General features: G+C 58.9%; 60 protein-coding genes and 1 pseudogene (1 of these 61 only partly in view). 40 read left to right on the top strand and 21 right to left on the bottom strand.

Going from position 1 to position 55,479, the window contains the following annotated elements; all coding sequences use genetic code 11:
* The 6 genes and pseudogenes from ACIQU2_RS14065 to ACIQU2_RS14040 form a co-directional block, all read left to right on the top strand.
* Positions 1–268, top strand: partial view of a Smr/MutS family protein gene (locus ACIQU2_RS14065; RefSeq protein ID WP_056740389.1) — the 3' portion only. Its footprint begins 290 nt before the window's first position; the window shows 268 of its 558 coding nt (coding positions 291–558); its start codon lies beyond the left edge, outside the window; its stop codon occupies positions 266–268.
* A 109-nt stretch (positions 269–377) separates the two neighbouring features.
* The gene (locus ACIQU2_RS14060; RefSeq protein ID WP_347803372.1) at positions 378–1,112 is read left to right on the top strand and encodes a helix-turn-helix transcriptional regulator; all 735 of its coding nucleotides are present in this window, start codon (positions 378–380) and stop codon (positions 1,110–1,112) included.
* Positions 1,113–1,424: 312 nt separating this feature from the next.
* The gene (locus ACIQU2_RS14055; RefSeq protein WP_347803371.1) at positions 1,425–2,099 is read left to right on the top strand and encodes a polysaccharide lyase family 7 protein; all 675 of its coding nucleotides are present in this window, start codon (positions 1,425–1,427) and stop codon (positions 2,097–2,099) included.
* 94 nt (positions 2,100–2,193) lie between these two features.
* Positions 2,194–2,436, top strand: a pseudogene (locus tag ACIQU2_RS14050) (site-specific integrase); the annotation flags it as partial.
* A gap of 22 nt (positions 2,437–2,458) precedes the next feature.
* Positions 2,459–3,004, top strand: a complete 546-nt coding sequence (gene folE / locus ACIQU2_RS14045) for a GTP cyclohydrolase I FolE (RefSeq protein ID WP_347803389.1) — start codon at positions 2,459–2,461, stop codon at positions 3,002–3,004.
* 101 nt (positions 3,005–3,105) lie between these two features.
* On the top strand, positions 3,106–3,477 hold the full coding sequence (locus ACIQU2_RS14040) for a glutathione S-transferase N-terminal domain-containing protein (RefSeq protein WP_129436949.1): 372 nt from the start codon (positions 3,106–3,108) through the stop codon (positions 3,475–3,477).
* 410 nt (positions 3,478–3,887) lie between these two features.
* On the opposite strand, the gene ACIQU2_RS14035 is transcribed toward ACIQU2_RS14040, so the two are convergent.
* On the bottom strand, positions 3,888–5,054 hold the full coding sequence (locus tag ACIQU2_RS14035; RefSeq protein WP_403141623.1) for a PLP-dependent aminotransferase family protein: 1,167 nt from the start codon (positions 5,052–5,054) through the stop codon (positions 3,888–3,890).
* 81 nt (positions 5,055–5,135) lie between these two features.
* Between ACIQU2_RS14035 and ACIQU2_RS14030 the strand changes: the two genes are divergently transcribed.
* The 3 genes from ACIQU2_RS14030 to ACIQU2_RS14020 all read left to right on the top strand — a co-directional run bounded on the left by ACIQU2_RS14030 (position 5,136) and on the right by ACIQU2_RS14020 (position 7,846).
* Positions 5,136–5,582: a MarR family transcriptional regulator gene (locus ACIQU2_RS14030; protein ID WP_347803369.1), complete on the top strand. Its 447-nt coding sequence runs from the start codon at positions 5,136–5,138 to the stop codon at positions 5,580–5,582.
* A 209-nt stretch (positions 5,583–5,791) separates the two neighbouring features.
* On the top strand, positions 5,792–7,141 hold the full coding sequence (locus tag ACIQU2_RS14025) for an NCS2 family permease (RefSeq protein ID WP_403141619.1): 1,350 nt from the start codon (positions 5,792–5,794) through the stop codon (positions 7,139–7,141).
* 78 nt (positions 7,142–7,219) lie between these two features.
* Positions 7,220–7,846: a LysE family translocator gene (locus ACIQU2_RS14020; RefSeq protein WP_347803368.1), complete on the top strand. Its 627-nt coding sequence runs from the start codon at positions 7,220–7,222 to the stop codon at positions 7,844–7,846.
* A 174-nt stretch (positions 7,847–8,020) separates the two neighbouring features.
* On the opposite strand, the gene uraH is transcribed toward ACIQU2_RS14020, so the two are convergent.
* Positions 8,021–8,374: a hydroxyisourate hydrolase gene (uraH, locus tag ACIQU2_RS14015; protein WP_111449004.1), complete on the bottom strand. Its 354-nt coding sequence runs from the start codon at positions 8,372–8,374 to the stop codon at positions 8,021–8,023.
* Between the two features lie 432 nt (positions 8,375–8,806).
* Here uraH and puuE point away from each other — a divergent pair, with 432 nt between their 5' ends.
* The 8 genes from puuE to ACIQU2_RS13975 all read left to right on the top strand — a co-directional run bounded on the left by puuE (position 8,807) and on the right by ACIQU2_RS13975 (position 16,848).
* A complete protein-coding gene (gene puuE, locus ACIQU2_RS14010; protein WP_403141613.1) occupies positions 8,807–9,733 on the top strand; it encodes an allantoinase PuuE in 927 nt (308 codons plus the stop codon).
* Positions 9,730–10,245, top strand: coding sequence for a 2-oxo-4-hydroxy-4-carboxy-5-ureidoimidazoline decarboxylase (uraD, locus tag ACIQU2_RS14005; RefSeq protein ID WP_403141589.1), 516 nt, complete (start codon positions 9,730–9,732; stop codon positions 10,243–10,245). Before puuE ends, uraD begins: the two co-directional genes overlap by 4 nt.
* A gap of 95 nt (positions 10,246–10,340) precedes the next feature.
* On the top strand, positions 10,341–11,336 hold the full coding sequence (gene alc, locus ACIQU2_RS14000; RefSeq protein ID WP_017339775.1) for an allantoicase: 996 nt from the start codon (positions 10,341–10,343) through the stop codon (positions 11,334–11,336).
* Positions 11,337–11,455: 119 nt separating this feature from the next.
* Positions 11,456–11,959: an ureidoglycolate lyase gene (locus tag ACIQU2_RS13995; RefSeq protein ID WP_109628737.1), complete on the top strand. Its 504-nt coding sequence runs from the start codon at positions 11,456–11,458 to the stop codon at positions 11,957–11,959.
* Positions 11,960–12,009: 50 nt separating this feature from the next.
* Positions 12,010–13,311, top strand: a complete 1,302-nt coding sequence (locus ACIQU2_RS13990; protein WP_347803365.1) for a urate hydroxylase PuuD — start codon at positions 12,010–12,012, stop codon at positions 13,309–13,311.
* 140 nt (positions 13,312–13,451) lie between these two features.
* Positions 13,452–14,810: a nucleobase:cation symporter-2 family protein gene (locus ACIQU2_RS13985; protein ID WP_403141583.1), complete on the top strand. Its 1,359-nt coding sequence runs from the start codon at positions 13,452–13,454 to the stop codon at positions 14,808–14,810.
* Positions 14,811–14,901: 91 nt separating this feature from the next.
* Positions 14,902–15,687 carry an outer membrane protein OmpK gene (locus ACIQU2_RS13980; protein WP_347803363.1) on the top strand — a complete coding sequence of 262 codons (786 nt, stop codon included), beginning with the start codon at positions 14,902–14,904 and terminating at the stop codon, positions 15,685–15,687.
* A gap of 375 nt (positions 15,688–16,062) precedes the next feature.
* Entirely contained in the window at positions 16,063–16,848 is a 786-nt protein-coding gene (locus ACIQU2_RS13975; protein ID WP_403141580.1) for an outer membrane protein OmpK, read from the top strand.
* A gap of 133 nt (positions 16,849–16,981) precedes the next feature.
* Here the strand turns inward: ACIQU2_RS13975 and ACIQU2_RS13970 are convergent, their stop codons facing one another.
* Positions 16,982–18,154, bottom strand: coding sequence for a patatin-like phospholipase family protein (locus ACIQU2_RS13970; protein ID WP_403141579.1), 1,173 nt, complete (start codon positions 18,152–18,154; stop codon positions 16,982–16,984).
* Positions 18,155–18,188: 34 nt separating this feature from the next.
* Positions 18,189–19,121, bottom strand: coding sequence for a lipid A biosynthesis lauroyl acyltransferase (locus tag ACIQU2_RS13965; RefSeq protein WP_403141576.1), 933 nt, complete (start codon positions 19,119–19,121; stop codon positions 18,189–18,191).
* A gap of 118 nt (positions 19,122–19,239) precedes the next feature.
* Here ACIQU2_RS13965 and minC point away from each other — a divergent pair, with 118 nt between their 5' ends.
* From minC to ACIQU2_RS13925, 8 genes are all read left to right on the top strand, one after another.
* Positions 19,240–19,977, top strand: coding sequence for a septum site-determining protein MinC (minC, locus tag ACIQU2_RS13960; RefSeq protein WP_095129096.1), 738 nt, complete (start codon positions 19,240–19,242; stop codon positions 19,975–19,977).
* A gap of 200 nt (positions 19,978–20,177) precedes the next feature.
* A complete protein-coding gene (minD, locus tag ACIQU2_RS13955; RefSeq protein ID WP_131062423.1) occupies positions 20,178–20,990 on the top strand; it encodes a septum site-determining protein MinD in 813 nt (270 codons plus the stop codon).
* A complete protein-coding gene (gene minE / locus ACIQU2_RS13950) occupies positions 20,990–21,244 on the top strand; it encodes a cell division topological specificity factor MinE (RefSeq protein ID WP_007898843.1) in 255 nt (84 codons plus the stop codon). The genes minD and minE overlap by 1 nt, the downstream gene beginning before the upstream one ends.
* A gap of 179 nt (positions 21,245–21,423) precedes the next feature.
* Positions 21,424–22,059, top strand: a complete 636-nt coding sequence (locus tag ACIQU2_RS13945; protein ID WP_008146175.1) for an RluA family pseudouridine synthase — start codon at positions 21,424–21,426, stop codon at positions 22,057–22,059.
* 150 nt (positions 22,060–22,209) lie between these two features.
* Complete coding sequence (locus ACIQU2_RS13940) at positions 22,210–23,052, top strand: hypothetical protein (protein ID WP_403141569.1); 843 nt, start codon at positions 22,210–22,212, stop codon at positions 23,050–23,052.
* Positions 23,053–23,158: 106 nt separating this feature from the next.
* Positions 23,159–24,448 (top strand): M18 family aminopeptidase, encoded by a 1,290-nt coding sequence (locus tag ACIQU2_RS13935; protein WP_033057168.1) that lies wholly within the window; start codon positions 23,159–23,161, stop codon positions 24,446–24,448.
* Between the two features lie 147 nt (positions 24,449–24,595).
* Positions 24,596–24,772, top strand: a complete 177-nt coding sequence (locus ACIQU2_RS13930; protein ID WP_403141564.1) for a hypothetical protein — start codon at positions 24,596–24,598, stop codon at positions 24,770–24,772.
* A 78-nt stretch (positions 24,773–24,850) separates the two neighbouring features.
* The gene (locus tag ACIQU2_RS13925; RefSeq protein ID WP_403141561.1) at positions 24,851–27,004 is read left to right on the top strand and encodes a mechanosensitive ion channel family protein; all 2,154 of its coding nucleotides are present in this window, start codon (positions 24,851–24,853) and stop codon (positions 27,002–27,004) included.
* Between the two features lie 248 nt (positions 27,005–27,252).
* Here the strand turns inward: ACIQU2_RS13925 and ACIQU2_RS13920 are convergent, their stop codons facing one another.
* Entirely contained in the window at positions 27,253–28,926 is a 1,674-nt protein-coding gene (locus tag ACIQU2_RS13920) for a DEAD/DEAH box helicase (RefSeq protein ID WP_008146183.1), read from the bottom strand.
* Positions 28,927–29,349: 423 nt separating this feature from the next.
* On the opposite strand from ACIQU2_RS13920, the gene ACIQU2_RS13915 reads away from it, so the two are divergent.
* Complete coding sequence (locus ACIQU2_RS13915) at positions 29,350–30,141, top strand: crotonase/enoyl-CoA hydratase family protein (protein WP_403141558.1); 792 nt, start codon at positions 29,350–29,352, stop codon at positions 30,139–30,141.
* Positions 30,142–30,250: 109 nt separating this feature from the next.
* On the opposite strand, the gene ACIQU2_RS13910 is transcribed toward ACIQU2_RS13915, so the two are convergent.
* The gene (locus ACIQU2_RS13910; RefSeq protein WP_403141555.1) at positions 30,251–31,006 is read right to left on the bottom strand and encodes a spermidine synthase; all 756 of its coding nucleotides are present in this window, start codon (positions 31,004–31,006) and stop codon (positions 30,251–30,253) included.
* Between the two features lie 149 nt (positions 31,007–31,155).
* On the opposite strand from ACIQU2_RS13910, the gene ACIQU2_RS13905 reads away from it, so the two are divergent.
* The gene (locus ACIQU2_RS13905) at positions 31,156–32,502 is read left to right on the top strand and encodes a class II 3-deoxy-7-phosphoheptulonate synthase (RefSeq protein ID WP_076027974.1); all 1,347 of its coding nucleotides are present in this window, start codon (positions 31,156–31,158) and stop codon (positions 32,500–32,502) included.
* A 104-nt stretch (positions 32,503–32,606) separates the two neighbouring features.
* Here the strand turns inward: ACIQU2_RS13905 and ACIQU2_RS13900 are convergent, their stop codons facing one another.
* On the bottom strand, positions 32,607–33,836 hold the full coding sequence (locus ACIQU2_RS13900) for a winged helix-turn-helix domain-containing protein (RefSeq protein WP_403141526.1): 1,230 nt from the start codon (positions 33,834–33,836) through the stop codon (positions 32,607–32,609).
* A gap of 64 nt (positions 33,837–33,900) precedes the next feature.
* On the bottom strand, positions 33,901–34,116 hold the full coding sequence (locus ACIQU2_RS13895) for a DUF1127 domain-containing protein (protein WP_008146193.1): 216 nt from the start codon (positions 34,114–34,116) through the stop codon (positions 33,901–33,903).
* 95 nt (positions 34,117–34,211) lie between these two features.
* Here ACIQU2_RS13895 and ACIQU2_RS13890 point away from each other — a divergent pair, with 95 nt between their 5' ends.
* A complete protein-coding gene (locus ACIQU2_RS13890; protein WP_403141522.1) occupies positions 34,212–35,066 on the top strand; it encodes a LysR substrate-binding domain-containing protein in 855 nt (284 codons plus the stop codon).
* Here the strand turns inward: ACIQU2_RS13890 and ACIQU2_RS13885 are convergent.
* Complete coding sequence (locus ACIQU2_RS13885; protein WP_403141518.1) at positions 35,056–35,805, bottom strand: sulfite exporter TauE/SafE family protein; 750 nt, start codon at positions 35,803–35,805, stop codon at positions 35,056–35,058. The two genes, ACIQU2_RS13890 and ACIQU2_RS13885, sit on opposite strands and share 11 nt — an antisense overlap.
* 112 nt (positions 35,806–35,917) lie before the next feature.
* Between ACIQU2_RS13885 and ACIQU2_RS13880 the strand changes: the two genes are divergently transcribed.
* From ACIQU2_RS13880 to ACIQU2_RS13865, 4 genes are all read left to right on the top strand, one after another.
* Complete coding sequence (locus ACIQU2_RS13880) at positions 35,918–36,874, top strand: LysR family transcriptional regulator (protein WP_403141515.1); 957 nt, start codon at positions 35,918–35,920, stop codon at positions 36,872–36,874.
* A 69-nt stretch (positions 36,875–36,943) separates the two neighbouring features.
* Positions 36,944–37,405, top strand: coding sequence for a MarR family transcriptional regulator (locus ACIQU2_RS13875; protein WP_347803627.1), 462 nt, complete (start codon positions 36,944–36,946; stop codon positions 37,403–37,405).
* Between the two features lie 345 nt (positions 37,406–37,750).
* Positions 37,751–38,170, top strand: coding sequence for an organic hydroperoxide resistance protein (locus tag ACIQU2_RS13870; protein WP_347803624.1), 420 nt, complete (start codon positions 37,751–37,753; stop codon positions 38,168–38,170).
* A 34-nt stretch (positions 38,171–38,204) separates the two neighbouring features.
* Complete coding sequence (locus tag ACIQU2_RS13865) at positions 38,205–39,218, top strand: alpha/beta hydrolase (RefSeq protein WP_347803623.1); 1,014 nt, start codon at positions 38,205–38,207, stop codon at positions 39,216–39,218.
* A gap of 164 nt (positions 39,219–39,382) precedes the next feature.
* Here ACIQU2_RS13865 and ACIQU2_RS13860 read toward each other — a convergent pair whose 3' ends face one another.
* Together ACIQU2_RS13860 and earP are read right to left on the bottom strand one after the other, a co-directional pair.
* The gene (locus tag ACIQU2_RS13860; protein ID WP_028619992.1) at positions 39,383–39,952 is read right to left on the bottom strand and encodes an elongation factor P; all 570 of its coding nucleotides are present in this window, start codon (positions 39,950–39,952) and stop codon (positions 39,383–39,385) included.
* Between the two features lie 48 nt (positions 39,953–40,000).
* A complete protein-coding gene (earP, locus tag ACIQU2_RS13855) occupies positions 40,001–41,143 on the bottom strand; it encodes an elongation factor P maturation arginine rhamnosyltransferase EarP (RefSeq protein ID WP_347803622.1) in 1,143 nt (380 codons plus the stop codon).
* Between the two features lie 124 nt (positions 41,144–41,267).
* Between earP and ACIQU2_RS13850 the strand changes: the two genes are divergently transcribed.
* Positions 41,268–41,678, top strand: coding sequence for a hypothetical protein (locus ACIQU2_RS13850; protein WP_347803621.1), 411 nt, complete (start codon positions 41,268–41,270; stop codon positions 41,676–41,678).
* A gap of 14 nt (positions 41,679–41,692) precedes the next feature.
* The gene (locus ACIQU2_RS13845; RefSeq protein WP_347803620.1) at positions 41,693–42,175 is read left to right on the top strand and encodes a GreA/GreB family elongation factor; all 483 of its coding nucleotides are present in this window, start codon (positions 41,693–41,695) and stop codon (positions 42,173–42,175) included.
* A 9-nt stretch (positions 42,176–42,184) separates the two neighbouring features.
* On the opposite strand, the gene cysB is transcribed toward ACIQU2_RS13845, so the two are convergent.
* The 5 genes from cysB to ACIQU2_RS13820 all read right to left on the bottom strand — a co-directional run bounded on the left by cysB (position 42,185) and on the right by ACIQU2_RS13820 (position 46,141).
* Positions 42,185–43,159, bottom strand: coding sequence for an HTH-type transcriptional regulator CysB (gene cysB, locus ACIQU2_RS13840; protein ID WP_008148549.1), 975 nt, complete (start codon positions 43,157–43,159; stop codon positions 42,185–42,187).
* A 113-nt stretch (positions 43,160–43,272) separates the two neighbouring features.
* On the bottom strand, positions 43,273–43,776 hold the full coding sequence (locus ACIQU2_RS13835; protein ID WP_129436980.1) for a universal stress protein: 504 nt from the start codon (positions 43,774–43,776) through the stop codon (positions 43,273–43,275).
* Between the two features lie 94 nt (positions 43,777–43,870).
* The gene (locus ACIQU2_RS13830) at positions 43,871–44,776 is read right to left on the bottom strand and encodes a 5'-nucleotidase (protein ID WP_008148545.1); all 906 of its coding nucleotides are present in this window, start codon (positions 44,774–44,776) and stop codon (positions 43,871–43,873) included.
* A 25-nt stretch (positions 44,777–44,801) separates the two neighbouring features.
* Positions 44,802–45,758, bottom strand: coding sequence for a putative 2-dehydropantoate 2-reductase (locus ACIQU2_RS13825; RefSeq protein WP_403141503.1), 957 nt, complete (start codon positions 45,756–45,758; stop codon positions 44,802–44,804).
* The gene (locus tag ACIQU2_RS13820; RefSeq protein ID WP_403141500.1) at positions 45,755–46,141 is read right to left on the bottom strand and encodes a thioredoxin family protein; all 387 of its coding nucleotides are present in this window, start codon (positions 46,139–46,141) and stop codon (positions 45,755–45,757) included. Before ACIQU2_RS13820 ends, ACIQU2_RS13825 begins: the two co-directional genes overlap by 4 nt.
* Between ACIQU2_RS13820 and ACIQU2_RS13815 the strand changes: the two genes are divergently transcribed.
* Together ACIQU2_RS13815 and ACIQU2_RS13810 are read left to right on the top strand one after the other, a co-directional pair.
* Positions 46,140–46,583, top strand: coding sequence for a PilZ domain-containing protein (locus ACIQU2_RS13815; protein ID WP_347803617.1), 444 nt, complete (start codon positions 46,140–46,142; stop codon positions 46,581–46,583). The two genes, ACIQU2_RS13820 and ACIQU2_RS13815, sit on opposite strands and share 2 nt — an antisense overlap.
* Before the next feature lie 182 nt (positions 46,584–46,765).
* Positions 46,766–47,842 carry a 3-deoxy-7-phosphoheptulonate synthase gene (locus ACIQU2_RS13810; RefSeq protein WP_007899930.1) on the top strand — a complete coding sequence of 359 codons (1,077 nt, stop codon included), beginning with the start codon at positions 46,766–46,768 and terminating at the stop codon, positions 47,840–47,842.
* A gap of 71 nt (positions 47,843–47,913) precedes the next feature.
* On the opposite strand, the gene ACIQU2_RS13805 is transcribed toward ACIQU2_RS13810, so the two are convergent.
* On the bottom strand, positions 47,914–48,201 hold the full coding sequence (locus ACIQU2_RS13805) for a GNAT family N-acetyltransferase (RefSeq protein ID WP_008057026.1): 288 nt from the start codon (positions 48,199–48,201) through the stop codon (positions 47,914–47,916).
* Between the two features lie 638 nt (positions 48,202–48,839).
* Between ACIQU2_RS13805 and oprI the strand changes: the two genes are divergently transcribed.
* Positions 48,840–49,091 (top strand): outer membrane lipoprotei OprI, encoded by a 252-nt coding sequence (gene oprI / locus ACIQU2_RS13800; RefSeq protein WP_002553018.1) that lies wholly within the window; start codon positions 48,840–48,842, stop codon positions 49,089–49,091.
* A 124-nt stretch (positions 49,092–49,215) separates the two neighbouring features.
* Here oprI and ACIQU2_RS13795 read toward each other — a convergent pair whose 3' ends face one another.
* The 3 genes from ACIQU2_RS13795 to ACIQU2_RS13785 form a co-directional block, all read right to left on the bottom strand.
* The gene (locus tag ACIQU2_RS13795) at positions 49,216–50,190 is read right to left on the bottom strand and encodes a L,D-transpeptidase family protein (protein ID WP_403141492.1); all 975 of its coding nucleotides are present in this window, start codon (positions 50,188–50,190) and stop codon (positions 49,216–49,218) included.
* Between the two features lie 102 nt (positions 50,191–50,292).
* Positions 50,293–50,586 carry a hypothetical protein gene (locus tag ACIQU2_RS13790; protein WP_123432651.1) on the bottom strand — a complete coding sequence of 98 codons (294 nt, stop codon included), beginning with the start codon at positions 50,584–50,586 and terminating at the stop codon, positions 50,293–50,295.
* 56 nt (positions 50,587–50,642) lie between these two features.
* Entirely contained in the window at positions 50,643–51,248 is a 606-nt protein-coding gene (locus tag ACIQU2_RS13785; protein ID WP_309674568.1) for an arylesterase, read from the bottom strand.
* A gap of 10 nt (positions 51,249–51,258) precedes the next feature.
* On the opposite strand from ACIQU2_RS13785, the gene ACIQU2_RS13780 reads away from it, so the two are divergent.
* Genes ACIQU2_RS13780 through greB form a run of 3 tightly spaced genes read left to right on the top strand, consistent with a single transcriptional unit; the run spans position 51,259 to position 54,978 of the window.
* Positions 51,259–51,942, top strand: a complete 684-nt coding sequence (locus ACIQU2_RS13780; protein WP_033057202.1) for an ABC transporter ATP-binding protein — start codon at positions 51,259–51,261, stop codon at positions 51,940–51,942.
* Complete coding sequence (locus ACIQU2_RS13775; RefSeq protein WP_403141484.1) at positions 51,942–54,446, top strand: ABC transporter permease; 2,505 nt, start codon at positions 51,942–51,944, stop codon at positions 54,444–54,446. Before ACIQU2_RS13780 ends, ACIQU2_RS13775 begins: the two co-directional genes overlap by 1 nt.
* Before the next feature lie 34 nt (positions 54,447–54,480).
* Positions 54,481–54,978: a transcription elongation factor GreB gene (gene greB / locus ACIQU2_RS13770; RefSeq protein ID WP_008148506.1), complete on the top strand. Its 498-nt coding sequence runs from the start codon at positions 54,481–54,483 to the stop codon at positions 54,976–54,978.
* Between the two features lie 18 nt (positions 54,979–54,996).
* Here greB and ACIQU2_RS13765 read toward each other — a convergent pair whose 3' ends face one another.
* Positions 54,997–55,305 (bottom strand): class I SAM-dependent methyltransferase, encoded by a 309-nt coding sequence (locus ACIQU2_RS13765; RefSeq protein ID WP_403141480.1) that lies wholly within the window; start codon positions 55,303–55,305, stop codon positions 54,997–54,999.
* Positions 55,306–55,479 lie beyond the last annotated feature (174 nt).

Genomic DNA, 55,479 nt, shown 5'->3' with positions numbered 1-55,479 from the left:
TCATGGCATGAACGTGGAAAAGGCTCGGGAAACCCTCTGGGCGTTTCTGGCCGAAGCGACCAAATTCGAAATCCGCTGCGTGCGCGTCACCCACGGCAAGGCTGTGCGTCTGGACGGCAAGCGACCGATGATCAAAAGCCACGTCAACACCTGGCTGCGTCAACATTCGCAGGTACTCGGCTTCACCTCGTGCCAAGCGAAACACGGCGGGGCCGGAGCGGTTTATGTGATGCTCAAACGGACCATGATGGAAGGTCGCGACGAGTAAAGCGGTCGCCTTGTAAATAGCACTCATAACACCCAATACGGGAATATCCATAGCAAGTTATAGACATAACGATTTGCAATGATATGGGAGCTCCCGTAATACTCCGCAGATGGAATTTAAAGAACGACTCAAAGCAGCCCGCCAACACGCCAAGCTCAATCAGACCGAGCTTGCCGAGCGCGCCGGCCTGACGCAAACCTCTATCTCCGACCTTGAGCGCGGGAAATCGAAGGCAACAGCCTTTGCTGCCCAGATCGCTTCAGCGTGTGGCGTTTCACCGATGTGGCTGGCTGAAGGTGTCGGCGACATGCTTAAAGGGGTGTCCGAGGCTGTTCCGTTGAATCGCATCCCTCCAAGCGTTTCAATGTCAGACATCCAGCCTTGGGACGACAGCACGCCCCTGGATGACGACGAGGTTTATGTCCCCTTCCTGCGTGAAGTTGAGCTGGCGGCCGGTTCAGGCCGTTTCGTGATCGCAGAAAACAACAGCGCCAGGCTGCGTTTCTTCAAGAAAGACCTGCGTCACAACAACGTGCAGTTCAACAACGCCAAGTGCGTCGTGGTGAGCGGAAACAGCATGCTCCCGGTACTGCGCGACGGCGCTACCGTTGGCATGAACGTCGGAAAGAACTCGCTGGGCGACATCGTCGACGGCGACATGTACGCGATCAACCACAACGGCCAGCTCCGCGTGAAACAGGTCTACCGACTGCCCAGTGGGATCCGCCTACGCAGTTTCAACCGTGACGAGCATCCGGACGAGGACTACACGTTCGCCGAGATTCAGGAGCAGCAGATTGCGATCCTGGGTCATGTCTTTTGGTGGGCGATGTATTCGCGGTGAACTGAGTTGCGGTGATTCGGGAGTGTCCAGTGCCATGACGTGCAATACGGCAAATCGACGCCCATCCAAGAGAAGCCCGCCAAGCGCGGGCTTTTTTCGTACTGAAATATAGGCACGGAATAAAATATGGGAATACCCATTGACACAAAATATAGGAAAACCCATATTTGTATTCAAGCCAACGGCAAATCGAGCGGAAGCTGCCAAGCATCACTTCTGCCCATTCACCGAGTTGGCAGTGGGATGCAGGCCTGCATCAAACGCAAGGCTCACCAGAGCAAAAAGCGATATCAATGGACTGAGGCAAAAACCATGACTGTAGACATCAGCAACTTCACCATCGCTACCCCGCTTCCAATCTCCGACACCAACCCGATTGCGCTTGAGCTCATCGGCTGGCGCGCACTGATCGAATGCCCCGACGTCATCTCAATGCTTGACGATGGTTCGCTGCAGATGACGGCGCCGACACTTGGAGCCTCGAGCAAGAGCACGAAACGAACTCGCTGCGAGTGGAAAGAACCAGGTTACTGGTTGTTCTCCAGCGCAGCGGACCACTGGAACCGACAGGAAATGCGACTGACGAAGGTCAACTCGCTGCAGAAAGTCGTGATCGGCCAGATTCATGTGAAAGGTTCAGAACGACCTCCGGTAAAGGTGTTCTGGAACAAAGGAAAAATCACCATGGGGTTCCGAACGAGTTACCTCCAAGACGATCCGGTTAATTCGACCGTGTTGGAGAACGTGCCGCTCGGTGCACTTTTCAAGATCAACATTCACGCCAATTCGAGCGGCGCCGTCTCTGTATCGGCTAGTTGTAACGGCGTCAAATCCACTTCCGCGATCATGCGCCTCGACAACACCTGGGACACGAAAACACTCGCCTTTCACGGCGGCGTGTACAACCAGATCGATTACTCCGACACCACCGACCCGCTAGACGGTTCTGTCTGCGTCATCAGCGATCTGTCTATCACTCACGCCTGATACGACCTGCTCGGCCTGATGAGCAATACGGGCTTCAGGAAAGCATCACTGCTGCACCTTGGCGACAGGGTGTAGCGGGATGCGCAAACCCGAAATGACCGATTTGGGGCTTCGCGCCCGCCGGCAATACAACTGCCGGCACACATACGCTACCATGTGCCCCATGTCGGGGATGAACCCTGCGTTTATTGCCACTCAGCTCGGTCATAGCGTTCAGATAGTGCTATTGACCTACGCCCGATGGATCAACGCCAGCACTGACTGGTGTGAGCTCGGGACGCTTGAAAAGAGCTTGATTGGTACACAATTGGTACAGACAGAAACAGTACCCCTCTGAAACCCGTATGGAATCAGCCTCTGTGACACTGGAACAGAATTACACCGCGATTCTCGGCCAATTGGGCGAGGACATCTCCCGCGAGGGCCTGCTCGACACGCCAAAACGTGCCGCAAAAGCCATGCAGTACCTCTGCCGCGGTTATGAACAGACACTGGAAGAGGTCACCAACGGTGCCTTGTTCAGCTCCGACAACAGCGAAATGGTGCTGGTGAAGGACATCGAGCTCTACTCGTTGTGCGAACACCACCTGCTGCCGTTTATCGGCAAGGCTCACGTCGCCTACATCCCGAGCGGCAAGGTTTTGGGCCTGTCGAAAGTCGCGCGGATCGTCGATATGTACGCCCGCCGCCTGCAAATCCAGGAAAATCTCAGCCGCCAGATCGCCGATGCGGTCCAGCAAGTCACCGGCGCTCTTGGCGTTGCGGTGGTGATCGAGGCCAAGCACATGTGCATGATGATGCGCGGTGTGGAGAAACAGAATTCGTCGATGATCACTTCGGTGATGCTGGGTGAGTTCCGCGAAAACGCGGCAACCCGCAGCGAGTTTCTCAGCCTGATCAAGTAACTCGCAGCATAAGAAAACCGGCATTCATCGCCGGTTTTTTTTCGTCTGTGAAAAATCAGGTAAGCTGCGCGCCTTCTGTTTGCCCCTGTGAGGCTTATACCGTGTTCGTTAAAGCGCTTCGTGTCGGCCTTGGCCAACTGATCATCTTCATCGACTTCATTACCCGCCCAGGCAAAAAGCAGCGCCCTGCCGCCGCTCAGGCTCAGGTCGAAACAGCCGCCAAGGACCTGACCCTGTATCAGTTCCACGCCTGCCCGTTCTGCGTGAAAACCCGACGTACCCTGCGCCGTTTGAACGTGCCGGTGGCGTTGCGCGATGCGAAGAACAACGAACAGGATCGCCAGGCCCTGCTGGAACAGGGCGGCAAGATCAAGGTGCCGTGCCTGCGCATCGAAGAGAATGGCCAGACGACCTGGATGTACGAGTCCAAGGTGATCATCGATTATCTGGACAAGCGTTTCGCTGCTGCCTGATGGTTTTGTGCTGGGGCTGATGGCCTCATCGCGAGCAAGCTCGCTCCCACAGTGGTATGTGGGGTGACGGAGATATGTGATCAACACTGATCCCCTGTGGGAGCGAGCTTGCTCGCGAAGAGGCCGGCCCAGGCGCCACAAAATCCAGACCAAAATAAACCGGCCCTAGAGCCTAATGCCGATCAGTTAAGCAATTTCAGCTGCAACGCACTTCCTTGTAGCAGCTGCCGAAGGCTGCGTTCGGCTGCGCAGCAGTCGTGAAATCAGACGATGCGGTGTTTCAGGAAAACCGCAAACCCAGGTTTTACGACTGCTGCGCAGACGAACGCAGGCTTCGCCAGCTGCTACGGATTGTGTCGTTCCTTAACTGATCGGCATTAGCCCTAGAGCCGGTTTATTTGTTTCTGCCCTCAGGCGGCTTTTGCCGCCTGGGCCTGACGCACCACCGCTGCCAGCCGTTTGAGCCCTTCGTCCAGCCGTGCCGCGTCGATGTGGCTGAAGTTCAGGCGCAAATACCCAGGATTGTTGTCCGGTTCGGGGAAGAACGGCTCGCCCGGCATAAACGCCACATCCGCTGCCAGTGCGGCCTTGAGCAACGTACGCGTGTCCAGCGGCTGCTTGAGAGTCAGCCAGAAAAACAGCCCGCCCTGCGGCACGTTCCAGTCCGCCACATCCCCAAAATGCGTTTCCAGGGCTGACTGGAACGCGTCCCGACGAACCCGGTAAAAGTCCCGCAGCTCGCTCAAGTGATGCTGGAATTTGTCGGTGCCGATCCACTGCAGCGCTTGCCACTGGCCCACGCGATTGGTGTGCAGGTCGGCCGATTGCTTGAGTTTCAGCAAGTGCGGAAAGAGATCCGGACTGGCGATCAGATAGCCGACTCGCAGCCCGGGCAACAGGGTTTTCGACACGGTGCCGGTGTAGATCCAGCTGGCCTTTTTCAAGCGGCTGACAATCGGTGTGGCGCTGCCACCGTCGAAAGTCAGCTCGCGGTAAGGCTCGTCTTCGATCAAGGTCACGCCGAACTCATCCAGCAAGGCTGCCACGGAATCGCGCTTGGCTTCGCTGTAGCGCACGGCCGAAGGATTCTGAAAAGTCGGGATCAGGTAGATGAAGGCGGGTTTGTGTTTCTCCAGTCGAGTTCGAAGTTGCGCCAGGTTCGGGCCATCAGCCTCCAGCGGGACAGTGATGCAGTCGGCGCCGAACAGCTGAAAAATCTGCAACGCCGCCAGATAAGTCGGCGCTTCGAGCAAAATCTCGGTGCCTTTGTCGATGTACAGCTTGGCCGCCAGATCGAGGGTTTGCTGGGACCCGCTGACCACCAACACCTGACTCGCCTCGCAGGGTACGCCCAACGCCCGTGACTCTGCTGCCAGCGCTTCACGCAGCGCAGGCTCACCTTCGCTCATGCCGTATTGGCCCGTCGACAGCGGCATGCCGGCCCACTCGACTTTCGGCAGCATGGCTTCGGCCGGCAAGCCGCCAGCGAACGACATCACTTCCGGGCGCTGGGCGGCGGCGAGGATTTCACGGATCAAAGAACTTTTAAGGCGCGAGATACGTTCGGAAAATGCCATGGGGTCACCGGTAGCGAGGCCTGAATAAAATGAGTCAAACTGGTTGACCGAAATTACGACAGACCGAACGGATACGTCAATATGCTTGACCTTAAAAACCCCGCGACTCAGCAACAGGCGATGGAAGCGTTTTTCTTCGGTTATCAGGCGTTCACCGCGAAAGCCGACGAAATGCTCGAGCGTCGTGGCTTGAGCCGGGTGCATCAACGCATTGTGTTTTTCATCGCGCGCTACCCGAACTTGAGTGTCAAGGAACTGCTGGCATTGCTCGGGGTGACGAAGCAGGCGCTGAACATTCCGCTGCGTCAGTTGGTGGAGGTGCATCTGGTAAACAGTGTCGCGTCCGAGACCGACAAGCGTAAGCGGTTGCTGGAGCTGACCGACGATGGTGCTCGGTTTGAGCAGTCGTTGCGGCGTGAGCAGGTGAAATTGCTGGAGCGGGTGTTTGCCGAGGCTGGGGAGACGGCGGTGAATGGGTGGCTGGCGGTGAATCTGGCTTTAGGAAAAACCCAAGTCCTCGCAGACTGATCGTCTATAGCCGATATATCCCGATCAACAAACTTTTCGTCTACAAAATCAAAAACATTATTTGCTTTATTTGTATACAAAAGCATAATCCACTTCGTGCGAGTTCCTGACCAAGCGGTCAACAAATTCGCAAGTGCCTCAAAGGGCCGCTGCCACCCTCATGGGTCCGGCCCTGGAAATAAAAATAAAACTCTTGAGGAGTACTCGCTGTGGAAAGCCGCAAATCCGAAGCCCCGACGCTGGACCTCTCGCCGCCATTACGCAATGGCTGGCTGGAACGCCTCTTCAAACTCAGCTTGCATGGCACCACGGTGAAGACCGAGTTGATTGCCGGTCTGACAACCTTCATCACGATGGCTTACATCATCTTCGTCAACCCGAACATCATGGCTGACGCCGGCATCGATCACGGCGCCGCGTTTGTCGCCACCTGCATCGCTGCCGCGCTGGGTTGCCTGTTGATGGGCCTTTACGCCAACTGGCCGGTCGGCCTGGCGCCGGGCATGGGCCTCAACGCCTTCTTCACTTACACCGTGGTCGGCACCATGGGCTACAACTGGGAAACCGCCCTTGGCGCGGTGTTTGTTTCCGGTGTGTTGTTCATGTTCCTGACTTTTTCCCGGATCCGCGAATGGCTGCTCAATAGCATCCCGGTGAGCTTGCGCTTTGCCATGGGCGCCGGTGTGGGCCTGTTTTTGGGGCTGATCGGCTTGAAAACCGCGGGCATCGTGGTCGACAGCCCGGCTACCCTGATCAAGCTCGGCTCCCTGCGCGAACCTGGCCCACTGCTGGCAGCCATCTGCTTCCTAATGATCGCCGTGCTCAGTTACCACAAAGTGTTCGGTGCGATCCTCATCAGCATCATCACTGTGACCCTGGCCGGTTGGGGCCTGGGCCTGGTGAATTACGGAGGGATCATGTCGGCCCCGCCGAGCCTGGCTCCGACCTGGATGGCCATGGATGTCGCCGGCGTGTTCAACATCAGCATGATCAGCGTGGTGCTGGCCTTCCTTTTCGTGCACATGTTCGACACCGCCGGCACCTTGATGGGCGTCGCTCAGCGCGCTGGTTTGGTGAACGCTGACGGCAAGATCGAAAACCTTTCCCGCGCCCTCAAAGCCGACAGTGCATCCAGCGTGTTCGGTGCGGTGGTCGGTGTTCCGCCGGTTACCAGTTACGTGGAAAGTGCCGCTGGCGTAGCCGCGGGTGGTCGGACTGGTCTTACTGCCGTGACCGTAGGTGTGCTATTTATTGCCGCCATGTTTTTTGCACCACTGGCTGGCATGATTCCCGCGTATGCAACCGCCGGTGCACTGATTTATGTGGCGATGCTGATGATGGGCGGCATGGCTCACATCGAATGGGACGAAGCGACCGACAGCATTCCGGCGATCGTCACCGCGATCATGATGCCCCTGACCTTCTCGGTCGCCGACGGTATTGCGCTGGGCTTTATCACTTACGTGGTAATGAAAGCCTGTACTGGTAAGCACAAGGAAATTTCCATCAGTCTGTGGGTGCTCTGCGCGATCTTCATTGCGAAGTTCGTTTTCTTGTAAGCCGTCTACGTTTCAAAACAGTGTTTCAAAACAGCCTCACCCCGTCGGGTGGGGCTTTTGTGCAAATGGAGGAAAGTGATGAGTCTGGAAACCTGGCTGCTGTTCAGCGGCGCTGCGCTGGTGGTGATCCTGATCCCGGGGCCATTGTCTTTGCTGATGATAAGCAACAGTCTGAATTACGGTTTGCGTCGTTCTTACCCGGCGTTTCTGGGTGGCGTGATTGCGTCGATCTGCTTGCTCAGTGCGTCGGCGCTGGGATTGGGAGCCTTGCTGCTGGCATCGGAACAGTTGTTCAGCGCCCTGAAGATCGTCGGGGCGCTGTACCTGTTCTACCTGGCCTGGCAGAGCTGGCAGCAATCGCGCCTGCCCTCCCACGGCGCTGAAGTGCCCCAGGCTGCGCCAGGGCCACGCTTTCGCGCACTGTTCGGGCGCGCGTTTATGTTGGGCGCCAGCAACCCGAAAGACATTCTGTTCTTCGCCGCTTTCCTCCCGCAGTTCCTCAGTGCCGAGCAGCCGTTCCTGCCGCAGTTGCTGGTGATGATTGCGACCTGGACCGTGCTGGATTTGCTGTGCAAGTTGGCGTATGGGCTGGGTGCCCATGGTGCAGCGCGGTATCTGCGCAGCGGCAAGGGTCAGAGCTGGTTTAACCGGGTGAGTGCGGGGTTGTTCAGTGGTGCCGGCGCTGCGTCTCTGTTGAGCCGATAACAGCAAGATCAAAAGATCGCAGCCTTCGGCAGCTCCTACAGGGAAACGCATTCCAATGTAGGAGCTGCCGAAGGCTGCGATCTTTTGCCTTATCTACAGGCAAAAAAAAGCCCGCAGTGTGAGCGGGCGAAAGACCAAAGAAGCTATATGCGCAGGATTTTTGGGGGGAAAGTCCTAGCTTCCTCTGTAGGTCGAATAGCTGTACGGCGAAATCAGCAATGGCACATGGTAGTGATCCTGTTCCGCAGAGATGCCAAAACGCAGCACCACCACATCCAGGAACGCGGGCTCTGGCAGCTGAACGCCACGGGCGCGGTAGTAATCGCCCGCATGAAACTGAACCTGATAGACCCCGGAACGGTAGTCATCGCCTTGCAGCAGCGGTGCATCGACCCGGCCGTCGCTGTTAGTGACTGCTGTGGCCACCAGTTCCAGCTGAGAACCTTCAACGCGATACAACTCGACCTTGATCGAGCTGCCCGGGCAACCATGTGCAGCGTCTAAAACGTGAGTAGTCAAACGTCCCATTGATTCTGCGCGCCTGCCTGCGTGGAGCAGTCAGACCTCGCGCCTCCCGAAGTCAGTTGAAAAGGAGACCGCACCGATTCGGAGCACGAAACGCTGCGGCGAGCGACTGATTAAGACACTTTTCAAAAAAATTGTACACAATAAAAACAACATATTTACCACTAGACCCGTCATTCAGGGATTCCCGCCGAATCTGCCACCGAGCCATAGGATCAAAGGACCTTCCATCCATTAGCTGACCAATCAGGCAGGTTTCTTGCAATAACATGTGAAGATGACAGTCAGTGAAAAATGCAAAAAAACAGGCTTACAAAGTGCATGTAAAGTTGTATACAATCAGCCCATCGCTGTGACGCCAGCCTGTCATCACACTGCAGGCCGCCACACAAACCTGACCTTGAACAAGTCGAACGAATAAGAAGGAAGACTGCAGTGAGCGCTGACTACCCACGCGACCTGATCGGTTACGGCAGTAACCCTCCTCACCCACACTGGCCGGGCAATGCCCGCATCGCCTTGTCCTTCGTGCTCAATTACGAAGAAGGCGGCGAGCGCAACATCCTGCACGGCGATAAAGAATCCGAAGCCTTCCTTTCGGAAATGGTCTCGGCGCAGCCGCTGCAAGGCGCGCGCAACATGAGCATGGAATCCCTTTACGAGTATGGCAGCCGTGCCGGCGTCTGGCGGATTCTGAAACTGTTCAAGGAGTTCGACATTCCTCTGACCGTCTTCGCCGTGGCCATGGCCGCCCAACGTCACCCGGACGTGATCCGCGCGATGGTCGATGCCGGCCACGAGATCTGCAGCCACGGCTATCGCTGGATCGACTACCAGTACATGGACGAAGCTCAGGAACGTGAGCACATGCTCGAAGCGATCCGCGTCCTCACCGAAATCACCGGCGAACGCCCACTGGGCTGGTACACCGGCCGCACCGGCCCGAACACTCGCCGACTGGTGATGGAAGAAGGCGGTTTCCTCTACGACTGCGACACCTACGACGACGACCTGCCCTACTGGGAACCGAACAACCCGACCGGCAAGCCGCACCTGGTGATTCCGTACACGCTGGACACCAACGACATGCGCTTCACCCAGGCCCAGGGTTTCAACAAGGGCGACGATTTCTTCGAATACCTGAAAGATGCGTTCGACGTGCTGTATGCCGAAGGCGCCGAAGCACCGAAGATGCTGTCGATCGGTCTGCACTGCCGTCTGATCGGCCGTCCGGCGCGTCTGGCCGCACTCAAACGCTTTATCGAATACGCTAAAAGTCATGAACAGGTGTGGTTCAGCCGTCGCGTCGACATCGCTCGCCACTGGCACGAAACCCACCCGTACCAAGGGGCCGCGAAATGAGCCACTTCCAAACCCTGAAGCCCTCGACCCTGAGCCGCGACGCGTTTGTCGCTACCTTCGCCGACATCTACGAACATTCGCCATGGGTGGCCGAAAAGGCCTTCGACCTGGGCCAGGACGCTTCGATCGACGAGATCGAAGCCCTGCACCAGCGCATGAGCGACATCCTGTTGAGCGCCGATCACGAAAGCCAATTGGCACTGATCAACGCTCACCCGGACCTGGCCGGCAAAGCTGCCGTCCAGGGCCAGCTTACCGCAGCCAGCACTGAAGAACAGTCTGGCGCGGGTATTCACCAATGCACGGCCGAAGAGTTCCAGCGCTTCACCGAGCTGAACGACGCCTACAAAGCCAAGTTCAAGTTTCCCTTCATCATGGCGGTAAAAGGCAGCGACCGGCATCAGATCCTCGCAGCGTTCGAAACGCGCATTCACAACCCGGAAGACACCGAGTTCAAGTGCGCGCTGGCGGAGATCAACAAGATCGCCCTGTTCCGATTACTGACCCTATAGCGAGCAGCCCTTGTGAAAAGCCCGGGCGTTTAAAACGCGAGAACCAAGGGCACTGCAAGCATCCCAAGCCAACTAATTAAAGGCAGACAAGAAGAATGAAAGCTTACGCCGTACCTTTCGAGAAGTTCGTCAACCTGGCCGACGCCCGCCTGGGCACCAAAATCATCTCGGTCACCGATGACTGGTTCGCTGATGCCAACCGCCTGTTCCAGCCGACCCCGGCTGTGTGGAAGGAGGGCGTGTTCGATGACAACGGCAAGTGGATGGACGGCTGGGAGTCGCGCCGCAAGCGCTTCGAAGGCTACGACAGCGCGGTGATCCGCCTGGGCGTACCGGGTTCGATCAAAGGCGTGGACATCGACACTTCATTCTTCACCGGCAACTTCCCGCCGTCGGCCTCCCTGGAAGCCTGCTTCCTGGCCTCGGGCGAGCCGGACGAAAACACTCAGTGGACTGAAGTGCTGTCCGCCGTCGAGCTGCAAGGCAACAGCCACCACTACCACGAAATCAACAACGACCAGGCGTTCAGCCACCTGCGCTTCAACATCTACCCGGATGGTGGCGTGGCCCGTCTGCGTGTTTACGGTATTCCGTTCCGCGACTGGTCCGCTGTGGGCGACAACGAGCAAGTTGACCTGGCAGCAGCCCTGAACGGTGGCCGCGCCCTCGCCTGCTCCGACGAACACTTCGGTCGCATGAGCAACATCCTCAACCCAGGCCGTGGCATCAACATGGGCGACGGCTGGGAAACCGCACGTCGTCGCACGCCAGGCAATGACTGGGTCATTGTCGCGCTGGGTCATGCCGGCGAAATCGAGAAAGTCATCGTCGACACCCTGCACTTCAAGGGCAACTACCCGGACACGTGCTCGATCCAGGGCGCGTTCGTGAAGGGCGGTACCGACAGCCAGATCGAAACCCAATCGCTGTTCTGGCGCGAATTGCTGCCGGCGCAGAAACTGGAAATGCACGCCGAACACACCTTCGCCGAGCAGATCAAGGCGCTGGGGCCGATCACCCACATCCGCCTGAACGTGTTCCCGGATGGTGGTGTTAGCCGCCTGCGGGTATTGGGCAAGGTCGCTAAATAAGCGCTGAACCCAATCGCGAGCAAGCTCGCTCCCACATTTGACCGCGTTTCCCTGTGGGAGCGAGCTTGCTCGCGATAGCGTCAGAACAGACAACAACGAATTCAGGTAAGAAGACCAGCATGCGCACATTGACGATTGAACCGCTGACCAAAGAAGCCTTCGCCCCTTTCGGTGACGTGATCGAAACCGACGGCAGCGATCACTTCATGATCAACAACGGTTCGACCATGCGCTTCCATAAACTGGCGACGGTGCAAACCGCCACGCCAGAGGACAACGCGATCATCAGCATCTTCCGCGCCGACGCGCAGGACATGCCGCTGACCGTCTGCATGCTGGAGCGTCACCCGCTGGGCAGCCAGGCTTTCATTCCGCTGCTCGGCAACCCTTTTCTGATCGTGGTCGCGCCACTTGGCGATGAACCTGTATCAGGCTTGGTCCGCGCCTTCGTCACCAACGGCAGGCAGGGCATTAATTACCATCGCGGCGTTTGGCACCATCCGGTGCTGACGATCGAAAAGCGGGATGACTTCCTGGTGGTTGATCGCAGTGGTACAGGCAATAACTGCGATGAGCATTTTTTCAAAGAGGATGAGCGTTTGATCCTCGCCCCCCACCAATAAGAGAAGGTCTGATCACTCGACAACAGAGTGACAGGCGAGAGGTAAAGACTGTGGAAGCACATCTGTTGGAATGGCTGAACCTGAGCGTGCGCTGGGTTCACATGATTACTGGCGTGGCCTGGATCGGCGCGTCGTTCTATTTCGTCTGGCTGGAAAACAACCTCAATCGGGTCAACCCGAAAAGTGGCTTGGCGGGCGATTTGTGGGCGATCCACGGCGGCGGTATCTATCACCTGGAAAAATACAAACTGGCCCCACCGACCATGCCGGACAACCTGCACTGGTTCAAATGGGAAGCCTATTTCACCTGGCTGTCGGGGATCGCGCTGCTGTGCGTGGTGTTCTACTCCAACCCGACGCTGTACCTGCTGGCACCGGGCAGCAGCCTGACCGGCCCTGAAGGGGTCGCACTGGGCATCGCTTCGTTGTTCGTCGGCTGGTTCGTCTACTCCTTCCTCTGCGACTCGGCCCTGGGCAAACGCCCTGCCCTGCTCGGCTTCATCCTGTTCGTGCTGATCATTGGCGCCGCTTACGGCTTCAGCAAAGTGTTCAGCGGTCGTGGTGCGTACCTGCACGTCGGCGCGATCATCGGCACCATCATGGTCGGCAACGTGTTCCGCATCATCATGCCGGCGCAACGCGCACTGGTTGCCGCGATTGCCGAGAACCGCACGCCGGATCCGGCGCTGCCGGCCAAAGGCTTGCTGCGTTCGCGTCACAACAACTACTTCACCTTGCCAGTGCTGTTCATCATGATCAGCAACCACTTCCCGAGCACCTACGGCAGCCAATACAACTGGCTGATCCTGGCCGGGATCGCGGTGTTGGCGGTGTTGGTGCGTCACTACTTCAACACCCGTCATGACAGCCACAAATTTGCCTGGACCCTGCCCGCTGCGGCAGTGGGCATGATTTGCCTGGCTTACGTGACTGGCCCGGCGCAGATGCCGAGCGCTCCTGAAGTGGCCAAGGCGCCCGGCACCATCGAGTACCAACCGTTGCCGGAGACTGCCCTCGGTGGTGGTGCCAAACCTCAAGCGGCGAAACCTGCTGCACCTGCCGCTGCACCGGCTCAGGCGTCCAACGCCGGCCCCGGTTTCGACAAGGTTCACGACGTGATCCAGGAACGCTGCACGGTCTGCCATTCGGCCAAACCGACCAGCCCGCTGTTCAGTGCCGCACCGGCCGGCGTGATGTTCGACACCCCCGAGCAGATCCGCCAGAACGCGGCGCGCATCCAGGCGCAAGCCGTCACCAGCCAGATCATGCCACTGGGCAACATCACCCAGATGACCCAGCAGGAACGTGACCTGATCGGTGCGTGGATTGTTCAGGGAGCTCCCACCAATTAACCGTTGAAAAGCTTCGCGGGCAAGTCTCGCTCCTACAGGGTCCACGCTGACCTGTAGGAGCGGTGCTTGCCCGCGAATGGCCGCACTGCGGTCAACCTGATGCACAAAATCACAAGAATAAAAAAGATCCGAGGTGTTGCATGTCCGAGCTATCCAAAGCGCGCATCCCCGACGCACCCGCCATTCAGCGTTTACCCCTTTTGCAATTGATCCTGGTCGGTCTGCAACACGTTTTGCTGATGTACGGCGGAGCCATCGCGGTGCCGCTGATCATCGGACAGGCCGCTGGCCTGAGTCGTGAAGAAATCGCCTTCCTGATCAACGCCGACCTGCTGGTGGCCGGGATCGCTACCATCGTGCAGTCGCTGGGCATCGGCCCCATGGGTATCCGTATGCCGGTGATGATGGGCGCCAGTTTCGCCGCTGTCGGCAGCATGGTCGCCATGGCCGGCATGCCGGGCATCGGTCTGCAAGGGATCTTCGGCGCGACCATCGCCGCCGGATTCTTCGGCATGATCATCGCGCCATTCATGTCCAAAGTCGTACGCTTCTTCCCGCCTCTGGTGACCGGCACAGTCATCACCTCGATCGGTTTGTCGCTGTTCCCCGTGGCCGTCAACTGGGCCGGCGGCGGTGCGGGCGCCGAGCAATTCGGCTCACCGATTTACCTGGCCATCGCCGCACTGGTGCTGGCAACCATTCTGCTGGTCCATCGCTTCATGCGCGGTTTCTGGGTCAACATTTCCGTGCTGATCGGCATGTGCCTGGGTTACGTACTCTGCGGCCTGATCGACATGGTCGACTTGAGCGGCATGGCTCAGGCGCCGTGGCTGCAATTCGTGACCCCGCTGCATTTCGGCATGCCGAAGTTCGAACTCGCACCGATCCTGTCCATGTGCCTGGTAGTGGTGATCATCTTCGTCGAGTCCACCGGGATGTTCCTGGCGCTGGGCAAAATCACTGGTCAGGACGTCTGCCCACGAATGCTCCGTCGCGGCTTGTTGTGTGATGCCGGCGCCTCGTTCTTCGCCGGCTTCTTCAACACCTTCACCCACTCTTCTTTCGCGCAGAACATTGGCCTCGTGCAGATGACCGGCGTGCGTTGCCGCTCGGTGACCATCGTCGCCGGCGGTTTGCTGGTGATGTTGAGTTTGTTGCCGAAAGCGGCGTTTCTGGTGGCCTCGATTCCGCCCGCCGTACTGGGTGGCGCAGCGATTGCGATGTTCGGCATGGTCGCCGCCACCGGCATCAAGATTCTTCAGGAAGCCGACATCGGTGACCGTCGCAACCAGTTGCTGGTGGCGGTGAGCATCGGCATGGGGCTGATCCCGGTGGTCCGTCCGGAATTCTTCGCCCACCTTCCGATGTGGATGAGTCCGATCACTCACAGCGGTATCGCCATGGCCACGCTCAGTGCGCTGTCGCTGAACCTACTGTTCAACATCCTCGGCGGCGCTGAACGCGCGGCCATCAACGACTGCCACGCTCACCCGCACTGACCCACCAACACCAAAAACCCTGTGGGAGCAGGCTTGCTCCCACAGTGGAAACACCTGCGCCTCAAACAATAAAAACAAGAGGGAGCAACAGATGATTCGGACACAGACAACCCTGCTGTTGGGCGGTGCTCTCCTGGCCGCCAGCCAGGCCATGGCCGGCGATTTGCTGCTGTGGCAGACCAACAGCCTGAGCTATCTGTATGGCAAGGATTTCGCGGTCAACCCGTCAATCCAGCAGACGATAACCTTTGAGCACGCCGACCGCTGGAAGTACGGCGACAACTTCCTGTTCGTCGACAGCACGTACTACAACGGCGAGAAAGACCGGAACAAAGGCGTTCACGCCTATTACGGCGAGTTCAGTCCGCGCCTGTCTTTCGGAAAAATCCTCGACCGCCGTTTCGAATTCGGCCCGATCAAGGACGTGTTGCTGGCCATGACCTACGAGAATGGCGAAGACGACACCGAGGCCTATCTGATCGGCCCCGGTTTCGACCTCGCGGTACCGGGCTTCAATTTTTTCACCTTGAACTTCTACTATCGCCAGACCGAAGGCTCGCGTCCCGGCGACGATGTCTGGCAGATTACGCCGGCCTGGTCCTACACCCTGCCATTGGGCAACTCGAACCTGTTGATCGACGGCTACATCGACTGGGTCGTGGATAACGACCAGAACTCACAGGGCACCTACCACGCCAACCTGCACTTGAACCCGCAGATCAAATATGACCTGGGGAAGGCCTTGGGCTGGCGGGAGAAACAGGTGTACGTCGGCGTCGAATACAGCTACTGGAAAGACAAATACGGCATCGAAAACAACGCCAAACTCGACACTAATGAGAACACCACCAGCCTGCTGGTGAAGGTGCATTTCTAGATGATCCGCAACCGTGCTCCAAACCTGTCATCGGTGCGCTGTTGCGGGGCACTTGAGACCTGGCCAAGGAGTCAGTATTCTCCGCGGCCGCCCGAATCTGGTCTAAAAAAAAGCCCGGATTTAATTCCTGACCATAAAGCCAACTTATCCCGGCACTGGACGGTACCAAGGCACTCCAAAACCACTCTCAATCGACTGCTCTTGAGCCGCCGAACGGGAGTTTTTTGGCTTTTCAAAAGCCTTGGCTCAGCTCTTGCTAACAGCACTGAAGCTGACCGATTGGATGATTTTTTACAGCTAAAGAAAAAGGCGCCACACCAGAGCGCCGACCTTAGAAAAATAACGTGGAACCACCTACTTTTTGGGAGCAACCGAATGAAACGTACGTGCACTAGCCTGATGCTGGCGGGATCGTTGCTGGCTGGGGGCCAGGCCATGGCCGGCGATTTGCTGCAATGGCAGAACAACAGCCTGACCTACCTGTATGGCAAGGACTTCCAGGTCAACCCGCGCATTCAGCAGACGGTGACCTTCGAACACGCCGATGGCTGGAAATACGGCGACAACTTCGTGTTCGTCGACAAGATCTTCTACAACGGCAAGGAAGATTCCTTCGCCGGTGAGAACACTTACTACGGTGAAATCAGCCCGCGCCTTTCGTTCGGCAAGATCTTCGATCAGAAACTCGAGTTCGGCCCGATCAAAGACGTGTTGCTGGCCATGACTTACGAGTTCGGTGAAGACGACACCGAGTCCTACCTGATCGGTCCCGGTTTCGACCTGGCGATCCCGGGCTTCGACTACTTCCAGCTGAACTTCTACAACCGTCATACCGAAGGCGACCGCCCAGGTGACAATATCTGGCAGGTCACTCCGGTCTGGTCCTACACCATCCCGGTGGGCGATTCGAACATCCTGATCGACGGTTTCATGGACTGGGTGGTCGACAACGACGTCAACAAAAAAGGCGAATACCACGCCAACCTGCACTTCAATCCACAGGTCAAATACGACTTGGGCAAGGCGCTGAATTTCGGTGAGAAGCAGTTGTATGTGGGTGTGGAATACGACTACTGGTCGGACAAGTACGGAATCAAAGACAGCCAGGTCTTCAAGACCGATCAGAGCACCACGAGCTTCCTGGTGAAGCTCCACTTCTGATTCAGCGGCGTCTGCAATGACGCCATCGCGAGCAAGCTCGCTCCCACAGTTGATCAGTGGTGATCACAAATAATGTGTTCACAGGAGATCGAATGTGGGAGCGAGCTTGCTCGCGATGGTCGCGCCGCCGATCTCAAGCCGAAACTACAGGCTCCCCCAACCCGAGAAACCGGCACAACTCCCCGCGCTTGGCCAACGCATCCCGCCGCCCCAAATCAATCAATTCGCTGCAATACCCCGCCTCGAACAGCAGATAACTCAGCACCCCCGCCCCGCTCGTCTTGGTCGCCCCCGGCCCGCGTAGAAACAAACGCAGCGCCGCCGGCAACTCCTGCCGATGCCGCGCCGCAATCTCATCGATTGGCTGACTCGGCGAAATCACCAGCACATCTACCGGCGCCACACCCAGCGCGCGCGTCTGCGTGCCGTCCGGCAGCAGATGACTGAACTGATTGAGCCGCTGCAGCAACTCGATGTCGCTTTCCAGGCTGTCAATGAACGTGCTGTTGAGCATGTGCCCACCGATCTGTGCCAGGCTCGGCTGCTGGCCGGTGTAGGCGCGTTGCAGCGGTTGTTCCGGGTCGAGGCCGCGGGGGTTGCCGCTGACGCCCACTACCAGCACTCGGCTGGCGCCCAGGTGCAACGCCGGGCTGATCGGTGCCGACTGACGTACCGCGCCGTCGCCGAAATACTCTTCACCGATTTTCACTGGCGCGAACAGCAGCGGAATCGCTGAGCTGGCCAGCAAGTGGTCGACGGTCAATTGCGTGGGGACGCCGATTCGCCGATGGCGCAACCAGGCATTGATGGTGCCGCCGCCCTGATAAAAGGTCACCGCCTGACCGGACTCGTAGCCGAACGCGGTCACCGCAACCGCCTGCAACTGCTTCTGTGCAATGGCCTCGGCAATCCCGCTCATCTGCAGTTTGTCGTCGAGCAATCCGCGCAGCGGCGAACTGTTGAGCAAAGCCACAGGCACCTGAGCGCCAATCCCGAGCAAACTGTGGCTGACAAAACGGCTGGCCTGGTGGATCACGCCCGGCCAGTCGCTGCGCAGCACCAGATGACTGCGAAAGCCCTGCCAGAAGGCTGTCAGACGTTGAATCGCACCACGAAAATCCATCGCCCCACTGGCGAGGCTGACCGCGTTGATCGCCCCGGCCGAGGTGCCGACGATCACCGGAAACGGATTGCTCGCACCCACCGGTAACAGCTCGGCAATTGCCGCCAGCACACCCACCTGATAGGCCGCCCGGGCCCCGCCGCCGGAAAGAATCAACCCTGTAACCGGTTCAGCAGGACTCATCGCAACACTCCATGGTGCTTATAAGGACGGTGGTTCAAGCGCGTTTTGCGTACAGCTTCGGCTCACCCGGCGGACGGCTCTTGAAGCGGCGATGAGCCCAAAGGTATTGCTGCGGACATTCGCGCAGGACGCCTTCGATCCATTGGTTGATCCGCAGGCAATCGGCTTCTTCGGTTTCGCCGGGGAAACCTTCGAGCGGTGCATGAATCACCAATCGATAACCGCTGCCATCCGCCAGACGTTCCTGAGTGAACGGCACCACCAGCGCCTTGCCCAACCGCGCAAACTTGCTGGTGGCGGTGACGGTGGCGGCCTGAATCCCGAACAGCGGCACGAAGATACTTTGCTTGGCGCCATAGTCCTGATCCGGTGCGTACCAGATTGCCCGGCCTGCGCGCAGTAATTTGAGCATGCCGCGCACGTCGTCGCGCTCCACCGCCAGCGAATCGACGTTGTGCCGCTCGCGCCCCAGGCGCTGGACGTAGTCGAACAACGGATTTTTGTGTTCGCGGTACATGCCATCAATGGTGTGCTGCTGGCCGAGCAACGCCGCGCCGATTTCCAGGGTGGTGAAATGAACGGCCATCAGGATCACGCCTTTGCCGTCACGCTGGGCTTTTTTCAAATGCTCCAACCCTTCGACATGGGCCAGCTTCGCCAGACGCTCGCGCGACCACCACCAGCTCATGGCCATTTCGAAAAACGCGATGCCCGTTGAGGCGAAGTTTTCCTTGAGCAGGCGCTTGCGTTCGGCAGCGGTTTTTTCAGGGAAACACAGTTCGAGATTGCGCTTGGCAATGCGCCGTCTGTCGCCCGCTACTCGATACATCAATGCACCCAGGGCGCGACCGATCGACAGCAACGCCGGATACGGCAACTGGACAATCAGCCACAACAGCCCCAAGCCACACCACAGCGGCCAGAAACGCGGAGAAAGAAATGCTGTTCGAAAACGCGGGCGATCCATTAAAGGTTCCGGAAAGACAATGGCCGCGCATTCTACATCGTTCGACCCGGCTTGCGGCTCGCGGGCGTTCTCGTTATAAGTCTCGGCACTTTTAGTGACAAGTCGTTGTATGCCGACCATGAGCCAAACCGAACCGCTAGACCAAGATCCCGTGTTCCAGCTGAAGGGCAGCATGCTCGCCATTACGGTGCTGGAACTGGCCCGTAACGACCTCGAGAACCTCGATCGTCAACTGGCCGCCAAGGTTGCCCAGGCGCCTAACTTCTTTAGTAACGCGCCATTGGTGCTGGCCCTGGACAAACTCCCTGCCAGCGAAGGAGCAGTCGATCTGCCGGGCCTGATGCGCGTCTGCCGCCAGCATGGCCTGCGCACCCTGGCAATCCGTGCAAGCCGCATCGAAGACATCGCCGCGGCCATCGCGGTCGACCTGCCGGTGCTGCCACCGTCCGGCGCCCGGGAACGTCCGCTTGACCCGCTCGAAGGCCAAGTCAAGAAAAAACCGGAAAAACCGCCGGAGCCGACTATCAAGCCAACGAAGATCATCACCTCGCCCGTACGTGGTGGCCAGCAGATTTATGCCCAAGGCTGCGATCTGGTGGTGATCTCGTCGGTCAGCCCGGGGGCGGAACTTCTCGCCGACGGGAACATCCATGTATACGGCCCGATGCGTGGTCGAGTGTTGGCCGGCGTCAAAGGCGACACGAAAGCCAGGATTTTCTGTCAGCAAATGAGCGCTGAACTGGTCTCCATCGCAGGCCACTACAAAGTTTCGGAGGATCTGCGTCGCGACCCTTTGTGGGGCGCGGGCGTACAGGTCAGCCTGTCGGGCGATGTGTTGAACATCATTCGGCTTTAACGGATACTGCCGCATTTTCCAAACATCTCTAAACGTAGCGAAAACGGCTCAAACGAAGTAGGAAAAAGGCCATAGGCAGTGTTTACCCGAGGTAAGCGCCGTTCTGGACCGAATTCCAGCCAAGGCTGTCCGACTGCAGTAGTTTTTCTAGAGATGTTTTTCAGGGGCTAAATGTCCTTTTTCCTTAGGGGTGAAACACCTTGGCCAAGATTCTCGTGGTTACATCCGGCAAGGGTGGTGTGGGTAAGACCACCACCAGTGCTGCTATCGGTACCGGCCTCGCACTGCGCGGTCACAAAACAGTTATCGTCGACTTCGACGTCGGTTTGCGTAACCTCGACCTGATCATGGGTTGCGAGCGCCGCGTGGTGTATGACTTCGTCAACGTGGTAAACGGCGAAGCTAACCTGCAACAAGCCCTGATCAAAGACAAACGCCTGGAAAACCTTTACGTACTGGCCGCCAGTCAGACCCGCGACAAAGACGCGCTGACCGTGGAAGGCGTGGAAAAAGTGTTGATGGCGCTGAAAGAAGACTTCGAATACGTGGTCTGCGACTCTCCAGCCGGCATCGAAAAAGGCGCCCACCTGGCCATGTACTTCGCCGACGAAGCGATTATCGTGACCAACCCCGAAGTGTCCTCGGTTCGTGACTCGGACCGCATGCTGGGCCTGCTGGCCAGCAAGTCCCGCCGCGCGGAAAAGGGCGAAGAGGCGATCAAGGAACACCTGCTGCTGACCCGCTACAACCCGCAACGAGTCAGTGACGGCGAGATGCTCGGCGTCGAAGACGTCAAAGAGATTCTGGCGGTCGCCCTGCTGGGTGTCATTCCGGAATCCCAAGCGGTACTCAAAGCTTCCAACTCGGGCGTGCCGGTCATTCTCGACGACCAGAGCGATGCCGGTCAGGCATACAGCGATGCGGTCGATCGTCTGCTGGGCAAAACCGTGGAGCATCGTTTTCTCGATGTAACGAAGAAGGGATTCTTCGAGCGCCTGTTTGGAGGTAGATAATGAATCTTTTTGACTTCTTTCGTGCCAGCAAAAAGGTCAGCACCGCGTCGGTAGCGAAAGAGCGTCTGCAGATCATCGTGGCGCACGAACGCGGCCAACGCAGTACACCGGACTACCTGCCAGCCTTGCAGAAGGAATTGGTCGAGGTCATCCGCAAGTACGTCAATATCGGGTCCGATGACGTGCACGTCGCTCTGGAAAACCAGGGCAGCTGCTCGATTCTGGAACTCAATATCACCCTGCCTGACCGCTAGTCGATCAGACAGGAGCCACGGCGGCTCAGAATCTTTGAGCCCCTGTAGGAGCTGCCGCAGGCTGCGATCTTTTGATCTTGTTTTAAAAGCAGAATCAAAAGATCGCAGCCTGCGGCAGCTCCTACACGGGACAATGAAGGTTCTGAGCCGCCGTTGGCGTTTGTTTCGAGGCTGTTTTAATGCCGCTGTCCAACATCCGCATCATCCATCAGGACGCCGCCGTACTGGTGGTGAACAAACCGACCCTGCTGCTCTCTGTCCCTGGCCGGGCCGATGACAACAAGGACTGCCTGATTACCCGCCTGCAAGAAAACGGCTACCCGGAAGCGCGAATCGTCCATCGTCTGGACTGGGAAACCTCCGGCATTATTCTGTTGGCCCGTGATCCGGACACGCATCGCGAGCTGTCTCGGCAATTTCACGACCGCGAAACCGAAAAGGCCTACACCGCCCTGTGCTGGGGACAACCGGAACTGGACAGTGGCAGCATCGATCTGCCCTTGCGCTACGACCCGCCGACCAAGCCACGCCACGTGGTGGACCATGAATTCGGCAAACATGCCCTGACCTTCTGGCGCGTACTGGAGCGTTGCGGCGATTGGTGTCGTGTCGAATTGACGCCGATCACCGGCCGCTCCCATCAGTTGCGCGTGCACATGCTTTCCATCGGCCACCCACTGCTGGGTGACGGGCTGTATGCCCACGAGCAAGCACTGGCCGCCTGGCCACGACTATGTTTGCACGCGAGCATGCTGAGCTTCACTCACCCGCAAAGCGGCGAACGCTTGCGCTTCGAGTGCCCCGCTCCTTTTTAAGCAACCGCCGAACCAAAAAACGCCCTTTCATTGAAGGGCGTTTTTTTTGTTTCTTGTTACAAATCGACGTGAAAATGGCGTGAAAATATTGTCATGAATTTGTAATGAAACGTAAAATAACGGCACTTTGATATCAGGCAGGAAGCCCTCGTGCTCAGCAACAAGACATTCCAAGACGACTATCCGTTCACCTTCTGCCTGTTCAACACCACGCTGCACCTTAGCGAGCAGCCTTCAACCGAAGCACAACAGGCGCTTAAACAGCTCATACACAAACGACGTGCCCACAAGCTCACCCGTGCGAGTGCGCCGCTGGCCTCCGGCGATACGCCACTGTTTGCCAAGGTCCAGCCGCTGGATACCTTGAAGGCAAAAGTGCGGGTCACCTTTGGCAAACCACAGCGCAATGGCCGATTCGACTGGCCGCTGGAAGAGTTGATCAATACGCTCGAAGCACAACGCCGTGGCGTGCAAATGCCGCCGCTGCAAGGGTTCGGTTACACCAAGGACCGACTGGGGCTGACCCAGGAATATTTCATTATCACGCGCCTGCTCGACGATCATATCGACGGCGTGCAATGGCTTAAACGCAACCCGGACAGCGTCGAAACATTCATTCTCGATGCCTTCGAATTGCTGAGCTCCTTGTCGCGCAAGAACATCACGCACATGGATTTCTGGGCTGGAAACATCATGATCCCGGAAACGCCGCGGACCCCACTCAAAGCCATCGACTTTGAAAACTGCTTTGCCGGGCAGACAAACCATCAAAGCGAAACCCTCGGTTTTCAACTGGGCTTCTTCTATCGCCGGGACATCTACAAGCTCATTACCGAAGCTGCCTATGACCGACTGGTGGACGACTACATTCGACAGATCCCGGGTATCTCGAAGGAAAAATTCAACGAGGTATACCTCGCGAGCAAACATGAATATGTGGGCCGCAAGCAACGTCGCGAAGTGTTCCTCAATGGCAAGCTGATCACCGGTTGACTCATCCTCTTCGCCAATCGGCAGCTGGCGTACGTCGAACGGCATTGTCTCTGCAATGCCGTGAGCCAATACGTTAAACTTGCGCCATTGCTGTCTGGAGCTACTTATGCGCGAAGAGTTGAACCAAGGCCTGATCGATTTTCTCAAGGCCTCCCCTACCCCATTCCATGCCACCGCCAGCCTTGTTCAGCGCCTGGAAGCGGCGGGCTATCAACGCCTCGACGAGCGCGAGCCATGGACCACCGAAGCCAACGGTCGTTACTACGTCACCCGTAACGACTCGTCGATCGTCGCGTTCAAGATGGGTCGTCATTCGCCCCTGCACGGCGGCATTCGCCTGGTTGGCGCGCACACCGACAGCCCGTGCCTGCGGGTCAAACCCCAGCCGGAACTGCAACGTCAGGGCTTCTGGCAACTGGGCGTCGAAGTCTATGGCGGCGCACTGCTGGCGCCATGGTTCGACCGCGACCTGTCCCTGGCCGGCCGCGTGACCTTCCGCCGTGACGGCAAGGTCGAGAGCCAGCTGGTCGACTTCAAGGCGCCGATCGCCATCATCCCGAACCTGGCCATTCACCTGAACCGTGAAGCCAACATGGGCTGGGCGATCAACGCCCAGACCGAACTGCCGCCGATCCTGGCGCAATTTGCCGGTGACGAGCGCGTGGACTTCCGTGCCGTGCTCACCGATCAACTCGCCCGTGAACATGGCTTGAACGCCGACGTGGTGCTCGACTATGAGCTGAGCTTCTACGATACCCAAAGCGCTGCGGTCATCGGCCTGCATGGCGACTTCATTGCCGGGGCGCGCCTGGACAACCTGCTGTCGTGCTATGCCGGCCTGCAAGCCTTGCTGACCACCGAAACCGACGAAACCTGCGTGCTGGTCTGCAACGATCACGAAGAAGTCGGTTCCTGCTCTGCCTGCGGCGCCGACGGCCCGATGCTGGAGCAGACGCTACGTCGCCTGCTGCCTGAAGGCGATGAGTTCGTGCGCACCATTCAGAAATCCCTGCTGGTCTCGGCTGACAACGCCCACGGCGTGCATCCCAACTACGCCGACAAGCACGATGCCAACCACGGCCCGAAACTCAACGCCGGCCCGGTGATCAAGGTCAACAGCAACCAGCGCTACGCCACCAACAGCGAAACCGCCGGGTTCTTCCGCCACCTGTGCATGGCCGAAGAAGTGCCGGTACAGAGCTTCGTGGTGCGCAGCGACATGGGTTGCGGCTCGACCATCGGCCCGATCACCGCCAGCCACCTGGGCGTGCGCACTGTGGACATCGGCCTGCCAACCTTCGCCATGCACTCGATCCGTGAACTGTGTGGCAGCCATGATCTGGCGCACCTGGTCAAAGTGCTGAGCGCGTTTTACGCCTGCCACGAGCTGCCGTAATCCTGTAGGAGCTGGTAGGAGCTGTCGAGTGAAACGAGGCTGCGATCTTTTGATCTTGTTTTTAAATAGCAAAGTCAAAAGATCGCAGCCTCGTTTCACTCGACAGCTCCTACACTTTAATTACCCCTTTCGACAAGGCAGTCGCTCATGATCTCGTTGTCTTCGTTCCACGCCATGCTGATTCCGATTCTTGCCGGGATGATCATGCTGGCTATCGGCTTCAATTTTCGCGACAAGAACGTCGGCGTGTTCGCGATGTGGATCGGCATGTTGACGATCCTCGCCACCGTGATTTTCAAGATCCTCGCCAAACTCAACGAATAAATCCTCACCCCTGGCTCGCATTGATTTTGACGGGCTCGTACACTCGGTCGATCCGCTCATCCCGAGGTTGACCGCCTAGTGTTCGCTCGTCTTTTTGCCCTGCCGTGTTTGTTCCTTGTCTGCCTCATGACGCTGCTGCCGATGGCGCCCGCCCAGGCGGTCGGCTTGCCCAGCCTGCTCAACAGCTCGGCAAAACAGCCAGAGGCGCAAGAGCCCTTGGGGCAATCCCTGGACGAAGTCATCAAGTCGCTGGAGAACGATCAGCAACGCACCAAATTGCTGGCGGATTTGAAGAAGCTGCGCGATGTCACCAAAAAGGCCCAGCCGGTCACCGAAGTAGGCGTCCTGGGACTGATCGGTGGCACCCTGGCCAGTTTCGAAAAGCAGTTTTCAGGAGCGGACAGCCCTCTCACTCGCTGGTCCGAAGAATTCAAACTGGCTGAGGATGAACTGACAGCGCTGGTGCTGCCGGCCAATGAATGGCTGCCGATCATCTTTGCCTTTGCCATGATCCTGATGGTCTGGAGCTTGCTGGCCGCCGCGCTGATCTGGGTCAGCCACCGGGTGCGGATGCGCTTCGGCCTGACCGAAGAACTGCCGCAGCACCCCAAGGCCCTGGACATGTTGCGTTTCGCCCTGCGCAAACTCGGGCCGTGGCTGATTGCTTTGGTCATGACGGTCTACATGAGCTACGCCCTGCCCTCGTCATTGGGCAAAAGCCTGGCCATGGTGCTGGCTTATGCGCTGGTGGTCGGCACCTGTTTTTCGGCGATCTGCGTGATCGCCTTTTCGGTGCTCGACGGCCCACACCGCCACCGCGCCTTGTACATCCTGCGGCATCAAGCCTTTCGACCGCTGTGGCTGATCGGCAGTTTCGCCGCCTTCGGTGAAGCCCTGAGCGATCCGCGACTCGTTGAAAGCCTTGGCAGTCATCTGGCGCACACCGCCGCGACCGTAGCCAACGTATTGGCTGCGCTTTCCACGGGGCTGTTCATCCTGCGGTTCCGTCGCCCCATCGCCCACTTGATTCGCAACCAACCGCTGTCCCGGCGCCTGACTCGCCGCGCCCTCAGCGACACGATCGAGATTCTCGGGACCTTCTGGTACATGCCGGCGCTGGTGCTGGTGGGTATTTCCCTGTTCGCCACGTTCGTCTCGGCCGGCGATACCAGCACCGCGCTGCGTCAGTCGCTGATCTGCACTGTGCTGCTGGTGTTGTGCATGGTCATCAACGGTTTGGTGCGCCGCCATTCACTCAAACCGCAGCGCAGCGTGAAACGTCATGCGCTGTATTCGGAGCGCCTGAAAAGCTTCTTCTACACACTCGCTCATTTGGTGGTGTGGCTGGCGTTCATCGAACTCGGCCTGCGGGTCTGGGGCATGTCGCTGATCCGCTTCACCGAAGGCGAAGGCCATGAAGTCAGCGTCAAACTGTTCAGCCTTGGCGGCACGCTGATTTTTGCCTGGCTGATCTGGATTCTCAGCGACACCGCCGTGCACCACGCCCTCACCCGCTCGCGCAAAGGCCTGGCGAATGCTCGCGCGCAGACGATGATGCCGCTGATCCGTAACGTGTTGTTCGTGGCGATTTTCATCATTGCGCTGATCGTCGCCCTGGCAAACATGGGCATGAACGTCACGCCATTGCTGGCCGGTGCCGGCGTGATCGGTCTGGCCATCGGTTTCGGTGCACAGTCGCTGGTGGCGGACCTGATCACCGGGCTATTCATCATCATCGAAGACTCGTTGGCCATCGACGACTACGTCGACGTCGGCGGCCACCTGGGCACCGTCGAAGGATTAACGATTCGCACCGTGCGCCTGCGGGACATCGACGGCATCGTCCACACCATTCCGTTCAGCGAAATCAAAAGCATCAAGAACTACTCCCGGGAATTCGGCTACGCGATTTTCCGGGTGGCGATACCTTCCAACATGGACATCGATAACGCGATCAAACTGATGCGCGACGTCGGTCAGAAGATGCGCACTGATCCGCTGCAACGGCGCAACATCTGGTCGCCACTGGAGATTCAGGGTGTCGAGAGTTTCGAGTCGGGCAACGCGATTCTTCGCGCCCGGTTCAAGACCGCACCGATCAAGCAGTGGGAAGTGTCCCGAGCGTTCAACCTGTCACTCAAACGGCACCTGGACGAAGCCGGGCTCGATCTGGCGACGCCACGCATGAGCGTGCAAGTGATCACGGCGGGTGGCGGTTCGGTGACGGAATAACCCTTCCCCCCACCAGAGCCCTCAAGACTCGACCCGGTGTAGCAGCTGCCGAGCCTGCGAGGTTGCGTTCGGCTGCGAAGCAGTCGTGAAATCAGACACCGCAGTCTTGCTGATTCACCGTGCATACAGGGTTTACGACTGCTTCGCAGCCGAACGCAACCTCGCAGGCTCGGCAGCTGCTACAGGCAAAAAAAATCCCCGAACTAATCGGGGATTTTTTATGTTCGATCAATCAGCCCGAGAGCGGATCAATCTTCGCGATAGCGACGCAGCTTCAACTGCTTACCGGCAACGCGAGTGTCCTTCAGCTTGGTCAGCAGACGCTCCAGACCATCTTCCGGCAGCTCAACGAGGCTGAAGCTGTCACGCACCTGGATGCGACCGATTGCTTCGCGAGCCAGACCACCCTCATTGAGGATAGCGCCCAGCAGGTTCTTGGCAGCGATACCATCACGCGCACCCAGCGCGGTACGGCAACGGGCACGACCTTCGGCCAATGGAACCGGAGCACGACGCTCACGATCACCACGGTCCGGACGATCACCGGTACGCTCTGGACGATCGCCACGCGGTGCGTTGTTCGGCACCAGTGGACGTTCCTTCTCGATTGCAGCCAGGGTCAACGCTTGAGCATTGGTAGCCTTGCGCAGCAGAGCAGCGGCCAGTGCACGCGGGGTGCAACCGATGTCGGCAGTCAGGCGATCCAGCAGATCACCGTGGGTCGATTCGGCATCAGCCACCAGCGGCGACAGGCTGTTGGTCAGTTTCTTGATGCGGGCATCGAGAACAGCCTGAGCGTCCGGCAGGCGAACTTCGGCAACTTTCTGACCGGTTACACGCTCGATCACTTGCAGCATGCGGCGCTCACGCGGAGTCACCAGCAGCAGTGCACGACCTTCGCGACCGGCACGGCCGGTACGGCCGATACGGTGAACGTAGGATTCCGGGTCGTACGGCATATCAACGTTGAACACGTGAGTGATACGCGGAACGTCCAGACCACGAGCAGCAACGTCGGTCGCCACAACGATGTCCAGACGGCCATCCTTGAGGGATTCGATCACACGCTCACGTTGGTTCTGAGCAATGTCACCGTTCAGCGCAGCGGCTTTGTAGCCTTTGGCTTCCAGGGCACTGGCCAGGTCCAGGGTCGCTTGCTTGGTGCGCACGAACATGATCAGGGCATCGAAGTCTTCAACTTCCAGCAGGCTCAATACAGCCGAGGTCTTCTGGTCAGCGTGAACCAACAGGTGAGCCTGTTCGATCGCGGTAACGGTCTGAGTCTTGGTCTGGATCTTCACGTGTTGCGGATCGCGCAGATGGCGTTCGGCAATGGCACGGATCGACTGCGGCAAGGTGGCCGAGAACAATACGGTCTGACGGGTTGGAGGCAAGGCCTTGAAGATAACTTCGAGGTCGTCCATGAAACCCAGTTTGAGCATTTCGTCCGCTTCGTCGAGAACCAGGTGGTTCACGGTCGACAGAACTTTTTCGTCGCGACGCAGGTGGTCGCACAGACGGCCCGGAGTGGCGACAACGATCTGCGCGCCATTACGGATTGCTTTCAGCTGTGGACCCATAGGGGCGCCGCCGTAAACGGCCACAACGGTAACGCCCGGCATTTGCTTGGCGTAGGTTTCGAAAGCGGTTGCTACTTGCAGCGCCAACTCACGGGTTGGCGCCAGGATCAGGGCTTGCGGCTCGCGCTTAGCAGGATCGATGCGATGCAGGATCGGCAGGGCGAACGCAGCGGTTTTACCCGTACCGGTTTGCGCCTGACCAATCATGTCGTGACCGGCCATGATGATCGGGATCGATTGCTGCTGAATAGCCGAAGGTTCTTCGTAGCCAGTCGCGATGACGGCTGCAAGAATGTTCGGATTAAGATTAAAAGCGGCGAAGCCGCCGGTTTCCTGGGTCATGGGTCTGCCTCTAAGTGCATCCGCAAAGACCCATGCTCCAAAGCTGCGCATGCCGTGTAAGACTCAAGAGTCGCCCTGGCTGCTTTGTCGGCGGGGATTTGCGAAAACGAATGAATGAAAAAGATTCGTCAAGGGAGAGTCCGCTGTGCGGACGTGCAGCCGAAGCTGACTTCGGGGAATTGCGCTACCTAAACGCGGCCCGGTTAAAGGCCGGCGCGCACTATACCGGAATTCGCTCAAAAAGGGAGCTTTATTTGTCGGAAAACTGCCGTGTATAGCGTTCTGTCACACGCTTTGCGGACAATCGGGCAACAGTCTATTTTTCAAAGGCCCAGCCCTGCTGACGATCGCGCTAAAACGGTTCACCCTTGTGACGTAGACCTGCTGTCTGACACCTCCCTTCCCCGCCCGAGGAAATGCACAATGAATCAGCCCTGCTCCAGTCGTGTGAGCCGTGAACGGCACGGTCATGTCCTGATGATCGGCCTGGATCGGGCGGCCAAACGCAATGCCTTCGATCTCGATCTGCTTAACGAACTGAGCCTGGCCTATGGCGAGTTCGAGGCCGACAGCGAAGCGCGGGTGGCGGTGGTGTTCGGCCATGGTGAGCATTTCACCGCAGGGCTGGATCTGGTCAGTGCCAGCGCGGCCCTGGCCGAAGGCTGGCAGGCACCGCCCGGCGGCTGCGATCCATGGGGGGTGTTCGCCGGCCCCAGAGTCAGCAAACCGGTGATTGTCGCCGCGCAAGGCTACTGCCTGACCGTCGGGATCGAATTGATGCTGGCCGCCGATATCAACCTGTGCGCCAGCAACACCCGCTTCGCCCAGAAAGAAGTGCAACGCGGGATCTTCCCGTTCGGCGGCGCCACGTTGCGCCTGCATCAGGTCGCTGGCTGGGGCAATGCCATGCGCTGGCTGCTGACCGGCGATGAATTCGATGCCCATGAGGCGTTGCACCTGGGGTTGGTGCAGGAAGTCATGGCCAGCGAGGATCTGCTGCCACGGGCGATGGAGTTGGCTGAGCGAATTGCCCGGCAGGCGCCGCTTGGGGTTCAGGCGACGTTGATGTCTGCAAGGCAGGCGCGTTATGAAGGGGAAACAGCGGCGACGCAGGGATTGCCGACGCTGGTGAAGAAGCTGCTGGCTAGCGAGGATGCCAAGGAGGGTGTGCGGTCTATGATCGAGAAGCGACCGGGGGTCTTCAAAGGACTCTGAGGCATGTGTTGACTGGAAGATGGCCATCGCGAGCAAGCTCGCTCCCACATTGAAATGCATCCCCCTGTGGGAGCGAGCTTGCTCGCGATGAGGCCCTGACAAACAACACTTATGTCGCCGGGCGGATCGCCTTGATCAACGACTGCAACGAATACCCCAAACGCGGCGCCAGCCCTTCGGCGCGGGCGATCAAGCCGTCCATGTCCAGTTCCTGATCCAGCTCCGAAGGCACGAGCAGAATCACATTGCCCTCCTTCACCGGCAGTTCCCAGTAATGCCGGTGATAGAGCCCGCGAAACAATGCGGCGCCCAACGGCTTGCCATCGTCGGTGGCCCACTGATTGATCACCAGCCAGCCACCCGGGCTCAGACGTTTCTGACAGTTTTCCAGGAAATTCCACGCCAGATGCCCGACACCCGGCCCGACATCGGTATAGAGGTCGACGAAAATCAGATCCGCCGGCTCAGCGGTGTCGAGCAGTTCCAGCGCATCGCCCACCCGGATATACAGCCGCGGATCGTCATCCAGCCCAAGGTATTCAATGGCCAGGCGCGGCACGTCGGGGCGCAGCTCGATGGCTTCGACGTCCTCCAGCGGCAGGAACTTGAGGCAGGCCTGGGTCAGGGTGCCGGCACCGAGGCCGAGGAACAGCGCGCTTTCCGGCTGCTCGTGGCACAACGCGCCAATCAGCATCGCCCGGGTGTAATCGTATTCGAGCCAGCTCGGGTCAGCCGTGAACACGCAGCTCTGTTCGATGGCATCACCGAACTCGAGAAAACGGTAATCAGCCACTTCCAGCACGCGAATCACGCCGAACTCATCCTGTACCTCGGCGAGCAGATGCTCGACGCGCTCCTCAGTCATTTCGTCTCCTGATCGTCGCCGTGCCCGGCAACGTACTAAAACCGCGGAGTGGCGCGGCAAAAGCGCGATTGTCCGCGAAGCGACGGGAACAGGTCACGCACTAATTGCTGATAACATGACAGTCCGAGCGTAAAACACTAGAGACCGTGATGAGCCAACCCTGGAGCCCTGACAGCTGGCGCGCCCTGCCGATCCAGCAACAACCCCATTACCCCGACGCAGCGCATTTGCTGCACGTCGAGCAAACGCTGGCCAGTTATCCGCCGCTGGTGTTTGCCGGTGAAGCCCGGGAGTTGCGCCGTCAGTTTGCCGAAGTGACCCAAGGCCGCGCGTTTCTGCTGCAGGGCGGTGACTGCGCCGAAAGCTTCGCCGAGTTCTCCGCCGCGAAAATCCGCGACACCTTTAAAGTCCTGCTGCAAATGGCGATCGTCATGACCTTCGCCGCCGGTTGCCCGGTGGTCAAGGTCGGGCGCATGGCCGGGCAGTTCGCCAAACCGCGCTCGGCCAATGACGAAACCATCGACGGCGTCACCCTTCCGGCCTACCGTGGCGACATCGTCAACGGCATCGGTTTCGATGAAAAAAGCCGCGTGCCGGACCCGGAGCGCTTGCTCCAGTCCTACCACCAGTCCACCGCGACCCTGAACCTGTTGCGCGCCTTCGCCCAGGGCGGTTTTGCCGACCTGCATCAGGTGCACAAGTGGAACCTGGACTTCATCGCCAACTCGGCGCTGGCCGAGAAGTACAGCCACCTGGCCGATCGCATCGATGAAACCCTGGCGTTCATGCGCGCCTGCGGCATGGACAGCTCGCCGCAACTGCGCGAAACCAGTTTCTTCACCGCCCACGAAGCGCTGTTGCTGAACTATGAAGAAGCCTTCGTGCGTCGCGACAGCCTGACCAACGATTACTACGATTGCTCGGCGCACATGCTGTGGATCGGCGATCGCACCCGTCAGCTCGACGGCGCTCACGTCGAGTTCCTGCGTGGCGTGAACAATCCAATCGGGGTCAAAGTCGGCCCAAGCATGAACCCCGAAGACCTGATTCGCCTGATCGATGTGCTCAACCCGGACAACGATCCGGGCCGTCTGAACCTGATTGCGCGTATGGGCGCGAACAAGGTCGGCGATCACCTGCCGCAACTGATCCGTGCCGTGCAGCGCGAAGGCAAGCAAGTGCTGTGGAGTTGCGACCCGATGCACGGCAACACCATCAAGGCCAGCAGCGGCTACAAGACCCGCGACTTTGCGCAGATCCTTGGTGAGGTGAAGCAGTTCTTCCAGGTTCACGAAGCGGAAGGCACGTATGCCGGCGGCATCCACATCGAGATGACCGGGCAGAATGTCACTGAGTGCATTGGTGGGGCGCGGCCGATTACCGAAGACGGGTTATCGGATCGGTATCACACCCATTGTGATCCGCGGATGAATGCCGATCAGTCGCTGGAGTTGGCGTTTCTTATTGCCGAGACGTTGAAGCAAGTCCGGCGATGAGTCAGTAAGTCTTTGGTTGCCTGATACACCGCCATCCGAGCAAGCTCGCTCCCACAGGATTGCGCTGTACCTGTGGGAGCGAGCTTGCTCGCGATGGCGTCAGCTCAAACACCACTGAACTGCGACAATGCCACCCGCAACCGCGCCGCACTCGCCCGCGGGCAATTCAACTGAACCCGCTCAAGCCCCAGCCAATCCGCCATTCGCCGTAGATTGACCGCCAACGCCAGCATCCCCTCGTCATCCAGCCCCGGCTCTTCCTCATGCACAGCGTGCACCGCCAGCCTGCCCTGCGCCCGCTCGGCGCGCAGATCCACCCGAGCGGCAATCCGTTCATTGTGCAAAAACGGCAACACGTAGTACCCGTAGACCCGCTTGTCCTGCGGCGTATAGATCTCCAACCGATAGCGAAAATCGAACAGGCGCTCGGTGCGACTGCGCTCCCAGATCAGTGAGTCGAAGGGTGAAAGCAAGGCGCTGGCCTCGACCTTGCGTGGCACTTTCGGCTCTGGCAGACAATAGGCCGGTTGCCGCCAGCCCTGGACTTCACAGCTCAGCAATTCACCCGCCTCCACCAGTTCCGCCAAGCGCGGACGGGCATCACCGGGACTCAGACGAAAGTAATCCCGCAGGTCTTTTTCTGTTCCGACGCCCAACGCTGTCGCGGCATGCAGCAACAAGCCGCGCTGGGCCTCGGCCTCACTCAGCAGCGGCTGCGCAAGAATCGCCGAAGGAATCACCCGCTCCGGCAGATCATAAAGCCGCTCGAACCCGCGCCGCCCGGCCACGGTCACTTCACCGGCGGCGAACAACCATTCCAGCGCATGCTTTTCCGCGCTCCAGTCCCACCAGGGCCCTGCCCGCTCCTGACGGGTCGACAGGCTTCCGGCCCCAAGCGCGCCCAACTCCTGAACTGAGGCCAGTACCCGGCGAATCGTGTCCTGCTGCTCCCGACCGAAACGTGCCAATTGCTGATAGATATCTTCGCCACGGGTCGCGCGCAGCATGCGCCAGCGCATCAACGGGTACATCGACAAGGGCAGCAACGAGGCTTCATGCCCCCAATACTCGAAAAGCGTGCGCCGGCGGCCCGAACTCCAGGCAGCCTGGTCGAGCAAGTCGGATGAGTAATTGCCGAGGCGGGAAAACAAGGGAAGGTAGTGCGAACGCACCAATGCATTGACCGAATCGATCTGCAGAATGCCCAGCCGCTCGATCAGACGATTGAGCTGAACCGGTTTGATCGCCGCTGGCGGCTGGCGCCCGTTGAACCCTTGGGCGGCCAGCGCCAGACGCCGAGCCTGTTTGATGGCAAAGGACAGTGTTGCGCACATGAGCATCTCCTTGTCTGCTCGCAACCTACCTCACCGGGAGACGGTTTGTGTAGTTTTGTATGACTCATTTGTGCATCGGGTCATCCCAGAATGGGCGGATGGTTTCGTGCTCGACATCCGCACGACTGAGCCCGATGTCTTTCAACGCTTCATCACTCATGCCCGCCAACATTTCACGTTCACGGTGCAGTTCGTACCAGCGATTGAATTTGTGCAGCAAATCGGAGATCAGGTGCACCGAGTGTTTTTCTACATCGACATAACCTTTTTGACCTTTCATCTTGTTGCCCTCCGTTTGGATGGCTCAAGTGTCGCGCCGGGGCTAAGATCAATCCAACGAATGTTTCTGATGTAACACATCTCGGAGATTGATGAATGCCTGCCTACCCGAGTATCGACACCGAAGTGTTGCGCACCTTTGTCGCCATTGCCGACCAGGGCGGTTTTACCCGTGCCGGCGAGTTGGTCAATCGCACTCAGTCCGCCGTGAGCATGCAGATGAAGCGGCTGGAAGAGGATGTGTTGCAGCGTCAATTGTTCCAGCGCGACGGGCGGCAGGTGCGGCTGACGGCTGAGGGTCAGGTGCTGCTCGGCTATGCCCGGCGCATCCTCAAGCTGCACAGTGAGGTGTTCAATACGTTGCGCGAGCCGCACATGGTCGGCATGGTGCGCATTGGCACGCCGGACGATTACGTGATGCGTTTTTTGCCGGGGATTCTGCGGCGATTTGCCCAGACGTATCCGCTGATCCAGATCGAGGTGCACTGCGAATCATCAAAACAATTGCTGCTGCGCCAGGACCTGGACTTGACCATCGTCACCCGCGAACCGGGCAACGAGATCGGCCAATTACTGCGCAAGGAGCATTTTGTCTGGGCCGAGGCGCAATGTTTCAGCGCCCATGAGCAAACGCCGCTGCCGCTGGCGATGTTCAACAGTGATTGCTTCTGCAGGCTGTGGGCCTGCAATGCGCTTGATGCCATGGGTCGCGATTACCGCGTGGCGTACAACAGCGACAGCCTGTCGGCGATCATGGCGGTGGTCAGCGCCGGACTGGCCGTCACCGCGCAACTCGAAAGCCTGATCACGCCCGACATGCGCATACTCGGTGAGGCCGAGGACCTGCCGATCCTGCCCGAGGCCAGCATCATGCTGGTGCGCAACCTGCACAACCCGTCGCCGATCACTGAGTGCTTGGCCGAACACATCGTCGAAGGCTTCAAACTTTAAGGGCGAGCATCACCGCGCAGAGCACCAGAAAACCACAGAACAACCCGCGCAGCAGCCGTTCCGGCAGTGCGTGGGCGATCCTCACGCCCCAACTGATGCTCATCAGACCACCGACCGCCAAGGGCAAGCCGATCATCCAGTCGACCTGATGGTGCACCGCGTAAGTCACCAGCGTAACGCCCGTGCTCGGCAGCGCCAACGCCAGCGACAAACCCTGCGCAACCACCTGACTGGTGCCGAACAGGCTGGTCAGCACTGGCGTTGCCACCACCGCCCCGCCCACGCCAAACAACCCGCCCATGGTGCCGGAGGCGGCGCCGAGCACGCCCAGCCATGGCCATGAGTAATTCATCTGCGCAGACACTGGCGCGTTGGCGCAGAACATTCGCACCAGGTTGTAGGCCGACAGGGCAATCAGGAACGCGACAAATCCGACGCGCATGGTTTGCGCATCAATGCCCACCGCCCAGATCGAACCGATCCAGGCGAAACAGAACCCCATCGAGGCCAATGGCAGCGCGTGGCGCAATTCAATGCGATTACGCTGGTGGTAACGCCACAGCGCCAGCATCACGTTGGGCACCACCATCACCAGCGCCGTGCCTTGGGCAATCTGCTGATCGAGGCCGAACAACACGCCCAGCAGCGGGATCGCGATCAAACCACCGCCAATGCCGAATAACCCACCGAGGGTGCCCAAGGCAGCGCCAAACACCAGATACATTAAAAACTCAATCACAGGCGATTTTCCCTTCACGTCAGGCTATTCATCCTACGCAGTCGGCGCTGGCGGGGAAACGCACAGCAACGCACAATGGCTGTGCCAACTTCGCACAAGCGCAGACGACACCATGAACCCCAATCAATTGACCGAACAACTGGGTCTGTTCCTCGACGTGCTGGAAACCGGCAGTTTTTCCGCCGCGTCCCGCCGCCACCCGCTGACCCCTTCGGCGGTGGCGCGACGCATCGACAGCCTGGAAAGCGCCGTCGGCAGCCAGTTGTTCATTCGCAGCACCCACGCAGTGCGCGCTACGCCGGCGGGTTTGGCGTTTGCCGAGCGCGCGCGGCGGATCGTTGCTGAACTGCGGCTGGCTCGGGCTGAGGCGGTATCCTTGAGCAGCGCACCCGAAGGCTTGATTCGGATCGATGCACCGGCAGCGTTCGGGCGGCGACACCTGGCGCCGGTGATTGCCGACTTTCTGATGCTCTACCCCGGTCTCGATGTGCAGTTGCACTTGATCGACAGTTTCGTCGACATGCAGGGTTTGAATCTGGGTAAGGTCGATCTGGTGCTGCGTGCCGGGCAAATGGCCGATACCCGGCTGGTGGCCACGCCGCTGGCGAGCATGGTGCGCATCGCCTGCGCCAGCCCCGGGTATTTGCAACGACGTGGTGTACCAACCGATCCGGCGCAGTTGATTGAACACGACGGGCTCGACTGGGATGGCCTGGCACCGCCGTTCGCCTGGCGTTTCGAGCGGGACGGGCAGATGCACTTGCACCGCCCGGCGCGCATCCGCATGAGTGCCAACAATGCAGAGGCGTTGGTTTGCGGCGCATTGGCCGGGCTGGGTATCGCGCACTTGCCGACCTGGTTGACCAGCGAATACCTGTTACGCGGTGAACTGCTTCCGCTGTTCTGCGAACACGGCCTGCCACCACCGGAAACGACCGGTATTTATGCCTTGCGCCTTGAGCAACAACCCAATCCCCGCAGCCGCTTATTGCTGGAATACCTGAAAACCCGCTTCAGCCCGATCCCGCCGTGGGATCTGGCCCTGCAAAGTACCCTCGACCGGCACTAGGCTAGAATTGTCTGGTGCATTAAAGATTCGCCCGCTAGATTTATGACGATCACTGATCAAGGCTTCGAAATGACCACCGAGTGCAACACCCCGGATAACTGCGACGACCTGCTGCTGGACAATCAGGCCTGCTTCGCCCTGCATTCCACCTCGCTGCTGATGACCAAGGTCTATAAGCCGCTGTTGCAAGCGCTGGGCCTGACCTATCCGCAATACCTGGCGATGATGGTGTTATGGGAACAGGACGGTTTGACCGTAGGCGAAATCAGCACGCGCTTGCTGACCGATCCCGGTTCACTGACGCCACTGCTCAAACGCCTGGAAGTCGAAGGCTTGCTCAGCCGCACCCGCAGCCGTGAGGACGAGCGGGTGGTGATTGTCGAACTGACTGAACAGGGCCGCGCCTTGCGGGACAAGGCTCGGGACGTTCCCCAGTGCATCCTCGGCGCTAGCGGTATGACGCTGGAGCGCCTGCAGAAACTTCAAGCGGAGCTGCAAGCGCTGCGCAGTAATCTGCAGGACAGTCTCTAATCTCCAAACCATCACGAATCCCCTGTGGGAGCGAGCTTGCTCGCGATAGCGATCTGACATTCAACATTGATGTTGACTGACTCACCGCCATCGCGAGCAAGCTCGCTCCCACATTTGCTTTGTGGTGTCCCTCCGACCTCGCTCCCCCCCGTCAGAAAAATCCCCGCTGAAAATCCTGACGCAACAGCTCTAACTCAACACATCCATTCAGCCCCTGCCTCTCAAACCAAAACTTCTTCAAAAATTTATATTGCGCGCTAAATATTCACGAGCTACATTTATTTCGCACTTACTTAGCGCACAAACATTTAGCGCGAAATAACCAAACTCGAATGAGGCTTACACATGCAAACTCTCTACACCGCTATCGCAACTTCCACCGGTGGCCGTGACGGTCGTGCGGTTTCCAGCGACAACATCCTCGACGTCAAACTCGCCACACCCAAAGAACTCGGTGGTGCTGGCGGTGCAGCGACCAACCCTGAGCAACTGTTCGCAGCCGGCTACTCCGCCTGCTTCATCGGCGCGCTGAAATTCGTGGCCAGCCAGACCAAACGCAAAATCCCGGACGACGCTTCGATCACCGCCCATGTCGGCATCGGCCAGATCCCTGGCGGTTTCGGCCTCGACATCGACCTGCACATCAGCTTGCCGGGTTTTGAACACGCCGATGCACAAAGCCTGGTCGACGCTGCACACCAGGTCTGCCCGTACTCCAACGCCACCCGTGGCAACGTCGATGTGCGCCTGCACGTTACCGTCTAACCGCTGATTCCCAGGCCCGAACCAGGAAACGAACATGAGCACTTTCAGTAAAGTCTTGACCGGTCCCCTTCTCGCCTTGTCCATTAACAGCGCGTTCGCGGGTGAAGGTGTTGAACACAACACCCAGGGGTTCCTCGACGTTCTGAATGCCGGTACCGGTAAACCGATGGAACAACTCACCCCTAAAGAAGCCCGCGCCGTGCTGGTCGGCGCGCAGGCCGGGGTGAAACTGACGCTGCCAAAAGCCGATGTCAGCGAGAAGACCATTCAAGTCGACGGCCAACCGCTCAACCTGACCATCGTCCGGCCGGCCGGGGTCAAAGGTCCGCTGCCCGTGTTCATGTTCTTTCACGGCGGTGGCTGGGTGCTGGGGGATTTCCCGACCCATGAACGTCTGGTTCGGGACTTGGTTACCGGTTCGGGGGCGGCGGCAGTGTTCGTCAATTACACCCCGTCGCCGGAAGCGCATTACCCGGTGGCGATCAACCAGGCTTACGCCGCAACCAAATGGGTGGCCGAGCACGGTAAAGAGATCAACGTCGACGGCAAACGTCTGGCCGTGGCCGGCAACAGCGTCGGCGGCAACATGGCGGCAGTGGTTGCGCTGATGGCCAAAGACAAAGGCACGCCAGCGATCAGGTTCCAGGTGCTGCTGTGGCCGGTGACTGACGCCAGCTTCGAGACGGCGTCCTACAACCAGTTTGCCGAGGGGCACTTCCTCACCAAAAACATGATGAAGTGGTTCTGGGACAACTACACCACAGATGCCAAACAGCGTAACGAGATCTATGCCTCGCCGTTGCGGGCAACCACCGCGCAACTCAAGGGCCTGCCACCTGCCCTGGTGCAGACCGCCGGCGCCGACGTGCTGCGCGATGAAGGCGAAGCCTACGCCCGCAAACTCGACGAGGCTGGGGTGCCGGTCACGGCGGTGCGCTACAACGGCATGATCCACGACTATGGTTTGCTTAACGTGGTGAGCCAGGTGCCAGCGGTGCGTTCGGCGATGCTTCAAGCCTCTGAAGAGCTCAAGCAACACCTGAAATAAAGCAAAAGATCGCAGCCTCGTTGCACTCGACAGCTCCTACATTGGTTTTGTATTCCCCTGTAGGAGCTGTCGAGTGCAACGAGGCTGCGATCTTTTGATCTTGATCTTCGGCCACAAAAAAAGCCCGACTCGATGGTCGGGCTTTTTCATTCCTGAAGCAGTGCTTATTTAGCACGGCCTTTGTAGGAACCGCCTTCGCGGGTATCGATCTCGATCTTGTCACCGATTTCGATAAAGTCAGCAACTTGCAGCTCAGTACCGTTGCTCAGCTTGGCAGGCTTCATCACCTTGCCGGAAGTGTCGCCGCGAGCCGAACCTTCGGTGTAGTCAACTACACGCACGATGGTGGTCGGCAGCTCTACGGAAACCAGACGCTCTTCGAAGAAGATCGCTTCGCAAACATCGGTCATGCCTTCTTCAACGAAAGGCAGAACGGCTTCGATGTCTTCAGCGTTCAGCTCGTACATGGTGTAGTCGGTGGTATCCATGAACGTGTAGGTGTCGCCGCTGATGAAGGACAGGGTCGCTTCTTTGCGGTCGAGGATTACGTCGTCCAGCTTGTCGTCGGCGCTGTAAACGATCTCGGTCTTGTAACCGGTCAGCAGGTTTTTCAGCTTGGTCTTCATGATCGCGCTGTTACGACCAGACTTGGTGAATTCAGCTTTCTGAACCAGCCAAGGATCGTTTTCGAGACGGATCACGGTACCGGGTTTCAGTTCTTTACCAGTTTTCATTGCGAATATCCGAATTTGGATGGGATTTACAAAAATCTAGGCCGCGTATCATATCCAATTTACATAAAACTGTACCAGCGCTGCGGCAAGATCTGCCTGCAAAGCCTGTTCCAGACACCACGCTTCGGCGTGTTTTTGCAGTTCTGGCCAGTGTTTTCGGGTCGATTGCCAGTGCCCGGTAATATTGTCACCCGCATTCCACGCCCGCCAAAGACCGCTGATCGCCTCGCGGGCAGGCTCCGACAGGCCGTGGGTGTACAGCGCGAGGAAGGCGTCGAGCTTGTCCAGATGGATGTCTTCGTCCTGCTGATAGATGTGCCAGAGCAGCGGCCGGCCCGCCCATTGGGCGCGGACAAAGGAATCTTCGCCGCGCACGGCATTGAAATCGCAGCACCAGAGCAGGTGATCGTATTGATCCTGCCGGACGAACGGCAGCACTTGCACGGTCAATTCACCGCGCACATGCAGCGCGCCGGCCACCAGACCGTCCACACCGAGCCAACGTTCGACATCCCCAAGAATCCGACCTTCGGGCACTAGCAGATGCGTGGGCGTAGAGTCGGCAGCCATTGCCTCGAGCCAACTGGCCAGCCCGTTATTTTCGTAGGCAAATAGCGAGATCAACTGCGCACCTTGCGCGCGATCAATCCCTAAACCTTGCAGGAATTCTCGCTGGGCCTCGGGGTTTTGCTGAAACTGCTGACGACGCTCAAGCAATCCGCTTTCCCGCAGCAAGCCACCGGTGCCCTTCTGAAACCCCGGGAAGAAAAAGAATTTTTGTACGCTCTTATATTTCACCGACGGCAAGCCGTGGCAGCCGACGATCCAGTCCTCGGCACTCAGATAGTCGAGATTCATCCATAGCGGCGGTTTTTCCCGCTCGGCCATGGCCTCCATGTAAGCACTCGGCAATTGGCAGGCGAACGCGGCGATCACCACATCAGCGGCTTCAGTCGGCTGCCAGTCGGTCGTCCACTGACACACTTCGACGCCCTGCTGCCATTGCTGTGAGGCGTTGATGTCGATTTCCGGACACAAGCGTTCGAAGGCCCGCAGATCATCGACCCACAAACGCACCGCCACCGAATGTTCGGCCACCAGCTGTCGGGCCAGACGCCAGGTCACGCCGATGTCGCCAAAGTTGTCGACCACCGCGCAGAAAATATCCCAGCGGGCTTTCATTTCAGGCATTCCAGGCTCCCGTTGGCAAAGGCGCCGATTGTCCTCATAAATTACCCCGTGCAGAAGAGCCGACGGCGATTAATCTTCATGCGACAATCGCCACTCGCCCGCAACCACCCGCCAGGAGGCAGCCATGCCCTACCGTCCCAACCCGCGCCGCCCGTTGCCAATCCAGCTAAACGCCTTGCAACTGACCGGCAGCATTGCCCTGGGTGTGTGGCTGGGGTTTATCGCGATCGCGCTGACGTGCTGGCTCACCTCCCGACTGTTGTTCAACGAGCAACTGGCGCCTGTGGCGGCAGCGGTCGAGCAACTGGCCAAACCACCGGTGGTGGTGCAACCGGTGCCGGATATTCCGCCTCAGAGCCCGTTGTTCGAACAGTACGAAGAGAACCTGCGCAAGAACGAGCAGCAGCAAAGGCTTGATCAGGCCCGCAGCAACAACCGCAATCTATCGAACCCCAAATGCCAGTTCTGGTTACAACAGGACCAGACTGCACCGAGCGAAAAAAGCCGCGCCAACGTCCAGCAATTCTGCGATTGATCATGAATCTCTCTATGCACAAGCCGACCGTCCACCAACTGATTCTCGACAAGCTGCGGATCGACCTCGACATCGCCGAACGCGCCGCACAAACCGCTTACGAAACCGCGACCCACGAAGAAAACATCGCCGAGAACAAGTACGACACGCTCGGTCTGGAGGCGTCTTATCTGGCAGCCGGGCAGGCCAAACGGGTGGAAGAAATCAGGCACTCACTGACGCTTTGCCAGAACCAGGCGCTGCGCCCTTATGATGATCAGCGCGGCATCGAAGTCGGTGCCCTGCTCGGTCTGAAAGACGAAAAGGGTCGTGAGCAATGGTTGTTTCTGGCCCCCGACGCGGCGGGCTTGAAGGTCGACCTGGTGGGGCAATGGATTACCGTCATCACCCCCCGCTCACCGCTGGGTAAAAGCCTGCTGGGCAAGTTCGAAGGGGACGAGGTGGAGATTCAGGTGGCGGGTGCTCGGCAACAGTTTTCTGTTACCGAGGTGGTCTAACGCGGGAGATTAATGCACCGGCAGTTCGACACCGTCGAACAGCTCTTCCAGTTCCTGCTTGTTGTGGCACTGGATGGCCTTGGCCATGACTTCGCGGGTCAGGTGCGGGGCGAACTTCTCGATGAAGTCGCACATGAAGCCACGCAAGAACGTGCCGCGACGGAAACCGATTTTAGTAATGCTGGATTCGAACAAGTCGCTGGCATCAAGCATGACCAGGTCGCTATCGAGTTTGGCATCGACCGCCATTTTCGCCACGATACCCACGCCCAGACCCAGGCGAACGTACGTCTTGATCACGTCGGCGTCGGCGGCGGTGAACACCACTTTCGGCGTCAGGCCGCGATGACTGAACGCTTCGTCGAGTTTCGAGCGGCCTGTGAAACCGAATACGTACGTCACGATCGGGTATTCAGCCAGGGCTTCCAGGGTCAGCTTCGACAGCTTGGTCAGCGGGTGGCCCTGAGGCACGACCACGCAGCGGTTCCAGCGATAGCACGGCATCATCACCAGATCACCGAACAGCTCCAGCGCTTCGGTGGCGATGGCGAAATCCACGGTGCCGTCAGCGGCCATTTCAGCGATCTGCATCGGCGAACCCTGGTGCATGTGCAGGGCAACGTCCGGGTATTGCTTGATGAAATTGCTGATCACCGGTGGCAACGCATAACGCGCCTGGGTGTGCGTGGTGGCGATCGACAGGGTGCCTTTCTTCTCGTTGGAGAATTCCTGGGCGATCTGCTTGATGCTTTCAACCTTGCGCAGGATCTCGCCAGCGGTGGTGATAATGCGCTCGCCGGCCGGGGTGACGCGGGTCAGGTGCTTGCCGCTGCGAGCGAAAACCTCAACCCCCAATTCGTCTTCCAGCAGACGGATCTGCTTACTGATGCCCGGTTGTGACGTGTAAAGGCTTTGGGCTGTAGCGGAAACGTTGAGGTCGTGGTGCGCCACTTCCCAGATGTAGCGCAATTGTTGAAGCTTCATATGAATCCCTCAAAGCAGGTAGACGCCACGGGCATCAGCGACGGTATATAACTATATTAATGGTTTGACGAATAAATCTAGAACTTTTTTATCAAACTGCCACTATTGGTGCTCTAACGATCCCCTTGGCGCCGACGCTCCACCAGCGGCACCAGATAGACCGGTACCCGAGACAGTTGCAGCACACGCGCTGCAGTCCGGCCCAAAGGCGTTTCCGCGCCAGCACCATGGCTATGACTACCTACGATCAACAAATCCACGGAGAGTTTCTGCGCCTGGTCGAGAATCACCTGTGACGGATCGCCTTGAAGCACCCGCACTGCTTTGATCCGCTCCAGGTCCTGCGACCCTTCATCCCCCAATTCTTCACGAAAGCTGTCGAGTACCCGCTGCTCGATGTTGGCAATCACCGTGTTCAAGCCTTGGCTGTGAAACTCATTCAACGCCTGCTCATCGAGGTAACTCTGAAGCACCGACTCGGCAAACAGCCCCATCGGTTCAACGGCGTGCACCACGTAGAGATCGGCATTGAATGTTCGCGCTAGCGCCAAGGCATGCTGCATCACCAAAGGTGCGTACAGGCCGAGGTCAGTGGCGTACAGCATCGAATGAATCATATGACCTCCTTGAGTGCCAACATGGCGGAGATTGATTCAGCTTAGCAGTGCCTTGGCGAGTACGACGTTTCGCGTAACGCGTTGAACCGTGGGCTTAAACCTTTTGCTCGTTGCTTATGCCGTGCGGCACGTGGCCAGTGGCGACCACCTCGCGGGCCAACTCGCAATGACCGGCCTGATCGTCGAAAAACACGTCGGCGGCAAAGGCTTCGAGAAACGCCGACTTGGTCAGGCCGCCGAGAAACAGCGACTCGTCCAGACGAATGTCCCATTCGCGCAAGGTCCGGATCACTCGCTCGTGGGCGGGCGCCGATCGCGCCGTCACCAAGGCGGTGCGAATCGGACAAGCGTCTTCCGGGAATTCCCGTTGCAACAGATTGAGGGCGGCAAGGAAGCCTTTGAACGGCCCACCGCGCAATGGCTCGCGGGCGGCTTCACGCTCGCTGGCCTGAAACGCTTCCAGACCACCGGACTGATAGACGCGCTCCGACTCATCGGAAAACAGCACCGCGTCACCATCGAAGGCAATGCGCAATTCATCACTGGCCGCACGGCTGGCGCCACCCGACAGAATGGTCGCCGCGGCGAACCCGGCATCCAGTGCACTGCGCACGTCTTCGGCATGCGTCGAGAGAAACAGGTCGCAGCCAAACGCCTTCAGGTACGGATAAGGACTGCGTCCGCCGACAAACGCCGCGCGGGAAATCGCCAGGCCATAGTGGTGGATCGAATTGAACACCCGCAGGCCGGTGTCGGCACTGTTGCGCGACACCAGGATCACCTCGACCCGGGCGCGGCCAAGGCTGGTGTTCAAGTTGAGGAGTTTCTGCACCAACGGGAATGCATCACCGGGCTCGAGGATTTCGTCTTCGTGTTCGATCTGATATTGCCGATAGGCTTCGACACCGCTCGACAGATAGACCTTGTGGCTTTCGCTCAGGTCAAACAGCGCACGCGAAGAAATCGCCAGCACCAGTTTGTCGTCGATAGTTTTTGCCATGCCCTTCCCCCTCAGGATGATCGACTCAGGTATTACGTCGATCGATAAAACTCAAACTGCGATACAAGGCTTCGATTCGCGGCAACTCGCACCCTGCGGCCTTGGCTGCCGCCAGTGGCCGGGCGTAAATCGCATCCAGCTCAAGCGGTCGTTTGTGCAGAAAATCGTGGTACATGCTCGGCCAATAGTCCGGCATTTTCTCGGTCACCATGAACAGATGATCGGCATAACCGGCCGGTACGTCGTGACCGCAGGCGATTGCTCCCTGAACCACTTCAGCCATCAAAGCCTTGATCAGTTCCCGACTGTCGGCATCGGCCATCAACGGCGTGGTGCTTGCCCCGAGCAGAACCGACAGACCGTTGTAGGGGATATTCCAGACCAGTTTTTGCCAGCGTGCCTGATGCAGGTTCGCCATGGCCTGGGAATCGATGCCGGCGGCGCGGAACAGCCCGGCGCCCTCCTCGACAATCGCCATGCGCGCCTGCTCATCAGCTGCAGGGCCACTGTGATAGCCAACATTCACCGCGCCGAGCGCCTGATGGGTGATGACGCCTGGTCCGTCGCGATGAACGCAGATATAGCAGAGCCCACCGAGCACGTGCAGCGAATCAGGGAGCAACGCTCGCAGACTGTCTTCAACGTCCAGGCCATTTTGCATCAGCAGCACTTTCGCATCGGGGGCGGCGGCTTGAATGATCGTCGGTGCCAGTTGCGCGTTACTGGTGGTTTTCGCGCCCACCAGCAACCAGTCACAGGGCGGCATGTCTTCGGCCGTCGAATACGCCTGAACCGGATTCAACGTCAGCGCGCCGTGCACCGCACTGTCGAGCATCAACCCTCGCTCGGCCACCGCCGAAAACTCACTGCGCAACAGAAAGTGCACATCGAAACCGGCACGCGCCAGCATCAACCCGTAGAAACCGCCGATCGCGCCGGTTCCGATAATACCGATTGTCGGTTTGGTCACTGCCCCCATCATGGCAACTCCTCTGCAATTCGACTCAACGCCTGACCCACGGCTTCATTGAGCTCGGTGCGGGTCAGGCGCGATTTTAGTGCCCCGAAGAATTCGCCGTCGCGCACCACAAACAGCGCCGGCAAATGAAAAACCTGATAACGCTCGACCAGCCCGCCATTGTCCCCGGCATCGATCCAGCACAGCCGGTCGACGTCCAGGTCGAGTCGTGGCAATTGCTCACGGGCAAAACGGCAACTGGCGCAGCCGACGCTGGTGAAAATAACCAGCGACACACCGCTCATCGCCAGCAGCCGTTGGTCGGCGTCGAAATCAGTCAGTTCCAATTCGACCACTATACTGGGTGAAACAATGTCAGATGGCCGACACATGGAGTCCGTGTTCATGGGACGTTTTATTCCTCACCCTGACGATGTGCCCGTCGAATTAACGTTGCTCAAACCTGAGTGTATTTCACGGCAACAGCTGCACACTATCAGCCTCGGGGGCATGGCTTGCAATTATCACCGGGCGTGGCGCCACGGTACGGCGCTGGAAATTCGCATGCCGACCTTGAACCCCGACATGCGTTTTCTGGGCTATGTAGCCTGGTGCCTGCGACGCAAACGCGGTTATCTGGTAGGCATTGCCTTCGTTGACGAACAGATGATGTTCAGTGCCCGGATGGGCGAGCAGGTGTGCCAGATCGAACGTTACTGCCGCCTGCATGATGCGCATGACGATCTGCAGGAAACTCAGGCCCTGGCCCTCGAATGGGTCCAGGAGCATGCCGACGAGTTCTCTCACGACACGGTTCGCAGGGCATTTGCACAAGTTGTGCTGGATTAGGAGGGGCATTCTCAATGGGGTTCCCCGCGCAAACTAATTGAGAATGCCCCTTAAACCGGTGTCTGCCCATTGTCGAGCCACGGTGTAACGCGCTAAGGTTCTGCTCCCCGACGCGCTTAATTTGCTGTGCTCCGCCGCGCGGGTTCGCTGGCGGCCGGCACCCGTGACCTGACGAGTAAACGATGGCTGATTTACCGATCAACGACCTAAACGTCGCCTCCAACGAGACGCTGATCACTCCCGATCAGCTCAAGCGTGATATCCCTCTGAGCGACGCTGCCCTGCGCACTGTCACCAAGGGCCGCGAAGTCATTCGCAACATTCTTGATGGCACCGACCACCGCCTGTTTGTTGTCATCGGGCCTTGCTCGATCCACGACATCAAGGCTGCCCATGAATACGCCGAGCGCCTGAAGGCACTTGCGGCCGAAGTGTCCGATACCCTGTATCTGGTCATGCGCGTGTATTTCGAGAAGCCACGCACCACCGTCGGCTGGAAAGGTTTGATCAACGATCCGTACCTGGACGACTCCTTCAAGATTCAGGACGGTCTGCACATCGGTCGTCAATTGTTGCTGGACCTGGCCGAGATGGGCCTGCCGACCGCAACTGAAGCCCTCGACCCGATCTCCCCGCAGTACCTGCAGGACCTGATCAGTTGGTCGGCCATCGGTGCGCGCACCACCGAATCCCAGACTCACCGTGAAATGGCCTCCGGCCTGTCCTCGGCAGTCGGCTTCAAGAACGGCACCGATGGCGGCCTGACGGTCGCTATCAACGCCCTGCAATCGGTTTCCAGCCCTCACCGCTTCCTGGGCATCAACCAGGAAGGTGGTGTGTCGATCGTCACCACCAAGGGCAATGCCTACGGTCACGTAGTACTGCGCGGCGGCAACGGCAAGCCGAACTACGATTCGGTCAGCGTCGCGCTCTGCGAGCAAGCGCTGAACAAAGCGAAGATCAAGCCGAACATCATGGTCGATTGCAGCCACGCCAACTCCAACAAGGACCCGGCCCTGCAACCGCTGGTGATGGAGAACGTCGCCAACCAGATCCTCGAAGGCAACCAGTCGATCATCGGCCTGATGGTCGAAAGTCACCTGAACTGGGGCTGCCAGGCAATCCCGAAAGACCTCGCCGACCTGCAATACGGCGTGTCGATCACCGATGCCTGCATCGACTGGACCGCCACCGAAAATACCTTGCGCAGCATGCATGCCAAGCTCAAGGACGTGCTGCCGAAACGCGATCGCAGCTGATCACTTTTCGCCGCACAAAAAAACGCCGGGCTTGACCCGGCGTTTTTTTATGCGTTCGATTCTTTGAAAGGTTACTGGCTCAGCTTGGCCGCATGCCGCTGGTGACGTTCCATGTAGCGCTCCACGTAGGAACACGATGGAATGACGGTGTAGCCCATTTCCTCAGCGTACTCCAGCGCCTTCTCGGTCAAGGCTGCCGCAATGCCGCGACCACGCAGTGCATTGGGCACAAAGGTGCGATAGATATCCAGGGTCTGTTTCCCCAGATCCATATAGGTCAGGTAGGCACGATGACCGTCCACATTGGTCTCGAACTGATGACCAGCCTGGTCATGGTGGATGGACAACGCCTCGCTCATCACTACTCCTCGCGGGTCTGGAATTCTGACCCCTACCTTACCGATGTTTTTCCGGCGAAGGAACATCTACGCCACCCCGTGCCTGAATGGACACCGAGAAGAGCCGCACCCATCTCGCGCAACCGAGCACGTATCAAATAGTAGGCGCCATTGGCAGAAATGCTCAAGATACGCTCGTCATCACGCGGGTTGGCGGGTGCTGCTCCGTAATACGCAGAGATGGCTCGACCGAATATCTCTGAAGGTCGATAGCCTGAACATTGCCGGATATTGAGACTTAAGACGAGCGCCCTTTGTTAAAGTCACCTCAACATGGAGAAAGATATGAGAGGCGCCACGCAAATTCCGAACAAAAGTGTAGACGAATCCATCTAGACAGACTTTAGCCGAGACTCGGAAAAGAGCTGTGAGCGAGCGAAACTTTTTTTCGGCGCCTCGCTCAGCTCGGGCCTCCCAGCTGGATACTTTTTAAACAATGCAGTTAAAAGTTGCTCGAAAAAGAATCAACGCCTACAATTTTTTTTGCTTCTTGCTATACGTCAGTTTACTTACGACAAGTAATGGGTAGTATGTACGCCGGCTATTTCCTCACTCTGAGGAGACAGCTACTTAATAGAAAGTCCTTGAAGGGGAACACGATGAACAACGTTCTGAAATTCTCTGCTCTGGCTCTGGCCGCAGTTCTGGCTACCGGTTGCAGCAGCGTATCGAAAGAAACCGAAGCACGTCTGACAGCTACTGAAGACGCAGCTGCTCGCTCCCAGGCTCGTGCAGACGAAGCTTACCGTAAAGCTGATGAAGCTCTGGCTGCTGCTCAAAAAGCACAACAGACTGCTGACGAAGCTAACGAGCGTGCTCTGCGCATGCTGGACAAAGCTAGCCGCAAGTAATAATCCTTCGGGATTGTTATCAAGCCGACCCATTTTTTGGGTCGGCTTTTTTATTGCCCGGGGTTTTGTCCAGGCCATAAAAAACCCGCCGGCGCAGTCAGCGTCGGCGGGTTCTGTTCAAGCATTACTGCAGCGGGTCGATCGGTGCACTCGTCACCATCGGCGCGGAAGCACTATTCGGCACTCCGATTTCCACCGGCAGGCCATCTTCAGCGGCAACCACGTCGCGCACTACATCCCAGTTCATGCGCAGGTTGTTGGTGATGTCCTCACGCTTGAGCATCGCATTGATCACCGCGGTGTGCTTGTCGACTACAGAGGGGTTGCCCTTGTCGTCCAGCGGTGTGTGCGCTTCCAGATACACTTTGCCGCCACTGACGCCGAATTTGTACGGATCGCTGACGATGCGTACCGACGTACCTACCGGCACCATGCCCGCCATCTCCAGCACGTTGTTGTTGAACATGCGGAAGCAACCGTGGCTGGTGCGCATGCCGATGCCGAACTTCTTGTTCGAACCGTGGATCAGGTAGCCCGGCGTGCCCAGCGTGAATTTGAACGGCCCCAACGGGTTGTCCGGGCCTGCCGGCACCACATTCGGCAGCGGATCTCCATCGGCAAGGTGCTCGGCCTTGATCGACGCTGGAGGGGTCCAAGTCGGGTTCGGCGTCTTGGCGATGATGCTGGTATGGGCAATCGGCGAGCCCCAGCCTTCACGGCCGATACCCAGCGGGAAGGTGTACACCACGTTCCGGCCTTTCGGGAAGTAATAGAGGCGGTATTCAGCCAGGTTGATGACGATGCCTTCACGCGGACCCGGCGGCAGGATGAAGCGCGTCGGCAGCACCACTTCGGTGCCAGCGCCCGGCAACCATGGATCGACGCCAGGGTTGGCCGCGACCATTTCCGAATAGCCCAGATCGTAGGTGGTGCCAAGGTCGGCGAAGGTGTCTTCGTACTTGGCCTTGATCACCTGGACCTGACCGATGATGTCTTCACCGGGCGGTGGCAGGGGCAGCTCCAATGCTGCTACGGGACCCGCCACACAAAGGGCGGCGAGAGACAGGTAGCGGGTGACGGCAGGAAAGCGCGGCAACATCCGGAAAATCCTTCGCATGATCGACAAGGGTGTAAAAACGAGATTGTACACCGGCGCCTGGAAAATCGGGGAGTTGACCGATAGCAAGCACTGTATCGGGTTCTAAAGCTCGAAACGCAGCTCTGGCCAGATCGGCGATGTACCGCGTTTTTGCGATTCCAGAATGGCCCGGCACAGCGAACACAGGCGCTGGTCCTGGAACACTCGGCGTTCGACGCTTGACCAGCGCGGTTGTGCTGGCAGCAGGCTGCCGCACAAGGTCCGGTCCGCCGAGCCGCCCAGCTCCAGCTGACGGGTCACCAGATGTACCCGCACTTCCTGGCAGGCGAACAGATCCAGCTGTTCGTCAGGCTCGATCAGTTGGTAGGCAAAAAGTGACCAGGCGGGACGCGGCATCGGGGGCTCCAAATCGGGGGCGCCACCTTAGCCGAAACACCGCCGCTAGAAAAGCGTCAAAGCAGCGGTTTCAGTGTAGGCCAGACATTTTCCAGTAACTTGTCCTGAGCCCCGGCAGCCGGGTGCAGCCCGTCGGCTTGCATCAAGTCTGGATGACCGCCCACGCCGTCGAGAAAAAACGGCACCAGCGGGATCTTTTTCTCCTCGGCCAGCGTGCTGTAGACCTTCGCGAAGGCCTCGGTATACCGAACGCCGTAGTTGGGTGGCAATTGCATGCCGAGCAGCAGCACCTTGGCGCCACTGGCGCGGGAGCTGTCGATCATTGCTGCAAGGTTTTGTTGCAATTGCGTTGGCAGCAATCCACGCAGCCCGTCGTTACCGCCCAACTCGAGGATCACCAGCTCAGGCTTATGCTCTGCAAGCAGCGCAGGCAGGCGCGCCTGGCCTCCGGCACTGGTGTCGCCGCTGATGGACGCATTGACCACCTTATCGTCGAAACCTTCGCGCTTGAGCCGTTGCTCGAGCAGGGATACCCACCCCAACCGGGTATCCAGCCCGAAACCGGCGCTGATACTATCGCCAACGATCAGGACTGTACCCGCCGCTGCGTTCTGGGCCATGCACATCAAGGCCAGGCCAGCACTCAAAAACCACACACGCATCGGATTCTCCATGGGCGCAAGCATTCTCACCGCGAAGAACCTCAGCAAAGTGGTTCCCAGCGCGGAAGGTGAACTGACTATCCTGCACGAACTCAGCCTGGAACTGAACAAGGGCGACAGCCTGGCCATCGTTGGCGCCTCCGGTTCCGGCAAGTCCACCCTCCTCGGCTTGCTCGCTGGCCTCGACCTGCCGAGCAGCGGCGACGTCACCCTCGCCGGGCAAGCCCTGAGCAATCTCGATGAAGACCAACGCGCACGTATCCGGGCCGAGCATGTTGGGTTTGTGTTTCAGTCATTTCAACTGCTCGACAGTCTCAACGCCCTGGAAAACGTCATGCTGCCGCTGGAACTCGATGGCCGTAAAGACGCCCGTGAACGCGCCACCGAGCTGCTGCAACGGGTCGGCCTGGGCCAGCGGCTAACCCATTCGCCACGCCAGCTTTCGGGTGGCGAACAGCAGCGCGTGGCGATTGCCCGTGCGTTTGCCGCAGAACCCGATGTGCTGTTCGCCGACGAACCCACCGGCAACCTCGACAGCCACACCGGCGAGCGCATCAGCGATCTGCTGTTCGAACTCAACCAGGAACGCGGTACAACCCTGGTGCTGGTGACCCACGACGAACGCCTGGCACATCGCTGCCGGCGTCTGATCCGCCTTGAAGCCGGCCTGCTGGTCGCCCCTCTGGAGCCTTGATGGCACGCCTGCCGCTGTTGCGCCTGTTCAGTCTTGCCATCCGCCAACTGCTGCGCGACGCCCGCGCCGGTGAGTTGCGTGTGTTGTTTTTTGCCTTGCTGGTGGCCGTTGCGGCAAGTACCGCCATCGGCTACTTCGGCGCCCGCCTGAACGGCGCCATGATGCTGCGCGCCACCGAGTTTCTCGGTGCCGACTTGCTGCTTGAAGGCAGCTCTCCCGCGCGACCCGAACAGATTAAAAGCGGCACGGAGCTGGGCCTCGAACACGCTCAAGTGGTGGAGTTTTCCAGCGTCATCGCCACTGACAGTGGCATTCAGTTGTCCAGCATCAAAGCTGCCGACGCCGTCTACCCACTGCGAGGCGAACTGAAAAGTGCCCCGGCGCCCTTCGCCCCGGAAGAACCCGGTGGCGGACCGAAACCCGGTGAAGCCTGGGTTGAAGCACGACTGCTGACCGCGCTGGACCTGAAGATCGGCGACAGCATCGACGTCGGCATTCGAACCCTCAAACTGGCGCGAGTGCTGACCTACGAACCGGACCGCGCCGGCAATTTCTACAGCCTGACGCCGCGGGTGCTGATCAACCTCAGCGACCTCGCGGCGACCGGCGTGGTGCAACCCGGCAGCCGGGTCAGTTACCGCGAACTCTGGCGCGGTAAAGCCGAGGCGCTGGAAACCTATCGTCAATTGATCAAACCCGGCCTGGCCGCCAACCAGCGTCTTCAGGATGCCCGCGATGGCAACCGACAGATCGGCGGCGCCCTGGGCAAGGCCGAGCGTTACTTGAACATGGCCAGTCTGGTGGCGGTTCTGCTGTCCGGTGTGGCGGTGGCGCTGTCGGCGACGCGCTTCGCCACCCGCCGATTCGATGCCAGTGCATTGCTGCGTTGCCTGGGGCTGTCCCGACGGGAAACCATGGTGCTGTTCAGTTTGCAGCTGACGGTGCTCGGACTGCTCGCCAGTATCAGCGGCGCGCTGATCGGCTGGTTCGCGCAGCTGGGTCTGTTCGCGCTGCTGCATGATTTATTACCGACCGACGTTCCACCGGGCGGTCTGTTTCCTGCCATTGCCGGGATCGGTACCGGATTGGTGGCGTTGGCCGGTTTTGCCTTGCCGCCACTGGCGGCACTGGGCCGGGTTCCGCCATTGCGGGTATTGCGTCGGGACATGCTGCCAATTCCCTCTAGCACCTGGATGGTTTACGGCGCGGCATTGGGCGCCCTCGGGCTGATCATGTGGCGTCTGAGCCTGGATCTGGTGTTGACCTTCGCCCTGCTCGGTGGTGGTGTAATCGCAGCATTGGTGCTTGGCGGCTTGCTGTTGTTGCTTCTGAAGAGTCTGCGCCGAATGCTGGCGCGCGCCTCTTTGCCGTGGCGCCTCGGGCTGGGCCAATTGCTGCGTCATCCACTGGCGGCCGCGGGGCAATCCCTGGCCTTCGGTTTGATTCTGCTGTCCATGGCGCTGATTGCATTGCTGCGCGGCGAGTTGCTGGACACCTGGCAGAACCAGCTACCGAAAAACGCGCCCAACTATTTCGCGCTTAACATTCTGCCGGCGGACAAACAGGCGTTCATCGATCGCCTGATCAAATTGTCGGCGCAATCGGCGCCGCTATACCCGGTGGTACCTGGACGGCTGATCAGCGTCAACGGCGAGCCGGTGCAGGAAGTCGTCAGCAAGGATTCGGCCGGTGATCGAGCGATCCAGCGCGACCTGAGCCTGACCTGGGCGGCGGATTTGCCGGCGGGCAACAAACTCACTGCGGGCAACTGGTGGGCCGAACAGACACCGGACGAAATACCCGGCGTATCGGTAGAAGGTAAAGTCGCCGAAAGCCTGAAGCTCAAGCTCGGCGATCACATGGTGTTTACCGTGGGCGGCGTCAATCGCGAAGCGAAAGTCACCAGCCTGCGGGAGATCAACTGGGACAACTTCCAGCCTAACTTCTTCATGATCTTCCAGCCCGGCACACTGAAGGATCTGCCGGCGACCTACCTGACCAGTTTTTATCTGGCGGCCGGTCATGATCAGCAGATCGTGGATCTGTCCCGGGCGTTTCCGGCGGTGACCATCTTGCAAGTCGAAGCCTTGCTCGAACAACTGCGCAGCATCCTCGCCCAAGTCACCCTGGCGGTGGAATACGTGCTGTTGTTCGTGTTGGCGGCGGGGATGGCGGTGTTGTTTTCAGGCTTGCAAGCGACGCTCGATGAACGCATTCGCCAAGGTGCCTTGTTGCGAGCGCTAGGGGCCGAGCGGCAACTGTTGGTCAAGGCCCGGCGGATTGAGTTCGGTTTGCTTGGAGCGGTCAGCGGCTTGTTGGCAGCGCTGGGTTCGGAACTGGTGAGTATGGTGCTCTACCGCTACGCCTTCGACCTGCCGTGGCACCCGCATCCGTGGTTGCTGGTATTGCCGCTGATCGGCGCGGTGTTGATCGGAGGGGCCGGCGTGTTCGGCACACGTCGCGCGCTGAACGCCAGCCCCCTGACAGTCTTGCGCGAGGGTTGATAGACTCAAGTTCTCTCTACCACAAGAAGTTGCCATGAGCCGTTATCGCCCTCCCCGCACCGCTGGCACCGCGCTGATCACCCCCGAAGGTGAAGCGCGGATGCGGGCCGAGTTTCATGAGCTCTGGCATGTTCGGCGGCCGCAGGTCACACAGTCGGTCAGCGAGGCCGCGGCTCAGGGCGATCGCTCGGAAAACGCCGAATACACCTACGGCAAAAAGATGCTGCGCGAGATCGACAGTCGCGTACGTTTTCTCACCAAGCGGCTGGAAGCGCTCAAAGTCGTCAGCGAAAAACCGAGCGATCCGAACAAGGTCTATTTTGGCGCCTGGGTCACGATCGAAGACGAGGACGGCAAAGAATCGCGCTACCGGATTGTCGGGCCGGATGAACTGGACTTGAAACAGGGCCTGATCAGCATCGACTCACCGCTGGCCCGCGCCCTGATCGGCAAGGCGCTGGACGCCGAGGTTCGGGTCCAGACACCGACTGGTGAGCAATGCGTGTATATCGTGGCGATCGACTATCTTTGAGCCGCAGTGCTCTAAGCCTCAACGACGGGTAATCAGCCCCTGTCGGGCAACGCGAGTCAATTGCTTGATCACTTCGGGGGCGTCCTCGAGGCTGGGCGATTGAATCACCGCCAGATCGAAACTGTCGCTGGCAAATCGAGCCAGCGATTCACCCTCTTCGACAAACATGATCAGGAAGGCCGCAGGCCCACCGGTGCGACGTGGCCAGCCATCGAGATAACGCAAAAGTGTCGGCTGATGTTTGCCGCCAAGCAGGATTTTTGGATTGCGCTGGGTGAGGTGTGCCGTGATCGGCGCGGGGCGTATAACGGGGCTTAATGCATTCATTGTGTCGTGTCTCGGCCTCAAAAGTCTGCATGGCAGGTGAGAGGCAACACCGAACCAGCGCTTTAGCGGTATTTCGAAGCCTGTTTCAAGCTTCTATCGGTAACTGAATGAGTCACCTGGCGCCCCGCAAGTAGCTGTTTAAATCGGCGCATGGGCAGCATCCTAGAGAAGCTG

This window comes from Pseudomonas sp. NPDC098740 (genome assembly GCF_044760065.1).
GTDB classification, from domain to species: Bacteria; Pseudomonadota; Gammaproteobacteria; order Pseudomonadales; family Pseudomonadaceae; genus Aquipseudomonas; species Aquipseudomonas rossensis.
This window is presented reverse-complemented; position numbering and strand designations above follow the sequence as displayed.

Coding starts and splice junctions, on each gene's coding strand:
- greB (WP_008148506.1), top strand. CDS start 54,481: ATGAGCCGTTATCGCCCTCCCCGCACCGCTGGCACCGCGCTGATCACC.
- ACIQU2_RS13935 (WP_033057168.1), top strand. CDS start 23,159: ATGCGCGAAGAGTTGAACCAAGGCCTGATCGATTTTCTCAAGGCCTCC.
- uraD (WP_403141589.1), top strand. CDS start 9,730: ATGAGCCACTTCCAAACCCTGAAGCCCTCGACCCTGAGCCGCGACGCG.
- ACIQU2_RS13785 (WP_309674568.1), bottom strand. CDS start 51,248: ATGCGTGTGTGGTTTTTGAGTGCTGGCCTGGCCTTGATGTGCATGGCC.
- ACIQU2_RS13765 (WP_403141480.1), bottom strand. CDS start 55,305: ATGAATGCATTAAGCCCCGTTATACGCCCCGCGCCGATCACGGCACAC.
- ACIQU2_RS13835 (WP_129436980.1), bottom strand. CDS start 43,776: ATGATTCATTCGATGCTGTACGCCACTGACCTCGGCCTGTACGCACCT.
- ACIQU2_RS14035 (WP_403141623.1), bottom strand. CDS start 5,054: ATGGCATTTTCCGAACGTATCTCGCGCCTTAAAAGTTCTTTGATCCGT.
- ACIQU2_RS13895 (WP_008146193.1), bottom strand. CDS start 34,116: ATGAAAGGTCAAAAAGGTTATGTCGATGTAGAAAAACACTCGGTGCAC.
- earP (WP_347803622.1), bottom strand. CDS start 41,143: ATGCCTGAAATGAAAGCCCGCTGGGATATTTTCTGCGCGGTGGTCGAC.
- ACIQU2_RS13865 (WP_347803623.1), top strand. CDS start 38,205: ATGAGCACTTTCAGTAAAGTCTTGACCGGTCCCCTTCTCGCCTTGTCC.
- minE (WP_007898843.1), top strand. CDS start 20,990: ATGAATCTTTTTGACTTCTTTCGTGCCAGCAAAAAGGTCAGCACCGCG.
- ACIQU2_RS13845 (WP_347803620.1), top strand. CDS start 41,693: ATGCACAAGCCGACCGTCCACCAACTGATTCTCGACAAGCTGCGGATC.
- ACIQU2_RS13920 (WP_008146183.1), bottom strand. CDS start 28,926: ATGACCCAGGAAACCGGCGGCTTCGCCGCTTTTAATCTTAATCCGAAC.
- ACIQU2_RS13970 (WP_403141579.1), bottom strand. CDS start 18,154: ATGAGTCCTGCTGAACCGGTTACAGGGTTGATTCTTTCCGGCGGCGGG.
- ACIQU2_RS13945 (WP_008146175.1), top strand. CDS start 21,424: ATGCCGCTGTCCAACATCCGCATCATCCATCAGGACGCCGCCGTACTG.
- ACIQU2_RS13965 (WP_403141576.1), bottom strand. CDS start 19,121: ATGGATCGCCCGCGTTTTCGAACAGCATTTCTTTCTCCGCGTTTCTGG.
- ACIQU2_RS13985 (WP_403141583.1), top strand. CDS start 13,452: ATGTCCGAGCTATCCAAAGCGCGCATCCCCGACGCACCCGCCATTCAG.
- ACIQU2_RS13995 (WP_109628737.1), top strand. CDS start 11,456: ATGCGCACATTGACGATTGAACCGCTGACCAAAGAAGCCTTCGCCCCT.
- ACIQU2_RS13825 (WP_403141503.1), bottom strand. CDS start 45,758: ATGATGGGGGCAGTGACCAAACCGACAATCGGTATTATCGGAACCGGC.
- ACIQU2_RS13870 (WP_347803624.1), top strand. CDS start 37,751: ATGCAAACTCTCTACACCGCTATCGCAACTTCCACCGGTGGCCGTGAC.
- alc (WP_017339775.1), top strand. CDS start 10,341: ATGAAAGCTTACGCCGTACCTTTCGAGAAGTTCGTCAACCTGGCCGAC.
- ACIQU2_RS13820 (WP_403141500.1), bottom strand. CDS start 46,141: ATGAACACGGACTCCATGTGTCGGCCATCTGACATTGTTTCACCCAGT.
- ACIQU2_RS14020 (WP_347803368.1), top strand. CDS start 7,220: ATGAGTCTGGAAACCTGGCTGCTGTTCAGCGGCGCTGCGCTGGTGGTG.
- cysB (WP_008148549.1), bottom strand. CDS start 43,159: ATGAAGCTTCAACAATTGCGCTACATCTGGGAAGTGGCGCACCACGAC.
- minC (WP_095129096.1), top strand. CDS start 19,240: ATGAGCCAAACCGAACCGCTAGACCAAGATCCCGTGTTCCAGCTGAAG.
- ACIQU2_RS13815 (WP_347803617.1), top strand. CDS start 46,140: ATGGGACGTTTTATTCCTCACCCTGACGATGTGCCCGTCGAATTAACG.
- ACIQU2_RS14060 (WP_347803372.1), top strand. CDS start 378: ATGGAATTTAAAGAACGACTCAAAGCAGCCCGCCAACACGCCAAGCTC.
- ACIQU2_RS13980 (WP_347803363.1), top strand. CDS start 14,902: ATGATTCGGACACAGACAACCCTGCTGTTGGGCGGTGCTCTCCTGGCC.
- ACIQU2_RS13890 (WP_403141522.1), top strand. CDS start 34,212: ATGCCTGCCTACCCGAGTATCGACACCGAAGTGTTGCGCACCTTTGTC.
- ACIQU2_RS13850 (WP_347803621.1), top strand. CDS start 41,268: ATGCCCTACCGTCCCAACCCGCGCCGCCCGTTGCCAATCCAGCTAAAC.
- ACIQU2_RS13975 (WP_403141580.1), top strand. CDS start 16,063: ATGAAACGTACGTGCACTAGCCTGATGCTGGCGGGATCGTTGCTGGCT.
- ACIQU2_RS13830 (WP_008148545.1), bottom strand. CDS start 44,776: ATGGCAAAAACTATCGACGACAAACTGGTGCTGGCGATTTCTTCGCGT.
- ACIQU2_RS14055 (WP_347803371.1), top strand. CDS start 1,425: ATGACTGTAGACATCAGCAACTTCACCATCGCTACCCCGCTTCCAATC.
- ACIQU2_RS13930 (WP_403141564.1), top strand. CDS start 24,596: ATGATCTCGTTGTCTTCGTTCCACGCCATGCTGATTCCGATTCTTGCC.
- ACIQU2_RS13775 (WP_403141484.1), top strand. CDS start 51,942: ATGGCACGCCTGCCGCTGTTGCGCCTGTTCAGTCTTGCCATCCGCCAA.
- ACIQU2_RS13875 (WP_347803627.1), top strand. CDS start 36,944: ATGACCACCGAGTGCAACACCCCGGATAACTGCGACGACCTGCTGCTG.
- ACIQU2_RS13910 (WP_403141555.1), bottom strand. CDS start 31,006: ATGACTGAGGAGCGCGTCGAGCATCTGCTCGCCGAGGTACAGGATGAG.
- ACIQU2_RS13905 (WP_076027974.1), top strand. CDS start 31,156: ATGAGCCAACCCTGGAGCCCTGACAGCTGGCGCGCCCTGCCGATCCAG.
- ACIQU2_RS13900 (WP_403141526.1), bottom strand. CDS start 33,836: ATGTGCGCAACACTGTCCTTTGCCATCAAACAGGCTCGGCGTCTGGCG.
- ACIQU2_RS13810 (WP_007899930.1), top strand. CDS start 46,766: ATGGCTGATTTACCGATCAACGACCTAAACGTCGCCTCCAACGAGACG.
- ACIQU2_RS13880 (WP_403141515.1), top strand. CDS start 35,918: ATGAACCCCAATCAATTGACCGAACAACTGGGTCTGTTCCTCGACGTG.
- ACIQU2_RS13790 (WP_123432651.1), bottom strand. CDS start 50,586: ATGCCGCGTCCCGCCTGGTCACTTTTTGCCTACCAACTGATCGAGCCT.
- ACIQU2_RS13915 (WP_403141558.1), top strand. CDS start 29,350: ATGAATCAGCCCTGCTCCAGTCGTGTGAGCCGTGAACGGCACGGTCAT.
- oprI (WP_002553018.1), top strand. CDS start 48,840: ATGAACAACGTTCTGAAATTCTCTGCTCTGGCTCTGGCCGCAGTTCTG.
- ACIQU2_RS13805 (WP_008057026.1), bottom strand. CDS start 48,201: ATGAGCGAGGCGTTGTCCATCCACCATGACCAGGCTGGTCATCAGTTC.
- ACIQU2_RS13795 (WP_403141492.1), bottom strand. CDS start 50,190: ATGTTGCCGCGCTTTCCTGCCGTCACCCGCTACCTGTCTCTCGCCGCC.
- ACIQU2_RS14030 (WP_347803369.1), top strand. CDS start 5,136: ATGCTTGACCTTAAAAACCCCGCGACTCAGCAACAGGCGATGGAAGCG.
- uraH (WP_111449004.1), bottom strand. CDS start 8,374: ATGGGACGTTTGACTACTCACGTTTTAGACGCTGCACATGGTTGCCCG.
- ACIQU2_RS13860 (WP_028619992.1), bottom strand. CDS start 39,952: ATGAAAACTGGTAAAGAACTGAAACCCGGTACCGTGATCCGTCTCGAA.
- ACIQU2_RS13780 (WP_033057202.1), top strand. CDS start 51,259: ATGGGCGCAAGCATTCTCACCGCGAAGAACCTCAGCAAAGTGGTTCCC.